The sequence below is a fragment of the Undibacterium sp. GrIS 1.8 genome (genome assembly GCF_040544445.1).
Taxonomy (GTDB): domain Bacteria; phylum Pseudomonadota; class Gammaproteobacteria; order Burkholderiales; family Burkholderiaceae_D; genus Undibacterium.
The window spans coordinates 57,672-102,892 of the sequence record NZ_JBEONQ010000018.1; the positions used below are offsets into that span (position 1 = coordinate 57,672).

Consider the following 45,221-nt stretch of genomic DNA (forward strand, 5'->3'; position numbering starts at 1 on the left):
GTATAGCGGCGGAAAATGGCGCACAGCCTTTGGCGCAACGCTTGGCACGGCTATTAGAGATTGGCGACAAACGGATTACCCAAGTATTTGAGAAGCCAGCTTTGATGCTAAAAAAAGCCCCTGAATCTGACAAAGTAGCGCATGAGCTGTATATCCTCGCATTAGGCAGGCAAGCAAAAGTCGATCCTCAGGATGCGGCCGATACTTTGTCGCGTTTTAGCGCTAAGTTTTCTGAAAGCGAACGCGCCCAAGCTTGGGCGCAAATTGCCTTGCAAGCTGCTTTGAAGCTACAGCCAGAAGCACTGGGCTATTGGCAACGGACTGAAGGCGCAACGCTATCGTTGGAAGGCTATCAATGGCGCGTCCGTACCGCACTCAGAGAAGGTGATTGGAAGCTAGTAAAAAGCGCGATTGCCGCCATGCCAGCGAGTCTAAAATCTGATCCAGCATGGGTATATTGGCAAGCACGCGCACTCATGACCGAGGGTAAGACTGAAGAGGCACAAGTAATGTTTGCCAGTATTGGTGATCAATTACATTTTTACGGTCAGTTAGCGCTGGAAGAACGTGGTCAAAAAATTGGCGTGCCACTGACAATTAAACCAGTAACGGCGGAAGAACTCGCACCGATACAAGCGAATCCAGGCTTACAAAGAGCGCTGAAATTTTATGCCATGAATTTGCGTTTTGAAGGCACCCGTGAATGGAATTGGGAGCTGCGCAAAATGAGTGAGCGCCAACACATTGCCGCAGCAGAATTTGCACGTCAAAACGACTTGTTAGATCGCATGGTAAATACCTCTGACCGTACTAAAGGCGAGTTAGACTTTAGCCAGCGTTATCCGACGCCGTTTAATGACAGTATGTATAAAACGACGCAAGCTTTGGGCTTGGACATGGCATGGGTATATGGCTTAATACGACAAGAATCCCGTTTCGTAATGAAGGCAAAATCGAATGTAGGCGCATCAGGTTTAATGCAAATTATGCCGGCCACTGCCCGCTATGTTGCCAAAAAAATCGGCCTTGGTAATTTCTTGCCTGAGCAGGTTAATGATGTCGATACCAACATCGCACTTGGTACTAATTATTTGAATATGGTCTTGACAGATTTAGGCGGCTCGCAAGCGCTGGCATCGGCTGCCTATAATGCGGGGCCAGGTCGTCCGCGTGCTTGGCGTGCCAGTTTGACGCGCCCTGTAGAAGGCGCTATTTTTGCAGAGACAATTCCTTTTTCTGAGACGCGTGGGTATGTTAAAAATGTCTTATCTAATGCTACTTACTATGCCGCGCTATTTGAGAAAAAACCGCAATCGCTTAAAGCACGTTTAGGTATAGTCGTGCCAAAAGGTATGTCTGCGACGGACTCTGATTTACCTTAAGTTTTTTAAAAATATCCGATATCCAAACTGTTCCACACATTACTCTTTGACCATATTATGCAAGATACAGAACTAGAGACCACACTCGCTGCCATCTTCTCTGGGGATAAAAAAATACCTCTGCAACTAGTCATCGGTAATAAAAATTATTCGTCCTGGTCGATGCGTCCTTGGGTCGCGATGAAAGCATTTGGCATCCCGTTTGAAGAGATTCGGATTTTGCTGGATATGCCGGACACGACTGCACAAATCGCAGAATACTCACTGGCAGGGCGCGTCCCTGTGCTATTGGCCAAGGATATTACGGTATGGGACTCTCTGGCTATTTGTGAGTTTCTGGCCGAGCAGTTTCCACTTCTGAATTTGTGGCCTGAAGACGTCGCAGCACGAGCAATGGCGCGTAGCGTTTGTGCAGAAATGCACTCTGGCTTTAGTGCGTTGCGCAAAGAAATGCCGATGAATATTAAAGCGTTTGCACCGGGCGCGGGGCGCACTGCGGGGTCGCAGGCAGATATTGGCCGCATCTCTGAAATTTGGGAAGACTGTCTCGCAAAATACGGCGCGCATGCGTATCTGTTTGGAGATTTTTCGATAGCAGATGCCTACTTTGCGCCGGTAGTGATGCGTTTTAAAACTTACGCAGTATCGCTGGCACCGGCTTTGCAAGCTTATGCAGAACGGATAGAAGCACATCCCGCAGTAGCACAATGGATGCAAGAAGCGCTGACGGAAGCGGAAGAAATTCCTTCTGATGAACCCAAGCCCAACAAGCCTGAAGAGTAAGCAAGTTTTAATAAATTTGCTGAAGCCAGCCGGATAAGTATCAATTATCAAGTACCGGCTAATTTTTCTTAAATTGAATCTGCAATCATCGTATGAAATCCTATATCGTCGGCGGCGCAGTGAGAGATCGCTTACTCGGCTTGCCAGTGCAAGATCGCGACTATGTTGTGGTAGGTGCTACGCCAGCCGATATGCTGGCGCAAGGCTACACGCCAGTTGGAAAAGATTTTCCTGTTTTTTTACACCCTAAGACCCACGACGAATACGCACTCGCGCGTACCGAGCGCAAGACTGCGCCTGGTTATAAAGGCTTTGTATTCCACACCGATGCCAACGTGACGCTGGACGAAGATTTAATCCGGCGCGACCTGACCATTAATGCCATGGCTCAGGACGAAGCAGGCAATATTATTGACCCCTTTAACGGACAAACCGATTTACAGCAACGTATATTCCGGCATGTGTCCGCTGCATTTGCAGAAGACCCGGTACGCATCTTGCGCCTGGCACGTTTTGCGGCGAGGTTCTCGGTTGATCCGAATGCCTTTAGCGTCGCGCCAGAGACCATGTTGTTGATGCAGCAGATGGTAGCTGCTGGCGAAGTGGATGCCTTAGTACCGGAACGTGTATGGCAAGAATTATCACGCGGTTTGATGGAGGAGCGTCCCTCACGCATGTTTGAAGTGCTGCGGGAATGCGGCGCCTTGGCGCGGATTCTGCCTGAATTAAATGCTCTCTGGGGCGTGCCACAGCCACCCAAACATCATCCAGAAATTGATACCGGTGTGCATGTGATGATGGTGGTTGATTATGCTGCTAGCGAGTCGTACTCCTTACCGGTTTGCTTTGCCGCGCTGACGCATGATTTGGGTAAAGGCACCACGCCGCCAGATCAGTGGCCGCGTCACTATGGACATGAACAACGCGGTATTGATCTAGTAGAAGCCGTTTGTCAAAGGTTGAAAATACCGACTGATTGTCGCGATCTGGCCATCATGGCAGCACGGGATCACGGTAATATCGGGCGTGCTTTTGAATTACGCCCCGACACTATCATCAGCTTATTAGAACGTAGCGACGCGTTCCGCAAGCCACAACGTTTTCTGGATTTATTAAGCGCGGCAAAATCTGACTGTTTTGGCCGGGCTAATTTGCCTGATGTACGCTTTCCGCAAGCAGAATATCTGGCACAGGCACTGGCGGCAGCACAGCAAGTGCAGTCCGGCGCGATTGCGCAACAAGTCACGGCAAAAAATCTGCCCGGACAATCTCAGCAAATTGCGCTGGCAATACGACAAGCCAGGGTTGATGCTGTACGTCAGTTTAAAGAGCAATTCCAGGCCGAAAATCCTAACAATATCGCTCACTAATCCCTTTAATAACAATACATCATCTGCTAAGCATAAAACCCATTGCGCGATAACAGGCTTTGGCTATGCTGCTTAGCACAGTATAAATACTCTACTGCCTGCGATTTTCTGGAATAAACTTTAAACCTCATCTACAATTAAGCAATTATTGTGCGCCGCACAAATTTGTTTGTAGAAGGACAACCATGAACGCCTCTGATATTTTCCCTGCAAACAAAGAAGGCAAGCCTCCGTCGCCTAAACCAGCAGCTAAATCTAGCGTTTTTGTGAAAGAGTTATCCGAGAAAGACAGACGCCGCATATTGCGACACTTTCTTGCGTTAAAAGAGAGCGATCGCCTGCTGCGCTTTGGTACCTATTTGCCAGACGAAATGATTACAAAATATGTCCAGGGCATCGATTTTTCACGAGACAAGGTATTTGGCGTTGTCAGCGCACATTTTCGCTTAGTCGGCGTGGGTCATTTGGCTTTTGCACCCCGCGAGAAAGAGGACGAAGTAAGCGACAAAGATAAAGTCGCAGAATTTGGCGTCTCTGTATCTGAAAATGCTCGCGGCAAAGGCGTTGGTGTCAAATTATTTGAACGTGGCGCGATCCATTGCCGCAATGCCGATGTCGACACCTTGTATATGCATTGCCTGTCGTCCAACCAGACGATGATTCATATCGCAAAAAAAGCCGGTATGGAAATTCACAGAGAATACGGTGAGGCAGATGCCTATTTAAAACTATTGCCGGCGGATGCCGCCAGTATCTTTAAAGAAGCGATACAAGAACAAGTAGCGTCGCTAGATTACACACTCAAAGCGAACACCCGTGCAGCAGTAAAATGGCTGGAAAATTTACCCGGAAGAAAGAACGAATCCTAAGCTCAACACATGCTCCGGCTAACTGGATGTTAACTCAACAGACAATACCCAAACTTCTGACAAATACCCGCACCAGAAAATATACTCACTCCATGTATATTTTATTGTCCATGTAAAGTCTGGACAATAGGGCATATTTACGAAAAATGTGGGGGAGTATATAGATTGATCAGAATTAAAATAACAATCGCTACTTCTTAAATTCCGTTTAAAAAATATACTGACCGCCATTTTTTCATCTCTAGAGCCGTGCTAAAAATAACTGATGTGATTTGCCCGTTACGGGAGAACTAAAAATCGACACAACATCAACTACTTAGTGATTAATCAGTCTGCTCTTTCGCGTAACGTAACGTCACAATCAGATACGAGTATTCTCTAGTTGCTCGGTATTTCGTCAGCTATACTAAAAATTCAGATTACTTAAGACAAAGTTCAAAAATTGTGAACTTTTTGCCACTAATTTCGGCAAGAAAACGCATTCTATTGTTGTTTATGTTATTATTTAGTTAATAATTATTAGATAAATATAACTAAGATTGGTATTCATCATGAGCCAGACGATGCAAGCAGAGACAATGGGAACAGAGAACCACCGCTTTATCCTTGAAATGTTAGGATTCTCTGATGCGGAAAAAACCATGCTGTCCTCTACGTTCCGCCTGACGGGAAGACGTCCATTCTGTTACGCAGAACCAAGCAGCGAGCATGACCGCGCTGATATTTACCTGGTGAATACTGATAATGCCGAAGCAATACAACAATTAGAGAAACGCTCTCCTAACATCCATGCGCCAGCAGTACTGATTGGGCGCACTGCGACAGAAACTGCCAGTTGGCCGCTCATACAAAAACCGATACATTGGATGCGCTTGTTTGGGCAGTTAGATGATTTGATGCAAGCGGCGCTGTTAGAACGTAACCGCCGCACACAAAACATCAACCAACATTGGGACGGGCAAACTTACCGTCGTACCATCGATAAAAAATTGGCGCCAGAGTCCCCAATCGCTGCCCCTAAAAAGCCTGTTGAATCCGTTTTAGTCGTTGATGACAGCGCTACCGTCCGGGCATTTATGCGCATCAAATTAGCGCCGTTTCATTTTGATGTGGATTATGCCGAGAACGGCGAGCAAGCGATTGCGATGGCCGAAATAAAAAAATATACCTGCATTTTTCTCGACATTATGATGCCTGGTATTGACGGCTATAAAGTCTGCAAACATATTAAATCCAACCCATCAACTAAAAACACCGCTGTAGTGATGCTAAGCAGCAAATCTTCTGCATTTGATAAATTCCGCGGCGCTTGGGCGGGTTGCGATACTTATCTAGGGAAACCGGTTGATGAAAATGATTTGCTGGCAACGATCGCCCGCTTTTTACCAAGTTCTCGTGAGATGCATGTTGGGCAGGCTACGCTAGCCTGACATCAACAGTCTGAGTAGCAATCACACCTGATATCTACTCAATATGCATCCAATTAAAGATCCAGCGGTAGCAAAAATATTTGAAAGCTATCCGCCACCAATCCGCCAAAAACTCTTGTTGCTGAGAGAACTTATTTTATCCACGGCGGCTGCGACTGAAGGTGTAGGTAAGATTGAAGAAACGCTGAAATGGGGCGAACCTGCGTATCTGACCAGCGCCAGCAAAAGTGGCAGCACAATCCGCATCGCATGGAAGGCTGGTGATCCGTCAAAATATGCGATGTACTTCAACTGCCATACAACTCTGATCGACAGCTTCCGTACATTGTTTCCAAATGATTTCGTCTTTGAGGGTAACCGCCGCATTGTCTTTGCAGAAGAAGCCGTATTACCCACAGAGTATCTATCGTTTTGTATAGCCGCAGCACTCACTTATCACATCAGTAAAAATACGCCTCAGCACAAGCTATCGTCTTGAGCCGCATGGGTCTTTATTCTCTGTACCAAGCGCCCCACTAAAACACCGGCAGCAACGCTGGCCAAAAGATGCTTCAGTGTATGGCCGCTAATAACACTACCTAGCTGAAAGATGTCGTGATCGTATATTTCTGTCACCTTCGCAAGGAGATATAAAAGCAAGGCGCCACCAAAAGCAATACGATCCGATTTAGGCGCCCGATAAATCGTTTGCCAAAGCGGAATTAATATCAGCGGCAATCCTTGCAAAAACAAATATGGACGCAAATCTCCAGCACCGTATGCGTCAGTGACGTACCACCATGCGACGCTAAAAATAGCAAAGAGAGCGAGTACATTTGCATCTGTTTTGCGATTTACGTTTGGCACATTCTCCGCTCTCACCGCAGAAAGCAATCCAGCGCAGGCGAATGCAATCGGTAAGCGATCCCATAGCAAGCGCGCATTATCGGGCGCAAGGTGGTAAAAGCCCGAGCCTAATGCCGTCAATAGCAAACCTGCTAAAAATAATCGATAACCAATCCAACCTGCTTCGATACTTGCGTGTTTTCGCATTGGCCACAAACGATACATGCCCCAAATGGCAACGACAGCGAAACCAAGGTTAGAAAAAACATCGGCTGCATGCGGCACACCAAGAAAATCCGATAGATCGGCAAACTCGTGATAATGCGCCAGCTGCTCGATTGAGCCATGTGCAATGAGTAAAACGCCACATAAAGTAGTGAATAAAAATGGCAAGCAAATAAAAATGCGCCTCAAAGTAAGCCCCCTGATTGATGAATGTTGATTCATCAGAAGCTTGCCTATGTCTTGAATAAAATGATACCTTCTTTAAAATAGTTCTGATTTTTATTAAACTAAGCATCAAATATCAATACTCAATATAAGCTCAAACTAAGCTCAAACTAAGCTTGAACTAAATTCAAACGAAGGCAAAAACCCAATGACAGAAGTAAAGCAATTGGTCGCGACGCTCAAAAAACAGTTACGACTACAAGGTAAAACTTATAAAGATGTGGCGATCGCTTTTAACTTGTCGGAGCCTAGTATTAAGCGGCTTTTTACTTCAGGACGCTTCCCAGTTGATCGCCTGGTGCAGCTCAGCAATCTGCTCGGTTTTACCTTGGCAGAATTAGCGCAAGAGGCTAGCGCGACCGAGACGCGACTAAGAACACTCACCGATGCGCAAGAAAAAGAATTGATCTCCGATCCCAAGTTACTTTTAGTTGCTGTGTGTGCGCTCAACCACTGGAGCCTAAACGATATCGTAGGTAGATATCAATTGACTGAAACGGAGTGCCTGCAAAAGCTATTACGACTAGATCGTTTACAACTTATCGCCTTATTGCCGAGTAATCGTATCCGTCTGAACGTCGCACGTGACTTTGACTGGCTTGCAAACGGACCTATTAAACGTTACTTCCAAGAGCAAGGTTTAACCGATTTTTTGAACAGTCCTTTTTTACAAAGCGATGAAACTCTGAGTTTCTCAAGCGCCATGCTGACCGAAAATGCCATCACAAAAATGCAAAGCGAACTGAGACAACTACGTTTGAAATTTGCAGAGTTGCATCAAGAAAGTTTATCTTCACCTTTGCCCAAACGTCGTGGCAACGGATTATTGTTAGCGATGCGCGAATGGGAGCCGATGGCGTTTGTTGAGCTTCGCCGCTAACTTGCAGGTAACTTAAAACATGAGTGGAATTACGCAATGGTTTGCACCCCTCGCGCTGCACTAAACACTAAGCACAGGCAAGGCAGTCGTATCTTTAATCTGTTGCAAAGCAAAGCTCGACTTTACATCCAATACCGCCGGATGTCGTAATAGCGTTTCCATCATAAAACGGGAAAAGTGATCCATATTCTCGACATGGACTCTGAGCAAATAATCCATCTCGCCCGTCATCGCATAGCAAGCGACAATTTCTGGCCACTGGTCTACCGATGCGGCAAAATCATTACGCGGTGAGCGGGATGCGCCTTTGCCTGGCGCATCGTTATGCTTCTCTAGCCGGACATTGACATAGGCGAGCAAGCCCAATCCGATTTTGGCGGGTTCCAGCAGTGCAACATACTTACGGATCACGCCACTGTCCTCCAGCCGCTTGATGCGCCGCAGGCAAGGCGATGGCGACAAATTGACGCGCTCGGCCACCTCTTGGTTAGTCAATCGTCCGTCGGCCTGTAAGATCGCCAGAATCTTACGGTCAATTTTATCCAATGGAACTGTAGTCATAGTCTGCCAATAATTAATCAATATCAGCAATATTATTGCTTAAAAAAGAAATTTATTGGGTAATTTTGCAATTTAATGGCGTGATTGGCGGACTATACTGAGATCTTAATCTGTGTCAAAAAATCGCTCGATTGGATGACCTTGATTGCCGCCTTCCGGCGCTTGCGGTGTGTTTTAACCAGTTGATTGATTCAATTGAATCAACTGACGAGTCAACTCACTCACTTTGCGCGGACAAATGTATTATTTTTTGACGACTTAAATTTAGGAGACAAGCATGGAATTCCAGCCTTGGGACAACCCGATGGGTACTGACGGATTTGAATTTATCGAATACGCCGCAACCGAGCCAAAAGAAGTCGGCGAATTATTTGAGCGTATGGGCTTTACCGCCATCGCCAAACACCGCACGAAAGATGTCACGCTGTATCGCCAAGGTGGTGTCAATTTCATCATCAACGCCGAGCCAGATTCATTTGCCCAGCGTTTTGCCCGCAAACATGGTCCCTCTGTTTGTGCGTTTGCCTTCCGTGTTAAAGATGCCAACGCAGCGTATAAACGCGCATTGGAACTCGGCGCATGGGGTTTCGACAATAAAACTGGCCCGATGGAACTGAACATTCCGGCCATCAAAGGCATCGGTGATTCGCTGATCTATTTTGTTGATCGCTGGCATGGCAAAGATGGCGCGCAACCGGGCACCATCGGCAACATCAGCATCTATGACGCTGACTTTGTCGCCATCCCAGGCGCAGATCAACATCCGGTTGGCAATGGCCTGACCTACATCGATCACTTAACTCATAACGTCCACCGTGGTCGCATGAAAGAATGGGCTGATTATTACGAAAGCCTGTTCAATTTCCGTGAAGTCCGTTACTTCGATATCGCCGGTAAGCACACCGGTTTGAAATCCAAAGCAATGACCTCCCCTTGCGGAAAAATCCGTATTCCTATCAATGAATCATCGGATGACAAATCCCAAATCGCGGAATACCTGGATCTGTACCACGGTGAAGGCGTACAACATATTGCGATGGGTACAGATAATGTCTACAAAACCGTTGCCGATATGAAAAACGATGGCGTCGTGTTCCAAGACACGATCGAAACCTATTACGACCTGATCGACCGTCGCCTGCCTAACCATGGTGAGAATCTGGAAGAATTACGCAAGCTGCGTATCTTGGTCGATGGCCATAGCAGCGAGAATAAACGCGAGCTGTTATTGCAGATTTTTACGACGACCGTGATCGGCCCGATCTTCTTTGAAATCATCCAACGCAAAGGTGATCAGGGTTTTGGTGAAGGCAATTTCCGCGCTCTGTTTGAATCAATTGAACTTGACCAGATACGTCGTGGCGTACTCAAAGACGACACAGCACCTGCGTAAGCGCCAAGCTACATCAAACCATATTGCACGCTTGGTTTGCAAAGGCTAACAGGATAGTCAGCGATATTCTGTTAGCCTTTTTGTCTATCAAAGAAGAGGAAAAATCATGTTGACTGCAACTGCAACTGCGAGCGTTACTAGAGAAGAATTTTTGGCTACCGTGGCTGAAAAATCCTATGGCGCCGTGCTGCGTGGCGACTACAGTCTGGCCGATACGCGCTATGTTGTGCAGCAAGACTGGGATGCCTACACCGAAGCAGAGCATGATCTCTGGCGCAAACTGTATCAACGTCAGGCGGCTCTATTGCCCGGTCGTGCCTGCAATGAATTTATCGATGCCTTGAATAAAATGGATGCGGCCAATGGCATCCCCAACTTTGAACAAACCTCAGAAGAATTATTTAAAGCGACAGGCTGGCGCATCGTTGCGGTACCCGGTCTGATACCTGAATTTACATTTTTTGAGCATCTGGCCAATCGCCGTTTTCCGGTCACAGTGTGGCTGCGTACACCAGAAGAATTTAACTACATTGTTGAGCCGGACGTATTCCATGATTACTTCGGCCATGTACCTATGCTATTCAATCCGGTGTTTGCTGACTACATGCAGTTATATGGCAAAGGCGGCTTAAAGGCGATGGATTTAGGCGGGCTGGATTATCTGGCACGTCTGTATTGGTATACGGTGGAATTTGGCTTGATCAACACAGCAGAAGGCGTACGTATTTATGGCGCCGGGATTTTATCTTCGGGTGGCGAGGTGGAATTTTGCCTGAAGCCGAATACCAGTTCTCATCATATTCATCTGGACATACAACGCTGTCTGCGTACTTTATACAAAATCGATTCGTATCAGGAAACCTATTTTGTCATTAATAGTTTCCAGGAATTGTTTGAAGGTACGGCACCCGATTTTGCACCTTACTACGACAAGCTCAAGCAACTTGACGCTTTGCCAGCAAACACCTTACTTGAAGGTGAGATCGAACTCGTCAGTTAAACTCCGATTGACAATCAGGTGCTCCAACTTCGGGCGTATATTCTTTGAATAGTACGCTCTTTTTTTGTCTATCGATTTGCCACAAGAAAAATATACTCCCCTATAAAATATATAAAATAGCCTTATAAACCAATAATTACTTGGACAACTTAAATATACCTATAGGGAGTATATAATAAACAAAGAGTAATCATTCTGCTTTCGCTTCAGCATAAGTCGCTAAATAAGCCAGAAACGCAGAGGCAATCGGTGATAAACGCTTGCCATGCAAAGTCACGATATACCAGTTGGCATGGATAGGAAAACCTTCTACCTGCAGTACACGCAGCGCATCATCAATCAACGCCTCGCCTAAAGCATTACGCGATACGACAGAGATGCCCATGCCACCGGCGACCGCCTGTTTGATCGCCTCGTTGCTACCCAGCTCCAGACGAACTTGCGGCTGAAAATGTTGCGCGGCAAAAAATCGATCACAGGCCAGTCGTGTACCCGAACCTTGCTCACGCAAAATAAATCGTTCTGTCGCCAACTCAGCAAGCTGGATATGGTTCTGCTGTACCAGACGATGCGTCGCCGGTGCGATCACTTCCAACAGATTAGGCAGAAACACTTGCTGATCAATATCAATGTCGGTCGGCGGCATGGACATGATGTAGAGATCATCACGGTTATCGCGCAATCGCTGCACAACGCCGTCACGGTTTAACACCTCTAAAGCGATGTCAATTTCTGGATATTGCTCACAAAACGCACCTAGCAGACGGGGAATAAAATATTTTGCCGTACTGACCACAGCCACCCGCAAGCGGCCTCGCGTCAGCCCCTTCATCGCATCGATCCGCTGCTCATATGAGGACAGCTCATCCACCATCATGCGTGCGGATTTTGCCAACTCTTCACCCGCCGGGGTCAGCGACAGCCGCTTGCCGATGACTTCATACAGCGGCAGACCAACCGCGTCGGTTAATTCCCGCAGCTGCATAGAAACCGTTGGCTGCGTCACATGAAAAGCTCTCGCAGTCGCGGTAATGCTCTTCAATTCAGCGAGAGATAAAAATAAGTTGAGTTGCCGGAAAGTGACGTTCATCTTGTTTTAATTATGATTAATGTGAAATAAATTGATTTTACCTGATGCATTATTCCACATAAGATGCGCCCAGTCCAACTACTCCCACACTCTTATGCAAAGCATCTTAGACCCCGCAATCTTATTTTTTGCCTTTGGTATTTTTGCCGGCATGATCAAATCCAATTTAGATATCCCGCCTCAACTTTCACGCTTTTTATCGCTCTATCTGTTGATGGCATTAGGTTTAAAAGGCGGCTTTGCGTTAGCGCATTCGGGACTGACACCCCAAATTGTCAGCAGCCTTGGATGCGCAATCTTGCTGGCAGTGCTGGTACCGGCGCTTGGCTATCAATTGCTTAAACGCTTTATCAATCACTATGACGCTGCCGCGATCGCGGCCACTTATGGATCGGTGAGTGCGGTGACATTTATCACCGCCGTGCAGTATCTGGAAAATCATCATCTGACCTATGGCGGTCATATGGCAGCGGCAATGGCGTTGATGGAATCACCCGCAATTATCATGGCAGTGATCTTTGCTAATACCTTGCGAAAAAAATCGGCTAGCGGTTCGCCCCATCCAACCTCGCTCAGCAAGGTGTTGCACGAATCGTTGACCGATGGTGCACAGTTACTATTGCTCGGTTCGATGGTGGTGGGGATTATTTCAGGCGAGAGCGGCAAGGCTGCCATGCAACCGTTTTCAGGCGATTTATTTAAAGGCATGCTCGCCTTTTTCTTGCTCGATATGGGGTTGATGGCAGCGCGTAAATTGCCTGAAATCAAAGGACAATCGCCATGGATTATCGTCTATGCCGTGGTCACGCCGCTGTGCCATGCGGCGTTGGCTCTGGGTCTGGCATGCTTGCTTAAACTGCCCGCAGGCGACGCCAGTTTGTTGATGGTGTTGGCTGCCAGCGCATCGTATATCGCGGTGACTGCGGTATTACGCTACACCATTCCCGAAGCCAATCCCTCGCTGTATTTGGGTATGTCGCTGGGTATCACTTTTCCACTGAATATTTTCTTGGGAATCCCTTTGTATATCGCCATTGCGCATCAGGTCATTGGCGTCGGGTCTTGATATGCTCTGGCGGGTTGTGACGATCATCAGCATTGCTGATGCAAGACCCACAAACCCGCCAGTTCATTCTCTATATCAGGCAGCGCATTTAGCTTCAAGCAAATCAAGAATAATATCAACACCAGCCTCAACGCTGACAACGCTACAGTCAATTATCGCAGTCGGATCTACCAGAACTTCATAGGGACTGCCGATGCCAGTCAGATTACTCAGTTGCCCGGATCTCGCTTTTTTGTACAAGCCTTTTGTATCTCTTTTTTCACAAACATCAATTGGGGTACTGATAAAAATCTCAATAAAATTTTCAGCACCAATCAACTCTTTTGCCATCTCACGTTCCTTCTGAAATGGCGAAATGAATGAAGTGATCGTGATAAGTCCGGCATCCAGCATTATTTTGGCGACTTCTGATACGCGACGAATATTCTCAGTGCGACTGGCACCGTCAAATCCTAAATCTTTATTTAAGCCACTGCGTACATAGTCACCATCAAGAATGTAGGAGCGTCGCCCCAAACTATATAGTCGATTTTCCAGCGCATTGGCGATGGTAGATTTACCTGATCCAGATAGACCTGTCAGCCAAATCACCTTGGCGGCATGACCGTTTAATTTTTCTCTATCAACACGACTTACTGTGAATAACGGCTTATACAGATTATGAGAATATTCCACTTTTTTCCTATCAGCGCCCTCAAACATCGGTGGACTAAGAATATCCGTAAGCATGAAAACTTGGCTCCCTACAAAAAAAATTATTAGATCGTAAATTTAGCTAAAGTTTATAGCAGTGTATCTATCAAACACAGCAGGGATTTGAATCGATTTATATTATTTTGTATTATTTTGTATCGATACGGTATTGGAATAAGCGGTTCAGAGAATGTATGCCGAAATAGCCAATAACATAAATCCACCGAAGTGAAAACTACCACGCAGATAACGCCACTCCAAAAACAATGCCGCCAAACGTATTAGCCATGCGATTGGCGGAACGTTTAGTATCTCGCCATCCGGCTCGACGGCAATTGCACTAAGATTATCTCAAGCTCGCTTAAATATACTCCACGTTAGTATTATTTTATCGACCATATAATTACTGGACAATAGAACATATTTACACAATCTAAGTGGGGAGTATATTAAAAAATGGCACTACAGATATGTTTTGCACTACAAACGCCAGTACACCCCGTCCTCCCGCCTCATCAACATATTGGTAATCATTTCTCGCCGCAAAGTCGCGTAGTCTTCATGATATTGCAGAAAAAACTGATTGATTTCTGATTCCGCATAACGACGTTCGGTTTGCAATTGATTGACCAGCCAGCGCAAAATCACGAGACGTTTTTTACGTTGATCGGGGATTTTTGTCAGGCGATTATTTTGGACAAAAGCCTGCATCACGCGTTGCGATTCAGCGTCTGTCGACTCTAAATCTAATGTAGTTTGCCGTGCATCCCAAGCTACGTTAAAACGCTCGATGCGGCTGGCTTGTAGTCGCTGTTGCGATAGCGCCAGCCAGCTTGCCGAGCCATAACCAAGAACAAGATCGTTTGCGATTGGCTGCCACCATGCTGCATCTGTACTCACGCCCAAGGCATGCAAGTACTCGACTTTGACGACGATAAACTGAAGTCGATAAGGTAGTAAATACGACGCTGGATCTACCTGCAATTGCAACTGCGCTTCCGCATAACTGGCGTACCAGTGATTGGTATAGCCACTGACTTCTTTGCCATGCCAGAAGTCACCAAAATCGGGCTTTACATCTTCTGTCTGGGCTTCCCCAAACAGCACAGCACGCGCATGCTCCCAATGCTGAAAGCCCGCATCGGCGGCGGCCAGATTCAGACAATGTCGCAATTGCCATGTCTCCGGCAAAGTCCAGTTGTGCTGCCGGCTCAGCAATAGCGCACGTTTAGTCGCGGCGACATTATTAGTCTGCAATAGCTTGAGTAATAGCCGGGCGCGGGTCTTGATTTCTGTCGTCAGCGCATTCATAGCGATGCTCCTGAAATAGTTTCAGAAAATCGCAGTACAGAGCATGGCGACAAAACGATGGTGAGGTAAAACGGGAAAACGAGAATTAACATGATAAGGCTCCTGTTCGCTTATCGACGACCCGCTGACGTCAAACGAAACTTGGATTCATCACATTAAAAAGAATGGATTGCAGGGTGAGAGCCTCTTGTGCGGGCAGGCGCCCCAGAGCACCTGTGCCGCTATTGTAGGATGTGATGGAGGTGCGTGTCAACTAACGTGAACTAAGCAAATCAACACTGTGTATAAATAAGCTGTGCTGATTTCAGCTTACATTTCAAGCTGAATTTCTGCTTAATAAAGGCTGGTCTCGCCGGGAGGCCGAGTTTTAAAACGCTTATGAGCCCAAAAATATTCGGCTGGCGCTTTCAAGATTTCAGCTTCGATAAATGCATTCATAAAACGGGTTGCGGCAATCATATCGTCGCCCGGATAATTTTCCCAGGCGGGATGAAATGTCACTTTCCAACCCTGATAATCAGGCAGCATCGTTGCAATCACAGGTATCACTTTGGCATGGGTCGTCGCAGCGATTCTGGCGGTTGCGGTGAGGGTCGCCGCGGGTATACCAAAAAAGGGAATGAACTCAGCATCCTTGGGGCCGAAGTCCATATCGGGCAGCATAAAAAAAGGCAGGCCTTCACGCATCGCGCGGATGATAGGCTTCACGCCCTCGGCACGCGAAAATAGTTTTACAGGACGAAACCGCGAGCGACCTTTGCGCAAAGCCTGATCAAAAACTTTGCTGCGTTGCTGGGTATAAATGGAGCATAAAGAAGACTCCAGCATGACCGCTACACCCGCCACATCCAGACTGACAAAATGCGGGCACAATAAAATAGTCGGACCCTCTTGTATGCTGGCTAGAGGGACTGCGGGGTCAATCTGAATTAGCTTTTTTAAGCGTTGTTCTGACGCCCACCACAAGATGCCACGCTCCAATACGCTGCGTGCATAGGCCTGAAAATGTTGCCGGGCGAGCTTGACTCTTTCTTTCTCGCTTAAGTGCGGTAAACACAGTCGCAGATTCGTCAAAGTAATATGGCGACGTGATTTGATAATGCCAAACAATAGCGCGCCGACAGCATCGCCAAAACGTCCTAATACCGGCAAAGGCAACCAATGCAACAGCCACATAAAACCTAATACTAATCTCATGCAATATCCCTGTAGATCGTATTCGCATCGGTAGGGCCGCTCACCCCATCAGGTACTTTATAGCGGTTATAACTCCAGAAATATTGTGCTGGACTATGCGCAATTAATTTCTCCATCGCCGCATTAATGGCTTCTGCTTGCTCCGTTGCGTCGCCAGTTAGCTCGCCATCAAAAGCCACAAAACGGATGATATATCCCCGCCCAAACGACAAGCGCTCTGCGTAAGTCAATATCAGCGGCGCACCTGTCATCGTTTGCAACTTGGCAGACAAGGTCATGGTGTAAGCAGGCTTGCCAAAAAATCTGGCCCAGACGCCTTCGCCTTGTTGTGGCACCTGATCTGGCAACAGACCAATCGCCTCACCTTTTTTTAAGGCTTTTGCCATTGTTCTGACACCGGATAAATTGGCAGGCGCTAAGATCAAATTCTCACGCGCTCTTGCACCTTCGATCAGGGGTTTTAACGCAGCTTTGCGTGGCGGCCGATACAAGGCAGTTAAACGGGTTCTGGCAGCGATAGCTTGGGCGATGATTTCAAAACAGCCAAGATGTGGCGTGAGTAAAATCACACCTTTTTTGGCATCTAAGGCCGCTTGCACGATTTCCCAATTTTCTACCGATGCGGTACGTAATACTCGCTCCGGGTTGGCGCACCAGATGAAGGGAAGTTCCAGGACGTTTTTGCCAGCCTCCCGTACTGCGGTAGAAATATGTGTCGTAAAACCCGCCCGGGTAATATTGGCCTGCAAACGACGACGATACGATCCGGAAAAAAGATAAACCAGCCAGCCCAATGCGGCGCCAATGGCATGCAAAACAGGCAATGGGAAAATCGACAAAAATCGGAATAAAGCTACGAGCATAATATCTCTCAACATGAGAAAAATGAGCACTAAGAAATCGGCGCCAAACTAAAACTCCATTAGGAAAACCTTGGCAAACCCGGGCTAATTAGACATAGTGCAAAGAAGAAGCGTAAAATATCACATTCCTAGTGACGGCTATTGCAAAATTAAACTCGGCACCAATATCAATCCTTATAAACTGATATCAATGCAAAGATTAAACTGACAATTGTTTTCATGACGTAAAGCAGTAACCGCCGAGTTAACAGACAACTTGCGAGGCGGTATATAAGTTCCGCTAAAGCGTCGCAGGTTCTCTTTCCGACTGCGGCATGTTTAATACGGTCATTTTTTACAAGGAGCCTGCGATGGCTAATGATTTTCTCTTCACCTCTGAATCGGTCTCTGAAGGACATCCCGACAAAGTCGCCGATCAAATTTCCGATGCAATCCTCGATGCGATTTTTGAACAAGATCCGCTGTCACGCGTCGCGGCTGAAACATTGGTCAACACGGGCTTAGTGGTTCTGGCAGGCGAAATTACCACCAATGCCCATGTCGATTACATTCAGGTTGCACGCGACACCATCAAACGCATAGGCTATGACAATACTGAATTTGGTATTGACTACAAAGGCTGCGCGGTATTGGTTGCTTATGACAAACAATCGAATGACATCGCGCAAGGTGTTGATCAGGCTACCGACGACCATCTGAACACCGGTGCCGGTGACCAGGGCTTGATGTTTGGTTATGCCTGCGATGAAACGCCAGAACTGATGCCAGCACCGATCTACTATGCACATCGTTTGGTGGAACGTCAGGCGCAATTGCGCAAAGATGGGCGCTTGCCGTTCTTGCGTCCAGATGCCAAGAGCCAGGTCACAATGCGTTATGTCGATGGCAAGCCACACAGTATTGATACCGTCGTGTTGTCGACACAGCATAGCCCCGATCAAAGCGATGGCACCAAGATGAAGTCTTCTTTTATCGAAGCCGTCATTGAAGAAATCATCAAACCCGTATTGCCAAAAGACTGGCTGCAAGATACCAAGTTTTTGATCAATCCTACCGGACGTTTTGTCATCGGTGGGCCGCAAGGCGATTGCGGCTTAACTGGCCGTAAAATTATTGTCGATACTTACGGTGGCGCTTGTCCACATGGCGGCGGCGCATTCTCCGGCAAAGACCCTACTAAAGTGGATCGCTCCGCAGCTTACGCAGCACGCTATGTGGCAAAAAATATCGTCGCTGCCGGATTGGCAAAACAATGCCAAATACAAGTGGCGTATGCAATTGGTGTAGCACGTCCGATGAATGTGACGGTTTATACCGAAGGCACAGGGGTGATCCCGGATGATCAGATCGCTGCTCTGGTGAATGAGTATTTTGACCTGCGTCCAAAAGGCATTATCCAGATGTTAGATCTGTTGCGCCCTATTTATACTAAAACGGCGGCGTATGGTCACTTTGGCCGTGAAGAACCTGAGTTCACCTGGGAACGCACCGACAAAGCGGTGTTGTTGCGTAAAGCGGCTGGTTTGTAATTTTTTGACGCGTATTAAGTTGTAAGGTTGAAGCATGCGATGGTGGACTCAGTTGGGCGGTAATAATTTATCCAGTTCTACCTCGTCCGTCATTGCATGTGCCAGCCTGATGTTATTGATCTCATCAGCTAATGCGTCAGTCGTTGCTGGCGCTGTTACTAATACTGCTGCAGCTAGTGCAGTGGCTAGTGCAGCCGCCAGTGCGAGCAAGCCGCCTCTAGCGCCTACCTTATTCCCAAATCCAAAAATCATCACCGACTGGTGCACGCCATTAGTGGCTCGGTTGCCTAAAGTGTCGCTCAATGATTGCCGCAACAGTAAGGTAATGCCGACTGGGGCGAAATCCGTGAATGGCTTCCCAATTTTGGCGCGCGATTTTGAGGCGGTCTCTAAAAATATCACTAAAGCAGATACTAAACCTGACACTAAACCTGACACTAAACGAAAGCCAGCCATCAAAATTCTGCTAATCGGCGGTATTCATGGTGATGAAAAAACAGCGTCAGCGATCGTATTTAAGTGGCTGGACAGCATGCAAAAACCTGCCGCGCAAGAATTTCAGTGGAAGGTCGCGCCCATCGTCAACCCGGATGGTTTGCTGGCGGCCAAATCCAAACGTGTGAACGTGCATGGCGTTGACTTAAATCGTAATTTTCCGACGCCGAATTGGGAACACGACGCGCCACGTTATTGGGCCAACACCACCCGCAGCGATCCGCGCCGCTTCCCCGGCAAAGCGCCGATCTCGGAGCCAGAAAGCCGTTGGGTATTCGATACGATAGAAAAATTCAAGCCCGACGTCATCATCTCGGTGCATGCACCGTTTGGCGTGCTGGATTTTGATGGCCCGGTCACACCGCCGATCCGCTTTGGCCGCCTGATGTTCAACCGGGTTGGCGTTTACCCAGGCTCGCTAGGCAACTATAGCGGCTTGCACAAAGACATCCCGGTGGTCACGATAGAACTGCCCAACGCCACAGTCATGCCACCAGACGCTGAAGTCCAGCGCATCTGGCAAGACATGCTGGGCTGGATCAAACGCAATGTGCCTGCGCAAGCTAAATTAGCGCAGCGCTAACTGCAAAATCACTATACTCCCCCTATTTTTTATAAAAATAGGCTGATTGCCCAATAATTCTATGGACAATTAAATATACACATCAGGAGTATATTAAAATCAATCAAACCACTTTCTGCTCACAGAATCGCTAAAAGTGAGTTAAACCGACAACAGCTATGCCTCAGACATCACTCCATTGCCGCAGCAAATTGTGATAATGACCGGTCAAACTCAAGACTTCATCGCAGTCACCTAAACGTCCGCGCAGCTTTTGAATATTCTGGTCCAGCTCAAATAACATCCCGCGCCGGCTGTCGTCGCGCACCATACTTTGGGTCCAGAAGAAAGAGCAAATACGCGCACCCTGTGTCACCGGCTCTACTCGATGCAGGCTGCTGGACGGATAGACAATCAAATCACCGGCGGGCAGTTTGACCTCATGCGTGCCATAGGTATCGACGACGACCAGCTCTCCGCCTTCATACTCTTCCGGGTCGCATAGAAAAAGTGTGGACGATATATCAGTACGCATATACGCAGCACCCGGCAGTTTGCGTACCGCGCCGTCGATATGTAAGCCGTAATGGTCGCCGCCTTCATAACAATTAAATAGTGGTGGGACTGTGCGCAAAGGTAAGGTGGCGGCGAAGAATAAAGGGTTACGCGCCAGCGCGGCCAACACAGTCTCTCCCAGTTCTATACTAAGCGGTGAACTCTCTGGGAGTTGCCGATTGCGCTTGACTTGCGCGCCTTGTTCGCCAACGGTCGCTTTGCCATCAATCCAGTCTGACTGATCCAGTTTTGCTCTGATCTGCGCGACCTGATCACGGGTCAATACTTCAGGTATGTGCAACATCATCGTATCTGCTCCTTGTCATGCAAAAGCCCCTCGTGCAGACGAAGGGCTTTTGATTGCGTTATTTCTTGTTGGCTATTTAGCTCTAGCTATCCATTTATAACAATCAATATAGCCAGAAACTAAAGTTTCAAGTTCAGTTAAAACTTAATATTCGCCATCAAAGTTGCCGAGCGTGGCGTGACTGGCGTGTAACGATATCCACTCTTGTTAATCGCTGCAACGTAGGCTTTATCGCCAAGGTTGTACAGGTTCAATTGCAGATCGATATTCTTGTTGATGGCATAACTCGCCATTGCATCCACCACCCAATAGGAATTGGTATAAGCCGGTGTGCCGACGGCACCATCAGTGCCACGCAACAAAGAATCAACAAAACGTGCGCCGCCACCGAGCTTCACGCCAAACGGTAACTCATACGAGGTCCATGCGGTGAAAGCTTGTTTTGGCGTGTAGGCCAGATTGTTGATACCGCTGGCAGTCGTGATTTTTCCGCTCTCTACTTTGGTGTCCATCTTGGTATAACCGGCACTGACTAACCAAGTTTTAGTGATCGCGCCAGTCACGCCCAACTCCACACCTTGCACCCGCTTTTTGCCCGTTTGGTAGTACAGCAGATCAACCAGGTTTTGTTCAACCTCATTTGATACTTCGGTACGATACAAAGCTGCGGTAAACGACAACTTTTGGTCTAACAAATCCCACTTGGTACCGATCTCTGCATTCTTGGTTTCTTGCGGATCAAACTTAGGATTGGCAGCACTGCTCGCAGAGGCACTTAAAGCAAAATTAGAACCGCCCGGTGGCTGTTTGGACGTGGCATAGGACACATACACACTGCTGGCTTCGGTCGGTTTATACAGACCACCGACTTTCCAGTTCACCAGATTACCGTCCATATTTAAATTGGTCGGGATCAAAGTATTGACTGGCAAAGTAGGATTAGCAGCCAGCGTCGATAAACTAGTGGCAGAATAATCCGTGCTGTAGTGATCGATCCGTACACCGCCGCTTAATTGCCATTGCGGCGTAAATTTTAAAGTATCAAAAGCGTAGGCACTCACCGTGGTAGTTGCGCCGCGGGTGAACACGCCGTTGCGCACTAAATTCAAGCCGCTAACAGGATCATTCGGATTCGGATTATAGAAGTTGGCAGCAGGCAGTGTGCCTGTGCCGCTGTAGCCAAAGGTGTTTTGTTTTTCGTTGGTCAGCTCGACACCGGTCAACACCGTATGCTGGAGTCCGTTCGTATCAAAATCAAGTAGCAGATTAGTTTGATTCGTCAAAATTTCATTTTTTTGATCTTTGAGCGTACGAGTACTCCGTGCCAGGGTCCAGGTAGATAAGTTGCTTGCTGATGGCGTAAGCAGATTCGCAGTCGTGCCCATGAAGGCGGTCAATAAATAATTTTGCGAGGTTTTGCCGTAGCGGGTGGTGTTGATCAATTTCGCTTTAGGATTAAAGTCATGTTCTATCCTCCCAGTCAGCATATCAGCTTTGACTTTGTCAAAATCGCTAGACGATCCATAGAAATTTTTTGGATCTACCATCGGCGCAGTTGATAGGAAAGGACGTTTAGGATCCGGACTGCTGTAGCCAGGCAAGCCTATTGTTGGAACGCCGCCATCCGGCACATTATTTTGATCAACATGCAGGTAATTCAGATAAATCCGGGTCGGACTACCAAGCCCAAATGCCAGCGACGGTGCGACACCCCAGCGTTTATTTTTGACTTCGTTACGGCTGGTGCTGCCACTATCTTCATCCATCACATTTAAACGAAATGCGGTACCTGTCTCTGCATTGATGACTTTATTCCAGTCCGCCGTAACGCGCTTTTGACTACCGCTACCGAATTTGACCGAGCCGTAAGTCGCATCATCTTTTTGCGCTTGTTTACTCACCAGATTGATTGATCCGGTGGGCGCACTACGACCGCTATCGGTCCCTGCAGCGCCTTTTAATACATCGATCTGCTCGATATTGAACAAGTCGCGCGAGATTGATCCCAGATCACGTACGCCGTCTACATAAATACTGCTGGAAGAATCAAAACCACGCATATAGACCGCGTCGCCTGTATTCGTGCTGCCGTTTTCACCAAGGAAGAATGCACCAACGCCAGGAGTATTTTGCAAAGCTTGGGTCAAGGTCACCGCGCCTTGTTGCTCTATCAGCTCGCGCTTAATCACGGTAATCGTTTGCGGAGTATCGACCAGAGGCTGGGTATATTTTGGCGATGAGGCCTTGTCCGCTTTAAAATCATTTTCCTGTTTCGACGTCACTTTTACTTCTGGCAAAGTCGTATCAGCCGCCTGCGCAAGTGCTGGCAGCATCACAGCAGCGATCGCTGCGGCGGTCAAAGTTTGATTAAATTGGGGACGTACATGCTTGCGACTTTTAATGTGTGACATCTTCGTTCCTGATGTATAAATAAAAAAATCTGAAAAGCCCTGTCCGGGCGTATCTATAGCGATGCAGGCATGAACTGAACGACCGATGCTAAATATTGAGGCAACACCGCTCCCAAGCATTAAATGCCAGAGCGTGTTGAACATGATCAGAGTTGATGAGCGCAGATCAGTAAGATTGCGCTACCGCCAGTTGCACTTTGCAAAAAAGGTGGCTGGCAGACAGAGGGGGAAGAATGTCGAAGCTGGCTTGGGTCTAGTACGTTTGTAACGAGATGTAATTTTAAATGAGAATCATTCTTAATCGCAAGCGAAATTTTTATTATTTCATCGCCAAAAAAGAGTTCGGCAACATCGCAGGACAAAATCGGTATCGTTTTTTATCTGCACAGACTATTCAAAGAATCCAACTCACGGAAAAAATGATGAACTAAAAGCATAATTACCTTGTCCATCAGCACTGCTTAATTCGATAATCAGCCTGTCTGCATCGAAGTAAGTCACACAGGATGTTTAGTAGCGTTTCGGAAGTCAACATACACAAAAATAACGACAAGGAAAATAATGGAACACAAAGCAAAATCAAAAAAACCTGCTGTGCTCATCGCCTCATTCAGTCTTGCGCTATTGGGTTTAGCCACCGCGAGTATCAGTCAAGCACAAACTACGGTGGCAGGCGCAATGACAGAATCGGTAGTCGCTGCCGATCCGCAGCAATGGCTGGAAGATGTCACCGGCGAGAAAGCCCTGGATTGGGTCAAGGCACGTAATCAGGTCACTCGCAGCAAATTGGATAGCGATGCTGGTTTCATCAAGCTACGCAGTGATTTGCAAGTCGTACTGAACTCCAAAGACCGGATCCCGACCGTGAACAAAATGGGAAATTATTATTACAATTTTTGGATGGACGCCGATCATCCACGCGGCGTCTGGCGCAAAACGACGCTGGACGAATATCGCAAATCCCAACCAAAATGGGAAACCGTGCTCGATATCGATGCACTGGCAAAAATAGAGAACGAAAACTGGGTATTCAAAAATAGCAACTGCCGTGATCCGGTTTATGACCGCTGCTTAATTCAATTATCTCGCGGCGGCGCAGATGCAGTAGTAATGCGCGAATTTGATCTGACCACACAGAGCTTTATCAAAGACGGTTTTACCCTGCCGGAAGCCAAGATGAACATCGATTGGCGCGATAAAGATACGCTATTCGTCGGAACCAATTTTGGCGAAGGCTCACTGACGGATTCTGGCTATCCGCGCATCGTCAAAGAGTGGAAACGTGGCACACCGATCAGCGCCGCCAAGACTTTATTGGAAGGTGAAAAAACCGATATCTCGGTCTCAGCCCGAAGCTACGATCAAGATGGTATTCATCACGAAATCGTTAGCAGAGGTGTGACTTTTTACACGTCGGAAGAATATTTAAAAGAAGGTAGCAAACTGACGCGATTAGATGTGCCAGCAAAATCCAATATCAGTTTCTTTGGCAAACAATTCGTCGTTAGCCTACGTGAAGCATGGACCACTGGCGGCAAGACCTACGCCACTGGCAGCCTGCTGGCGATTGATTTTGACGCGTATAAAAAAGGCAAACGTAATTTCAATGTATTGTTCCAGCCGACGGATACAAGCTCACTCAATGGCGAGGCAATTACTAAACATTATCTGCTGGTGCAGTCATTGAATAATGTCAAAAGTAATCTGACTGAATGGCAGCTAAAAAAGGGCAAATGGGTCTCACGTGAAGTCGCCCTGCCCACACTAGGTAGCATCGGTGTCAGCGCGATTGACGCCAATCATTCTGACGATTATTTCCTGAGCTATTCCGACTATCTGACTCCTAGCGTTTACATTCTGGCGCATGCGGGTAACGATCAGCGCGAAACCTTAAAATCTGCCCCTAGCTTTTTCGATGCAACGCCTTACGAGACCGTACAAAAGTTTGCCACCTCCAAAGACGGCACCAAAGTCCCATACTTTATGGTGCGCAATAAAGACGTGAAATACGATGGTAACAATCCGACACTGTTGTACGGCTATGGTGGCTTTGAGATTTCGTTGACACCGTCCTACTCCGGTAGTCTGGGTAAAACCTGGCTAGAAAAAGGCGGCGTCTATGTCGTGGCCAATATCCGTGGCGGTGGCGAATACGGTCCGCGCTGGCATGAGGCCGCGTTAAAAGAAAACCGTCAGCGTGCGTATGATGATTTTGCCGCAGTCGCGGACGACCTGATCGCCAGCAAAATCACCAACCCACAACATCTGGGCGCGATGGGTGGCAGCAATGGTGGCTTACTCGCCGGTGTCGCCTTGACCCAGCATCCAGAACTGTTTAATGCCGTTGTCAGCCAGGTGCCTTTGCTAGACATGCAGCGCTTTAACAAACTGCTGGCAGGAGCGTCGTGGATGGGTGAATACGGCAATCCAGACATTCCAGCAGAATGGGATTACATTTCACGCTACTCACCATACCAAAACGTCAAAGCGGGCGTTAAATACCCGAATGTCTTGTTCATCACGTCCACCCGTGATGACCGTGTACATCCGGGACATGCACGCAAGATGGCCGCAAAAATGATCAGTCAGGGTCACGACAATGTCTGGTCTTACGAAAATATTGAAGGCGGTCACGGCGGTGCGGCTAACAATGCACAACGTGCAGATATGGCAGCGATTACCTATTCGTTTTTGTGGAATATGTTGAAGCGGGATAATGGCGATGTGGTGATTAAGCGTTAGTTTTACTGCTACATTTAAGCGCTCAGTTTCCGAATTTTGCGGATTGTGTTCAAAAGCCGCTGACATTTAAGTCAGCGGCTTTTTTATATCTCTGGTGCGCTTAGTGGAAAATCTCGGTTTATGCAAAGTGACATATCCACCGATATGCTGAACGCTCACAAACAAACAGCGGCAATTGCTCGAAGTTACGGCATTTTAGAGGGCGCAGCAATTTCCTCAATTGAAGCTAGAGGAGTTTCCCTTTTCGCAGAATCTGCGGGACGCGCGGCTCGTCAGTGGGGCAAGTATGTTATTAAAGGGGCTGGTGTAATTGGCGCAATAGCTGGATCTAGCGTTGTCTTTGCAGCTGATTTATTTACTCACTCTGACGAGGCAGGTCGTTACTCTGATTGCATTAAATCATGTACTCTCATCTACGGTAAATAATAATCTCTCTATCCATTGGCTTATATGAAAATAATGAATTTTAATGGGAAACAAAATATTGCTTTGCTCAACTCATTATCAGAGATATTGGTAAGACATGATTTTTTGTTTATTGGCGTTGACAAATCTCGGACTGACATTGCAACGTGGGAGAAAAAATTAACTCCGACACTGAGCGCAACCATGATGGTGACATTGAGTAGTACACTTAGCCCAGATTTATGGTCTATAGAGCCTCTGATTATTTTGTATTCAAGTTTCGCGGCTGAGAAATCTAATTATCTGGGATTAGATCGTGATTGTTCACCAGTAACTGATCGCTGGATAGAGCCAGATTCAGTTCCGATTATGCGGCTATTTCCCGCTCACTACAGATGGCAAGATAAGCTAGAGATTAAGTACCCTGTTTTAGAAGGTCGTCCTGATAATCTTGCGTTTCTTGCTCAAGAATTTTCCGATGTCTATGATGAATACGCATTGCCAGTATTAACGAATTTTTCTAATTCACTTAGCGCAGCTGAATTTTTATTGACTTCCTCAAGCCTTTATAAAACTCGACGTTTATCCACCGTTAGACCACGCTACGATCTTTTACGGGAGCCGATTTATGCTGCAATATTATTTTTAGAAGCTGGAGAATTCCAACGCAGTTTAGATTTACTAAAGCGCTGGGATACTTGTGAGGAAATGTTTGATCCTTCATTTACAGCGCAATACAAACGCAGTCTTGTTTGTCAAATTAAAAAATTGATTCCGTACTTCGAGTCGCAATTAAGCAAGCGTAGCGTGCGTAGCCCGTAGCGCCATGCGCACCGCTTCACCGGATATCCTGATTTTTTAAGCCGTTTGTTTTTCCATCATTGGTGCGCATGGCGCACCCTACGCAATATTTATGCGGCTTGTGGCGTGTTTTTGTGCCGCAAGGCACGTCTTTGCTGGGGGATCGTTTCCACATAAAGCCTGATGTGCGTCTCCTCGTAGGGTGCGCCATGCGCACCGTTTCACCGGATATCTCATTTTTAAGCCGTTTGTTTTTCCATCATTGGTGCGCATGGCGCATATATGGACTCTTCACGATTACAAGAGTTTTCAAATGAAATAAGTGCGATCGGTCGAATTCACGATATTGAACCGGACCCAATGAATTGCGCCGCATGCGGATCTGTTGATTGGCTCTGTCAGCCTTAGGTATTGATTTGAAATGAGCCGGAGCCGGGCTGCACCTCTCTCCCGTGCGCGGCATAGGGTGTTCCATGCGATTGACATTCACACTACATGTCGCATCATCGATAGGATGCAAGCGTGCATCAAGCGATTAAATATACTCCTAGTATGTATATTTAAATAGTCCAAGTAATTATTGGGCATCTAGGCATTTTTCAGATTTCTTTATGGGAGTATATCCGTACACTTCTAAGATATGCGCAGCCATTTACACCAAATATAGGCTTCAGATACCTTATATTGCCATCACTTTCGGAGGACAAAATCACGGCGAAAAATACAAATGCTGTATCATCAATGGCTCTGAAGTTGCTGAATTCTCAAACCCTGGAAAATTGTTTGTCTTCGCTTCGATCGCAATTCCGCCTCAAGATCACCCAATCCAATCGAATACCCTATGAGTTTGTACCAACTACTTGCACAATTTATAAAACAACATAAACGGCACTATATTGCAGCGGGCGCTATGCTACTTAGCGTCGCAATATTGACTGTGCTGATCCCGCGCAAAGTCGGCGCGGTGATTGATGCGATGGTGGCGCACACCTTAGATGGTCGCGGACTGGCGATCCAGTTAGGCCAGCTGATATTGATGGGAATAGCGATTTACTTTTTGCGCGTAGGCTGGCGCTTGCAATTGTTTGCAGCGTCATATCAGTTAGGCGTGCAATTACGCACCAGGCTATATCAGCGCTTGAGTTTACAAGGCGCGCCGTTTTTTCAGCAGCAACGCACTGGCGATTTAATGGCGCTCGGCACCAATGATGCAGATGCGATTGAACTGGCGTCTGGGGAAGCCATGCTGGCGGGCTTTGATGGCACGATGACTTTTGCACTGGTGATCGGCATGATGTTGCTGGGTGTGGATTGGCGGCTGGCGCTGGTGGCATTGCTGCCCTTCCCTTTTATGGCGTGGGCATTTAAGAAAATCACTCATCACGTGCATGATGCATCCCGTGACTCTTTAAACCGGTTTAGTAAGCTCAATGATCAGGTGCAGGAAACTCTGGCGGGTGTACGCACCTTGCGCGCTCTCGGTCTGGAACAACGCAGCGCAGCGCAATTTGCCGAACTGGCCGAACAGGCAGCCGATGCCAGTCTGAGCGCACAGCGCTGGGAAGCCGCTTATGAACCAGCAGTCGGTATCGCCCTGACCTCCGCAGGCGCATTGACGCTGGCAATGGGCGGATATCTGGTCTGGAATCAACAAATGACCATCGGTACCCTGACCAGCTTTACGATGTATTTGGGTCAATTGATCTGGCCGATGTTTGCTGCTGGTTGGGTATTGTCCTTGCTGGAACGCGGCAAAGCCGCATGGAATCGGTTGGAGCCTGTTCTGGCGGCGGAACTTAGTGTGCAGGATCATGGTCAGATCACCACATCGCCGCAGGGTAGTTTGCGTTTTCAGGACATCAGTTTTTCGTACCCTAGACAATCTGCCATCGCGCTGGATCATGTGTCGTTTAACTTAGACGAGGGGAAAACGCTGGGCATCGTCGGACATACAGGATCGGGCAAATCGACAATTATCCGTTTGATATTGCGGCAATACGATATAGCTGCCGCCGGTAAAGGCACACTAGGCTCGCTAGGTTCGCTACGTTGGGGTGAGCATGCGCAATCGGATTATCGCTTACATAGTTTGCGGCTGGCGATCAACTGGGTATCGCAGGAACCTTTTTTGTTCTCTGCATCGATTGCTCATAATATTGCTTTGGGCAATCCCGACGCGACCCGTGAACAGATTATTCACGCCGCTACGCTGGCGGCCGTACATGAGGATATTGTGCGCTTCCCGCAGGGCTATGACACACCGGTAGGTGAGCGCGGTGTGACGCTTTCTGGTGGACAGCGTCAACGGGTTGCGATTGCTCGCGCTTTACTGACCGATAGTCCTTTACTGTTACTGGATGACGCCTTGTCAGCAGTCGATACCGATACCGAAACCCGCATCCTTCAACATCTAAATGAATTACGTCAGCAACGTAAAGAGCGCAGCGCCATTATCGTCAGTCATCGCCTGAGCGCCGTTGCGAATGCAGATCATATTTTAGTGCTGCGTGAAGGCCGAGTGATTGAACAAGGCACGCATGACATGTTATTAGAGCAAGCAGGATGGTACGCAGCCCAATGGCGCTATCAACAATTGGAAGCCAGTCTTGATGCGGCTTAAACCTGTCAGTAACCGGCTGTGGTATTCCGCAGCCTCTGTTAGCTAAGCCAACTATTCTTCGTCAACTATCCACTCTACAAAAGTTAAAAGTAATGTCTGAAGTAAATGCGATAGGCAGCCCAGCAATGAGCGCCCCCGAAAGCAAGTCCGAAAAAAAGCTCGCAGTGAATTTGCTCATGCAAGCGGCACAACCCGAACGTCGCCACGTGCTGCTAGGGATTCTATTTTTATTTGTCGCTGCAGGACTGGAAGCACTGGGTCCTCTGCTAGGTAAGGCGTTTATTGATCGCTATCTGTTGCCTCATCAAATGGATACCGCCATCGTAGTCGGCTTGCTGGTCACCTATCTGGCCACAGGCTGGTGGGCAACCTGGCTGCGATATCTGCAACTGTCACGCCTGGCCGGTGTTGCCATGCGCTCGGTGCGCCGCCTGCGTGAGCAAGTGTATGAACATGTACTGCGCTTGCCGATGGCTTTTTTTGATAAAGCGATTACGGGACAACTAGTCAGTCGTGTAACCAACGACACCGAAGCTGTTAAAAATCTATACGTCCAAGTCTTGTTTGTCATGCTGGACTCTTCCATCGTGGTGATCGGCGCACTGGTAGCAATGGCGTGGCTGGATTGGCGGCTGATGCTGATCGTAGCAATGCTAATCCCGGCCGTAGTGATCATCGTTTGGTTTTATCAGCGCTGGAGTGCGCCAGCAGTGAGTCGTGCGCGCCAGTTGCGTAGCGAGATCAACGCGCAGGTTGCAGAGAGTATTAACGGCATGAGCACGCTGCAAGCAAGCAATGCCGAATTGCGTTTCGGCGCACGGTTTGACGCGACCAATCAACAACATTACCATGCGCGGTTAGACGAGTTGCGAGCCAATGCTTGGCTCTTGCGTCCTGCGCTGGACTTACTCAATTCGCTGCTATTGGTAGTGGTGATCTTTTGTTTTAGCCAGCGTGATTTTTCTGGTGTTGAAGTCGGTATCTTGTATGCGTTTGTCAGCTATATTGCCCGCGTGGTTGATCCTTTGATCCAGATCACCTTGCAATTCGGTCAGATACAACAAGCAGTGGTTTCGGCGGCACGGGTGAATACTTTATTGAGAGAAAAAACGACTACCAGCATCATCAGCGACCAAAAAATTAGCCAAGGTGATTTGCGCTTACAGCATCTGGCTTTTGGCTATGACCCAGTCAATCCGGTGCTGCATGATGTTAACTTGCATATCCCGGCAGGCAGCTTTTTCGGCATTGTCGGCCACACAGGAAGCGGCAAGTCCACTCTGCTCAGTCTATTATTGCGTTTCTATACCGCACAGTCTGGTCGTATCACGATTGATGATATTGATCTGACCAGTTTTAGCGATGAGCATTTCCGCGCCAGTGTGGGACTTGTACCGCAAGAGCCATTTTTATTAGCAGCCAATGCCCGCGAAAATATCGCCATGGGGCGCGATATCAGCGAGGCCGATATCATTATCGCCGCCAAAGCGGCACGCGCGCATGACTTTATTCTGCAACTGGAACAAGGTTATGACACGCCCTTGGGTGAAGGCGGCGCGCGCCTGTCTACCGGCCAAAAACAATTGATCGCGATCGCCCGTGCGCTGGCGGGCAAACCCCGCATCTTGTTTTTGGATGAAGCTACATCACATATCGACAGCGAGACCGAGCAAGTCGTACAAACAGCGCTGACAGAACTGCGTGGCAGCGTGACCATCGTGGCGATTGCGCACCGTCTATCCACTATCCGCGACGCAGACCAGATTGTCGTACTCAATCACGGCAATATTGCAGAACAAGGCACGCACGCACAATTGATGCTGCTGGACTCTGGCATTTATCAAAAACTGTATTTGCTGCAAACATTAGAAGACTAAGGAAGACATGAGTACTTTGATGAAATTAATCTTAGGTGGTATCGCTGTTCTGACAGCCTGTTTTTTAGGTGCGCTGATCTATATATTTTTTGGTATCTTGCCCAATTTGCCGTCACTGGATGCAGTCACCGATTACCAGCCAAAAATCCCGCTCCGTATCTACACCGCCGACAATGCTTTGATCGGTGAGTTTGGTGATGAACACAGAGATTTTGTCGCTATCAAAGATATTCCGCCAGTCATGAAAAACGCTTTATTGGCGATAGAAGACAAGCGATTTTACGAGCATAGCGGGATTGATTTTCGTAGTGCTTTACGGGCATTGCTAGCAGATTTGAGCGGTGGTTTTCATCAAGGTGGCTCGACTATCACGATGCAAGTCACTCGTAATATTTTGCTGACACAAGAAAAAACCGTTATGCGCAAGTTTAAAGAAATTGTCTTAGCCTATCGCATCGAAGCGGCATTAAGCAAAGACCAGATTCTTGAGCTATATATGAATCAAATCTATCTCGGTCAACGTACCCATGGTTTTTCCAGCGCGGCTAATACCTACTTCGGTAAATCGCTGCAAGAGTTATCGATTGCAGAAGCCGCCATGCTGGCAGGCTTACCGCAAAATCCAGCACGCCATAATCCAGCAGTCAATCCGCAACGCGCCAAGCAACGTCAGCTGTTAGTTTTAAAGGCGATGCAAGATGATGGTTATATTACGCAAGCCCAATATGATCAAGCCAGCAAAGAAGAACTGCATATCAGTAGCCGCCAGCAGTTTGATGCGCATGCCGATTACGTCGCGGAAATTGTGCGTCAAAGTATCGTCGCAGAGTATAAAGACGCTGCGTATACCAGCGGCCTGAAGGTCTACACCACGATTTATAAAGCCGAGCAAGACGCCGCATACGAATCATTACGCCGTAATGTCATGGCCTACGACCAGCGTCATGGATATCGTGGCCCGGAGGCTTTTATTGAGCTACCCACTGACGAAGATGAACGTGATGATGCTATCGATGCTGTGATGCTGAAACATCCTACCAATGATAAATTGCTGCCTGCGGTCGTGCTGGAAGTTAGTCCAAAATCACTCAAAGCGGAAATGGCGTCCGGCGATACAATTACCCTCAGCGGAGAGACCTTGCGCTTTGCGGACAAAGCCTTGCAAAATAATGCCAACCGCGATTTAAAAATACGTCCAGGCGCTTTGATACGTGTGATGCAAGATGCTAAAAAACGCTGGACGATCAGTCAATTGCCGGAAGTAGATGCCGCCTTCGTCGCCCTGAATGCGCAAGATGGTTCGTATCGTGCGATGGTCGGTGGATTTGATTTCAACCGTAAACAATTTAATCATGTAACCAGTGCATGGCGTCAGCCTGGTTCGTCGATCAAACCCTTTATTTATTCTGCTGCGTTGGAAAAAGGCTATTCGCCAGCCACCATCGCCAACGACGTGCAATTGTCCGAAACCAGTACTGAAGATTTAAAGTGGGATCCACGCAATGACGATGGCAAATACGATGGACCTATCAGTTTGCGTACCGCATTGGCACAATCTAAAAACGTAGTCTCAGTGCGTTTGCTGCGCGCAATCGGCGCCAGCTATGCACGTGATTACTTACCTCGCTTTGGTTTTGATATCACCAAGCAACCACAAAATCTGACGCTGGCGCTGGGTACCGGATCAGTCACGCCACTCCAGGTTGCGGCTGCTTATGCGGTATTTGCTAATGGCGGTTATCAGATTAAACCGTGGCTGATTCAAAAAATTACCGACTCACGTGGCAAAGTATTGTCAGACATTAAACCACCCGCCGTTGCGCAAGAAGATGCCAGAGTTATTGACGGTCGTAACGCCTTTATCATGGACAGCATGCTGCGTGAGGTCGTCAGAACCGGTACCGGTGCATCTGCTACGCCACGCTTAGGACGACATGACATTGCGGGCAAAACGGGTACCAGCAGCGATGCGGTCGATGGCTGGTTTGCAGGCTATGCGGGTAACTTAGTGGCAGTAGCATGGATGGGATACGACGATCCAAAGTCACTGGGCGGCAGAGAGTTTGGTGCAACTTTATCTCTACCAATCTGGATCGACTATATGCATCAGGCAATGGCAGGCAAACCTGAACTACAACGCGCTGTGCCAGAGAATGTATCCAACGCAGAAGGCGATTGGATGTATAACGAATTTATGAACGGTGCGGGCGTTAAAACTTTTGATCTTGACCTTCCCGGCACTCCTTCGGTCCCGCCAGCTGCGGGAACAACTCCCGGGCTAACGCCTGCTGCAACACCAGCTACAACGGCACCACTTCCCAACCAAGAAATCATCAAATAAAAAAAGCCCGCTACCAGAGCGGGCTAAAATCCTTACCTTTGGAGAGTATCAAGGATGAGGCAAGTATATGGTGAAAATATTACGGAGTAATGACAGGCTGAATCAGAGCCTACTTTTTTTCTGACGATCTATTACTGCCCCTTATTTAGACTTACTGACCCTTACTGCCCCTTACTGACCGGGTGCGCTCGAACCCCAAGTGCAAAAAAAAGCCCGCTGGACTAGCGGGCAAAATCTACAATCTGGAGAGAGTAGAAACCGGTAAGTTACATCGTGCCAATCTGTGTAAGACCTCTCTTAAGATTGGCTACAGAACATGGACAAATTAGGCTGCAATAGGTTCCGCACAATCAAGATTTCTCAATGCCTCAAACCCCTGCTGCAAATCATTCTGTAAATCTTGAACTGCTTCCAGACCGATATGCAAACGTATCATCGGCGCCTGCCATTGGCTGGCATTCACGGTGCGGCAGTGTTTTGGCTTGGTCGGCAAAATCAGACTCTCGTAGCCGCCCCAGCTAAAGCCGATACCAAATAATTCCGTACGGTCTATCAGCTCGGCAACTTGTTGTTCTGTGATGTGCTGATGAAAAATCGCACCCATCAAACCACAGGCGTAATCAGGATGGAAATCGCGCTTCCATAGTTCATGCCCCGCTGCACCTGGCAACGGTGGATACAGCACTTCGGCGATTTCTGGCTGAGCCTGTAACCATTGCGCGATATGCAATGCGCTGACTCTGTGTACCGCCAGGCGCGCAGACATCGTGCGCAAACCGCGTAAAGCCAATGCCGCATCGTCCGCACCGATCGATAAACCCAACTGCTTGTAGGTATCGCGTAAACGAGGATGCAAGGCTTCTGTGGTTAAAATCACACCCATCATGGCGTCGGAGTGGCCAACAATATATTTTGTCGCCGCGTGGATAGAGACATCAATGCCCAGTTCAAACGAAGACCAGCCTATCGGCGTTGCCCAGGTACTGTCAGACACAATCACCGCGCCGCTTGCATGCGCGACTGCGGCCATCGCAGGAATGTCCTGTACCTCAAACGTCAATGATCCCGGTGACTCGACAAACACAACTTTGGTATTAGGCTGCATTAATGACGCGATATTCCTGCCGATCAGGGGATCATAATAAGTGGTACTGATACCCATTTTTTTGAGCAAGCCATCACAAAATAAACGGGTCGGATCGTAAGTCGTATCCACCATCAGTAAATGATCGCCAGGTTTTAACAAAGCCAGCAAAGTAGTGGTGATCGCGGATAAACCCGATGGTGTCAGCAAACAAGCGGCTGCGCCTTCTGCTGCACATAAAGCATGTTCCAGCGCCAAAGTCGTCTCATTACCGTGGCGACCGTAAATTGCTCGGGTACCAGTCGCCTCCTTTAAACCTGCCACATTGGGAAATAGCATGGTCGAGGCACGGATGACTGGCGGATTCACTGGCCCGTGGTGCGCTTTACCTTTGCGCCCTGCGTGAGTCAGTTTGGTGGCGGTTTGCCATTGCGGATCGTGCTTACTCATGATGCGTCCTTGATTGTGCTGAATTACTCTGAATTTGTTCGATCTGATCGATCTGATCGATTTGTCCAATTAACTGCGATGCCGTAGCTCACCAAAGCGCGCCAGCTGCAGCCTTGTCCTACCTTGCTATAGTGAAATTGGCTAAGTTCTAATCGTAACAAAACACAGATGAAATTTTTTACCAAAAAATCATAGATAATTCATCTTATTGAGAATAATTTTCTATAAAATTCAATCTATGGATAAAAAAGATATCGAAATATTACAAATTCTTCAAAAAGACGCCTCCATCGCTTTGGCCGATCTGGCTCAGGCGGTGCATTTGTCGGTCACGCCATGCTGGCGGCGCGTGCAACGGTTGCAGGACGATGGCGTGATCCGGCAACAAGTCGTGCTATGCGATCCCGGCAAGCTCAATCTGGGACTGACCGTGATGGTTGCCTTAAAAGCAGCGCAGCATAACGAAGGCTGGATGCAGCGCTTTATCAGCGGCACCAAGGACATCCCGGAAATTGTCGAAATTTTGCGTATGAGTGGTGATACCGATTACCTGCTGAAGGTGCTGGTACCGGACATGGCCGGTTTTGATCAGGTATATAAAAAATTGGTCAAGGTCGCTGATTTGCAAGATGTCAGCTCTAGCTTTGTAATGGAAATCATCAAAAGCACTACCGCGCTACCGCTGGATTACGCGGTGTTAAAAACGCTGAAAGTGTGATTAAGTGGCATTTCGATGAAGAGTTATAAAACATCCGTTACTATGAAAATTAATATACTCCCTATATGTATATTTATATGTCCATATATAACCTGGACAATCGGCCATTTTTATTAAAAAAATGGGGGAGTATATTAAAAATCTCTACTCTATTCGCTAATAACACATACCCATGGAATTATTTGAACGCATCATCGCTATCATCTTGCCGGTGTTTATCATCATCGGTCTGGGCTATTTGTATGCGCGCGTTAGAAGTACTACCGATAAAGGCGCTGGCGTTAAAGACGATATGGTGGCGATTAACCGCGTCAGCATGGATGTGCTCTGTCCGTTGCTGGTGTTTTGCGCGCTCGCCGCAAAAGAATTTGATGTTGCTCACAACGCCTGGCTGATCCTGGCCGGCGTGCTGATTGCGCTCGGCTCTGGCTTGCTGGCGTGGCCAGTGGCACGCTTGCTGGGCTACGATGTACGCAGCTTTGTGCCGCCCATGATGTACAACAATTGCGGCAACATGGGCTTGCCTCTGGCGGCACTGGCGTTTGGTGCCAATGGATTGTCGGCAGCGGTTGCCTTGTTTATGGCGTGCAATCTGGTGTACTTCACGGTTGGCATTAAAATTATTCAGCGCGGCCATCCCGACCACCAAGACTCACCGCTCAAATTTTTACGCAGTCCGATGATGTTATCGATGATGCTGGGGATGATTTTCGCGCTGCTGCATGTGCACCTGCCGGCGTATTTATTCATCGCACTTAAAATGACGGGCGACGCCTGTATCCCCATCATGCTATTTGCGCTGGGTGTGCGTATGCTGGACATTAATTTCGCCAGTTGGCGCATCGGTCTGGTCGGCGCCATCACCTGTCCGGTGGCGGGATTGCTGCTCGCACTGTTGCTAGATCCAGTTTTGCCATTAAGCGCGGCACAACGCGGCCAAATGTACTTATTCGCCGCCCTGCCACCCGCCGTTTTTTGTTTTATGGTGGCAGAACAATATCAGCAAGAACCAGACAAAGTCGCTTCGATTGTGTTGCTGGGAAACCTGGCGGCGCTCTTGTTTGTGCCGGCAGGTTTGTGGCTGGGGTTGCGGTAAACGACCATAAAAATGTAATGATAATTCCAGAGCCACGTCGGCGCGTCATAAGGCAATCAATGAGTACAGATAAAGCTTCACTACTCTCTAATACGCAGTTAACTGATGTACCTCAGATAAAAAAGTTAAAATCTTCCTTCAATCCAACTCCCCAATAAGCCATGAGCGACTACATCCAAACCTCCGTCAACAATCACATCGGCTACATCACACTAGATCGCCCTAAAGCACTCAACTCTTTATCTCTGGAAATGGTACGGGCGATTACGCAGACTTTGCTGGCTTGGCATGATGACGCCAATGTGCATGCGGTGTTTATTCATAGCAGCGCAGAGAAAGCATTTTGTGCCGGTGGTGACATCCGCTTTTTCTATGATGTCGGCACTGCGACACCCAAAGGCGATAGCGCTTTGCTGGAAGATTTTTTTACCGAAGAATATGCGCTGAATCATCTGATTCATTTTTATCCTAAGCCTTATATCGCCTTGATGAACGGCGTGGTGATGGGTGGCGGTATGGGCATCGCGCAGGCGGGGGGGAATTGTCGATTGAGGATCGTGACAGAGCGCACCAAGATGGCAATGCCGGAAGTAAACATCGGCCTGTTCCCTGACGTTGGTGGTGGTTATTTTCTGTCGCGCGCGCCGGGCCAGATCGGGACGTATCTGGGCTTGACTGGTGACATCATTACTGCGGCTGACGCTTTGTATGCAGGCTTGGCTGATGTGTTTATACCGACTACAGAATTACCCGCATTGATGGCGCTGTTGGCGACCACAACTTCTGGCGATATCCGCCACACGATCCGCGAGTTTGCTGCTCTGTTTGCAGAACAGGCAAATACCACAAGCAGCCGTTTGGCTACTCATCGTACGCTGATTGATCAGCATTTTACGGGCAACGATGCGAAGGCGATTGCGGCATCGCTAGCGGGTGATGCGAGCGAATTTACGCAACAGGCTGCAGCAGTAATGCAAAAGCGTTCTCCCTTATTGATGAGCGTGACGCTAGAACAATTACGTCGCGGTAGCACAATGTCAGTGGCCGATTGCTTGCGTATGGAACGCACGATGGTGCGTCATTGCTTTAAGCATGGTGAAGTACTGGAAGGCGTGCGAGCCCTGGTGGTGGATAAAGACAACACACCGCAATGGTCGCCAGTTACACTAGCCGAAGTAAGTGAAGAAATGGTAAGTACTTTTTTTGCGGAAGTGTGGCCAGCACATGCGCATCCATTGCGGTATTTAGCCTAGGCTTACTGATGTCGTGCCTGTAATTTATTGAAGTAATTTGTTAAGAAAAAAGAGGCGTACCAATTCGCTTGATACGCCTCTTTTATTTTGTTTTTTCAATCAGGGAAATAAATTAACGCTAATCACCGTGCCGCTGCGCACGGCATCATTTCCTAGTTGGACATCACCCTTATTTCAACAGGCCAAACACCTTGCCGATGATCTTGCTGCCACTGCCAATCGGATCCTGGCGTATGGCTTTTTCTTCTTCGCCTATCATCAGAAATAAACCGTCCATCGCACGTTGAGTTACGTAGCCTTCTACCGTGGCCTGCTCTTTCGGTACTGCTCCCATTTTTTCTGCCTGCCCCATTACGCTATTGTATTTAGCCGATAAGCCAGCTTTGTCTGTGACACCTTTCACCAGAGGTAAAAACTTAGTAGCGAGCGGCGTGGAGGTTTTTTGTTTGAAGAAATCTGTTACCGAGGTATCGCCGCCGGTGAGAATATTTTTAGCGTCGGTGACTGACATGGATTTAATCGCATCCATCAGCAGTGGCTTGGCCATTGGCACCGCAGATTCGGCAGCGCGGTTCATGGAGATAACCAGATCATCCAGCTGTTGACCACGTCCGGTCATTTTAAGTAGCGGACGCGCTTGCTCTAAGATGGATGGCAACTGGATTCTTACTTTGTCGTTATTTAAGAAGCCGTTTTCGACACCTAATTTAGCCACCGCCAAAGACGAACCTTTATCGAGTGCGGCTTTTAAACCGGCACTAGCGTCCTGATTGCTCAGGTCGCTTAGCGACGCCGCAAATGCAGAGGATGAGACGATCAACAAGGTGGCGGCAGTAAAGCGATATGGGAATGGCATGGTGATCTCCGGTGGATTAGGTTTGCGATGAATTGAAAATCAAATTGACGAATTTGATGACGACACTGATGACGATCTTATTTAGTTTGAGAATATCTTATAGAGCGCATTCAAAACATAGTCGGGCAGCAGCTTGACCCTATTTATTCTAGACGCAATTTGGATTGGCACAAGCAAAACAATTGTTAAAAAACAAAAAAGGAAAGCACACAGCTTTCCTTTTTATTTATACATACTCCTGATTAGTATATTTTAATCGTCCAATGATTCTATGGACAATCAGCATATTTTTACTTAATGACTAGGGGAGTATATTTAATTTCATTCCATCGCAAGAACATTTTTACGATACTTGCTTACTTATGTACTTATGCGGCCTTCTTTTCATCGCGCAATTCACGGCGCAAAATTTTACCAACATTGGTTTTTGGCAGATCCATGCGGAACTCAATGTACTTCGGTTTTTTGTATGCAGTGAACTGTTCTTTGCAATATGCCATTAACTGATCGACGGTGAGCGCCGGATCTTTGCGTACCACAAACAGTTTAACGGCCTCACCCGAGTTGGCATCTGGTACGCCGACACAAGCGCACTCCAATACGCCAGGGTGCAAGGCGACAACGCCTTCGATCTCATTTGGATATACGTTAAAACCAGATACCAAAATCATGTCTTTTTTACGATCCACAATCGTGGTGTAACCACGTGCATCCATAATACCGACGTCGCCCGATTTGAAGAAGCCATCGGCAGTCATGACCTTGGCTGTTTCATCCGGACGATTCCAATAACCGACCATGACTTGCGGGCCGCGGATCGCGATTTCGCCCGGTTGTCCCAAAGGTACAGGGTTGCCGTCGTCATCCAAAATCGCAATTTCAGTGGACGGAATAGGCAAGCCTATCGTGCCAGAGAATTCTTTGGTCGTTACCGGATTGCCGGTTGCAACAGGCGATGTCTCAGACAAGCCATAACCTTCAGAGATCGCGCAGCCAGTGACTTTGAGCCATTTGTCGGCAACCGCTTTTTGTACTGCCATACCGCCGCCACTACAAATTTGGTAACCAGAAAAATCCAGTTTCGCAAACTCAGGATTATTCAGTAAGCCGTTATACAAGGTGTTCACCGCCGGGAAAATATTGACTTTGTACTTGGCCAGTTCTTTGATAAAGCCAGGCATATCGCGGGGATTAGGAATCAACAGATTCAGCGCACCGATACGAGTGCCGAGCAAGCTGCAGACGGTCAACGCAAAGATATGATAAAGAGGCAAAGCGCAAACGATGGTCTTTTGTTGAGTCATATCCTGACCTTGCATACCAGGTGCAAGCCATGCTTCGTTTTGCAGAATATTGGCGATGACATTACGGTGTGTCAGCGTCGCACCTTTCGACACACCAGTGGTGCCGCCGGTGTACTGTAAAAACGCAACGTCATCGTGACCAATGCTGACAGGATTAAATGTCAGGCGCCCCGACTCTGCAAGGACTTGCTTAAAGCGAATCGCGTTGGGCAAAGAAAATGCCGGTACCATTTTTTTGATATTGCGTACGACAAAATTGACGATCATGCCCTTCAAACCGCCCAACATATCGCCCATACTGGCAACGACCACATGCTTGATCGCGGTTTTATCAATCACTTGTGCCAAGGTGTGCGCAAAGTTTTCCAGAATAAAAATCGCTTCTGCGCCAGAGTCTTTTAACTGATGCTCTAACTCACGCGGGGTGTACAAGGGGTTGACGTTGACGACGGTATAACCAGCACGCAACACGGCGGCCATCACAACAGGATATTGCAGTACATTTGGCATCATGATCGCGACGCGCGCACCTTTTGCCAGACCTTTATTTTGCAACCATGCGCCCATTTTTTGGGACAAGGTATCTAGCTCGCCGTAAGTCAGAAACTTGTCCATACAAACGTAGGCATTACGTGCCGCGTATTTTTGGAAAGCTTCTTCCAGCAATTGCACCAGAGATTTATATTGTGAAAAATCGATTTCTGCCGGTACGCCTTGCGGGTACGATTTAAGCCAAAACTTATCCATACTGTTTTCCTCGTCTCTGATTGTTGTTTGATATTCTAGGTTTATTCGGTTGACGTATGCCATGACGGAAGGTGATCAAATAGTCGATTAAGTAGCCAATTAAGCAGCTAATTATTATGCAGAAAATCTACCTGTCATTTACCGAAAATACGCCGATGATCGATGCTATCGGCTATGCGAAAACTAGGCAAGTCTTTTGCTCACTTGTTGAACTCATACTCTACAAAATTGCTGCGACGCAGCATGCAAACGCCTATTTTAAATCTCAATTTATGTCGCTAAATCAGCATCCAATATATGCTCTATATTTAGGATAACAGTGCAAATTTTGACCTATTCTCTATCCTCGCCTAATTCCCATTATCAAGCCGACTGGCGGTTTTATTTAAATCCATTTCGTGTTTTGTTTCATCTAAACAGATAAACAAACGAGGCCAAGTTCAAAGTATATTTATAGTCCATTTGCCAGCAATTCTGTGATTCACATAGAAGTAATTAAGCGCTGCATGAATACTTCGCATTGAGCTAATTGATCGAGTTCAACATATTCGTTTGGTGTGTGCGCCTGTTCAATACTGCCAGGACCACAAACCACGGTGGGAATACCTGCCTCCTGAAATAAACCCGCCTCAGTTCCATACGAGACCGCTCCGCTGGGTGGATTTCCCGCCAGGCGTGCTGCGAATTGCACTATTGCGTCGGACTCTTGCATTTGCAAACCGGGGGCAGATGCAAGCCATTCAAAATCGATACGTGCCAACGGTTCAACCGCTAACATTTGCGGTAGCAAACTAGCGGCGTAATCTTGAATCTCCTGGTACAAACTATCAGCTTTCATATTTGGTAAAGTACGCGCTTCAAATTGAAATTCGCAATCACGTGGCACGATGTTGGTCGCAAGGCCGCCTCGCATCAAGCCAGTTTGTAAGGTGCTATATGGAACTGTGTAGGCATTATCACGTTGCTCTTGCTTGGATAAGCGGTCTGCAATATCGCGAATATAGACGACAATTTTTGAGGCATATTCGATAGCGTTCACACCTTGCGTAGTGTAACTGGAATGCGCTTCGCGGCCGCGCACACAACAACGGAATCTATGCGTGCCTTTATGTGCAATGATCGGTTGCATTAATGTTGGCTCACCGACGATACAGGATGCTGGCTTCAGGCCAATTTCTTCCAGATCACGAATAAGACTACGAACCCCAAGACAACCAACCTCTTCATCGTAAGACAAGGCAAGATGTAAGGCCGTATCTTGATTTGCTGCGAGATATTCTGGAACAGCTAATAATGCAGCAGCTATGTAGCCCTTCATATCTGCTGCGCCACGAGCATAAACCCGGCCATCTTTGATCGTCGTCACAAAAGGATCTGTGTGCCAATCCTGGCCTTCAACTGGCACTACATCCGTGTGCCCGGATAAGATAATCCCAGGATTTTTGCCTTTGCCAACAGTAGCAAAGAGATTCGCTTTTTTCCCGGTGCTGTCATAAGTTAATCTGGACTCAACCCCGTACTGATCAAGATATGCTTTAACCCACATGATGAGTTCGAGATTGGAATCCCGCGAAATCGTTTTAAAAGAAACTAATTGAGCTAGTAGATCGAGTAGTTTGTGTGATGCTGTTAGCATGGTCGACATAGAATTTTCTTTATTTCGGTATTGTTTTTAAGACTCATCATTTTCTAAATCCAGACAGACTTGTGGTTCTTGCCTTAGCGATACAAGCTTGGTCGAATAATTGTTATTCAACGCATCTACTATTAATTCTATTGAGGAAAAATATCGGTTGCAGTACCCAGTCGCGTACCAGGATTTTTTTGTTCTAACTCTAGCAACGCTGCGGAATGATCGGCGCTTGGAAAACGATCTACTAGCGAACGATAAACCTTAGTGACAAGCTCCGTCATTGGCAAGGTAAGATTGGTAATCTGCGCTGCCCTCATTATATTTTCCATGTCTTTCGCCTGGCTTTTTACTTGTCCACCGGGAAGAAAATTTCGATCCAACATACGCTGACCGTGAACCTCTAAAATACGACTCTCGGCAAAACCATCCCGGAGTGCTTGGCGAACCGCAGCTGGATCTGCGCCCCCAGCCTGTGCCAAAAGTAACGCCTCAGCAACGATATTAATGCTAGCGCCGACAATCAGCTGATTACATAATTTAGCTAGTTGGCCTGTACCTGGCGGTCCGACTAGCGTTGGTTTCCCCATTGCCGATAAAATCGGTTCAACTTGTAAATAATCGACATCAGTTGCTCCAACCATAATCGCGAGGGAACCCGCTTGTGCACCAATTACTCCCCCGGATACGGGTGCATCTATAAACCGAACATTTTTCGTACCCAGCACTTCGTTAAATCTTTGCGCTTCAGCTTGTTGAGTAGAGCTCATGTCTATCCAAATCTCATGCCCATGAAGTATAGGCAAAATCTGCCGAATCATCTCATCAACGACGCTGCCATCAGCCAGCATAGTGATAATAATATCGGCAGCATGATCTGAATTTGTAATGGTCTCTATTGGTGTAGTGACGATCTCCGCTCCGAGCTCTATTAAGTTATTACATTTTTCCTTTGTTCGGTTCCAGATAGTTAAAGAAAAACCAGCTCGGAGTAAGCGCGTTGCCATCGGCTTACCCATTAAACCAATACCCAAAAAAACGACTTTAAGTTTCGCCATATAACTAATCCACTACTATGAATTGGATGAAGAAATTTCTTTTAGCAAGAATATCTTTATACTGCGATATTGAACTGCATATGTAATTGGTACAATCTCAAAATACTTTTTTCCCCTTTTATTAAGGTCGGCCTTATGAAATTATTTGCAAAAAAATCTCTTCTATGTGGCTTAGTGCTGATATCAACCCAGACGTTAGCACATGCTGTTGATTCGGCTTCGTTAGAATTCGCAACTGGCAATAAAACAAAGATGGTACGCGCAGGTGCCCAATGGAACTGGGATCAGCAATGGTTTAAATCAAACGGAACGAATGTTGGTGGCTATTGGGACGCAACATTGGCCGATTGGCGAGAAAATAATTACCAAGGTAATGGCAGCAAACAAAGTCTGGTTGATGTCGGTATTACACCTGTGTTCCGTTTGCAAAGCGACTCAAAAAAAGGACTTTACGGAGAAGCTGGCATTGGTTTGCACATGCTATCGGATATTTACGATAACAACGGCAGAACGTTTTCAACGAGATTTCAGTTCGGCGATCATATTGGCATGGGCTACGTGTTGGCGAACGGCTGGGATATTGCCTTAAAAATCCAGCACTATTCAAACGGAGGGGTAAAGCACCCGAACCCTGGGGTGAACTATGCGGTTCTGAAGGTGGGATATGCGTTTTAGAGGGAAAGAAATGCGGTGATAGATACAAGAATCTAGCGCAAGGCGTTCCACAAGAGCGTATTAGAGATAGATCAAGGAGGAAGAAGAAGAGGAGCTGCGGCTCCTTTTTATTTTCAGGAGCGGGAGGCAAGGGAAGAAGCTCTGCAAAAAGGCAAAAGCCCTTAACTCTGTGGAGTTAAGGGCTTTGCGGAATAAAAGCCTGACGATGACCTACTTTCACACTGGTTGCAGCACTATCATTGGCGCGGAGTCGTTTCACGGTCCTGTTCGGGATGGGAAGGGGTGGTACCGACTTGCTATGGTCATCAGGCATAACTTGTTGATCTGTTGAGTCACGCTATTCTGTGAGGGTCAACAAATCCAATTGGGAAGAAGCGCAGTAGCGTGTGCGGGTTGAATCGCACTAATCAATGTTTTTTTCACAGCACGCCAGACTATGGCGTGCTCTGGTGGTTGTGACTGTTGTCGAACAACTTACTGACGTAAGGTTCAGGCAAACACTTCACAAATACTTGTAACAGATAACCTGCTAAGGTTATAGG

At 47.5% G+C, this 45,221-nt stretch carries 36 protein-coding genes and 1 rRNA gene (1 of these 37 only partly in view); 22 read left to right on the forward strand and 15 right to left on the reverse strand.

Annotation, left to right across the window (positions count from 1 at the left end; all coding sequences use genetic code 11):
* From AAKU64_RS10555 to AAKU64_RS10580, 6 genes are all read left to right on the forward strand, one after another.
* Positions 1-1,382: the 3' portion of a lytic transglycosylase domain-containing protein gene (locus tag AAKU64_RS10555; protein WP_503012609.1), read on the forward strand. It extends 535 nt beyond the left edge of the window; the window shows 1,382 of its 1,917 coding nt (coding positions 536-1,917); its start codon lies off the left edge, out of view; the stop codon is at positions 1,380-1,382.
* 57 nt (positions 1,383-1,439) lie between these two features.
* Positions 1,440-2,165, forward strand: a complete 726-nt coding sequence (locus AAKU64_RS10560; RefSeq protein ID WP_354332639.1) for a glutathione S-transferase family protein — start codon at positions 1,440-1,442, stop codon at positions 2,163-2,165.
* 92 nt (positions 2,166-2,257) lie between these two features.
* Entirely contained in the window at positions 2,258-3,535 is a 1,278-nt protein-coding gene (locus AAKU64_RS10565) for a multifunctional CCA addition/repair protein (RefSeq protein ID WP_354362121.1), read from the forward strand.
* 185 nt (positions 3,536-3,720) lie between these two features.
* A complete protein-coding gene (locus AAKU64_RS10570; protein WP_354332635.1) occupies positions 3,721-4,404 on the forward strand; it encodes a GNAT family N-acetyltransferase in 684 nt (227 codons plus the stop codon).
* Between the two features lie 551 nt (positions 4,405-4,955).
* Entirely contained in the window at positions 4,956-5,834 is an 879-nt protein-coding gene (locus AAKU64_RS10575; RefSeq protein ID WP_354332634.1) for a response regulator, read from the forward strand.
* Between the two features lie 43 nt (positions 5,835-5,877).
* Positions 5,878-6,312 (forward strand): DUF1801 domain-containing protein, encoded by a 435-nt coding sequence (locus AAKU64_RS10580; protein ID WP_354362122.1) that lies wholly within the window; start codon positions 5,878-5,880, stop codon positions 6,310-6,312.
* Here the strand turns inward: AAKU64_RS10580 and AAKU64_RS10585 are convergent.
* On the reverse strand, positions 6,291-7,052 hold the full coding sequence (locus AAKU64_RS10585; protein WP_354332630.1) for a hypothetical protein: 762 nt from the start codon (positions 7,050-7,052) through the stop codon (positions 6,291-6,293). The genes AAKU64_RS10580 and AAKU64_RS10585 overlap by 22 nt on opposite strands.
* Positions 7,053-7,257: 205 nt before the next feature.
* Between AAKU64_RS10585 and AAKU64_RS10590 the strand changes: the two genes are divergently transcribed.
* Complete coding sequence (locus AAKU64_RS10590; RefSeq protein WP_354332628.1) at positions 7,258-7,989, forward strand: transcriptional regulator; 732 nt, start codon at positions 7,258-7,260, stop codon at positions 7,987-7,989.
* A gap of 60 nt (positions 7,990-8,049) precedes the next feature.
* Here the strand turns inward: AAKU64_RS10590 and AAKU64_RS10595 are convergent, their stop codons facing one another.
* On the reverse strand, positions 8,050-8,550 hold the full coding sequence (locus AAKU64_RS10595) for an Lrp/AsnC family transcriptional regulator (protein ID WP_322120141.1): 501 nt from the start codon (positions 8,548-8,550) through the stop codon (positions 8,050-8,052).
* Positions 8,551-8,827: 277 nt separating this feature from the next.
* Here AAKU64_RS10595 and hppD point away from each other — a divergent pair, with 277 nt between their 5' ends.
* Entirely contained in the window at positions 8,828-9,943 is a 1,116-nt protein-coding gene (gene hppD, locus AAKU64_RS10600; protein WP_322120142.1) for a 4-hydroxyphenylpyruvate dioxygenase, read from the forward strand.
* A gap of 106 nt (positions 9,944-10,049) precedes the next feature.
* Entirely contained in the window at positions 10,050-10,943 is an 894-nt protein-coding gene (gene phhA, locus AAKU64_RS10605; protein WP_354332626.1) for a phenylalanine 4-monooxygenase, read from the forward strand.
* A 190-nt stretch (positions 10,944-11,133) separates the two neighbouring features.
* Here the strand turns inward: phhA and AAKU64_RS10610 are convergent, their stop codons facing one another.
* Positions 11,134-12,033 (reverse strand): LysR family transcriptional regulator, encoded by a 900-nt coding sequence (locus AAKU64_RS10610; RefSeq protein ID WP_354362123.1) that lies wholly within the window; start codon positions 12,031-12,033, stop codon positions 11,134-11,136.
* Positions 12,034-12,127: 94 nt separating this feature from the next.
* Here AAKU64_RS10610 and AAKU64_RS10615 point away from each other — a divergent pair, with 94 nt between their 5' ends.
* Positions 12,128-13,099, forward strand: a complete 972-nt coding sequence (locus tag AAKU64_RS10615; RefSeq protein WP_354362124.1) for a sodium-dependent bicarbonate transport family permease — start codon at positions 12,128-12,130, stop codon at positions 13,097-13,099.
* A 75-nt stretch (positions 13,100-13,174) separates the two neighbouring features.
* On the opposite strand, the gene cysC is transcribed toward AAKU64_RS10615, so the two are convergent.
* From cysC to AAKU64_RS10635, 4 genes are all read right to left on the reverse strand, one after another.
* Positions 13,175-13,828, reverse strand: a complete 654-nt coding sequence (gene cysC, locus AAKU64_RS10620; protein ID WP_503012702.1) for an adenylyl-sulfate kinase — start codon at positions 13,826-13,828, stop codon at positions 13,175-13,177.
* A gap of 444 nt (positions 13,829-14,272) precedes the next feature.
* Entirely contained in the window at positions 14,273-15,103 is an 831-nt protein-coding gene (locus AAKU64_RS10625; RefSeq protein ID WP_354362125.1) for a DUF2087 domain-containing protein, read from the reverse strand.
* A 333-nt stretch (positions 15,104-15,436) separates the two neighbouring features.
* On the reverse strand, positions 15,437-16,300 hold the full coding sequence (locus AAKU64_RS10630) for an LpxL/LpxP family acyltransferase (protein ID WP_354332618.1): 864 nt from the start codon (positions 16,298-16,300) through the stop codon (positions 15,437-15,439).
* Positions 16,297-17,163, reverse strand: a complete 867-nt coding sequence (locus tag AAKU64_RS10635; protein ID WP_354332617.1) for a lysophospholipid acyltransferase family protein — start codon at positions 17,161-17,163, stop codon at positions 16,297-16,299. Before AAKU64_RS10635 ends, AAKU64_RS10630 begins: the two co-directional genes overlap by 4 nt.
* A 350-nt stretch (positions 17,164-17,513) precedes the next feature.
* Between AAKU64_RS10635 and metK the strand changes: the two genes are divergently transcribed.
* Positions 17,514-18,692, forward strand: a complete 1,179-nt coding sequence (gene metK, locus AAKU64_RS10640; protein ID WP_354332615.1) for a methionine adenosyltransferase — start codon at positions 17,514-17,516, stop codon at positions 18,690-18,692.
* Between the two features lie 34 nt (positions 18,693-18,726).
* Positions 18,727-19,770, forward strand: coding sequence for a M14 family zinc carboxypeptidase (locus AAKU64_RS10645; RefSeq protein ID WP_354362126.1), 1,044 nt, complete (start codon positions 18,727-18,729; stop codon positions 19,768-19,770).
* Positions 19,771-19,933: 163 nt separating this feature from the next.
* Here the strand turns inward: AAKU64_RS10645 and AAKU64_RS10650 are convergent, their stop codons facing one another.
* Positions 19,934-20,611, reverse strand: coding sequence for a Fe2+-dependent dioxygenase (locus tag AAKU64_RS10650; protein WP_354332611.1), 678 nt, complete (start codon positions 20,609-20,611; stop codon positions 19,934-19,936).
* A gap of 137 nt (positions 20,612-20,748) precedes the next feature.
* The gene (locus tag AAKU64_RS10655) at positions 20,749-23,022 is read right to left on the reverse strand and encodes a catecholate siderophore receptor Fiu (protein WP_354332609.1); all 2,274 of its coding nucleotides are present in this window, start codon (positions 23,020-23,022) and stop codon (positions 20,749-20,751) included.
* 561 nt (positions 23,023-23,583) lie between these two features.
* Here AAKU64_RS10655 and AAKU64_RS10660 point away from each other — a divergent pair.
* From AAKU64_RS10660 to AAKU64_RS10685, 6 genes are all read left to right on the forward strand, one after another.
* Positions 23,584-25,764, forward strand: coding sequence for a prolyl oligopeptidase family serine peptidase (locus AAKU64_RS10660; RefSeq protein ID WP_354332607.1), 2,181 nt, complete (start codon positions 23,584-23,586; stop codon positions 25,762-25,764).
* 120 nt (positions 25,765-25,884) lie between these two features.
* Positions 25,885-26,190: a hypothetical protein gene (locus tag AAKU64_RS10665; protein ID WP_354362127.1), complete on the forward strand. Its 306-nt coding sequence runs from the start codon at positions 25,885-25,887 to the stop codon at positions 26,188-26,190.
* A gap of 15 nt (positions 26,191-26,205) precedes the next feature.
* On the forward strand, positions 26,206-26,991 hold the full coding sequence (locus tag AAKU64_RS10670; protein ID WP_354332605.1) for a hypothetical protein: 786 nt from the start codon (positions 26,206-26,208) through the stop codon (positions 26,989-26,991).
* Between the two features lie 820 nt (positions 26,992-27,811).
* The gene (locus AAKU64_RS10675) at positions 27,812-29,590 is read left to right on the forward strand and encodes an ABC transporter transmembrane domain-containing protein (protein ID WP_354332603.1); all 1,779 of its coding nucleotides are present in this window, start codon (positions 27,812-27,814) and stop codon (positions 29,588-29,590) included.
* Between the two features lie 125 nt (positions 29,591-29,715).
* A complete protein-coding gene (locus AAKU64_RS10680; protein WP_354362128.1) occupies positions 29,716-31,467 on the forward strand; it encodes an ABC transporter ATP-binding protein in 1,752 nt (583 codons plus the stop codon).
* 19 nt (positions 31,468-31,486) lie between these two features.
* The gene (locus AAKU64_RS10685) at positions 31,487-33,808 is read left to right on the forward strand and encodes a penicillin-binding protein 1A (RefSeq protein WP_354332600.1); all 2,322 of its coding nucleotides are present in this window, start codon (positions 31,487-31,489) and stop codon (positions 33,806-33,808) included.
* 325 nt (positions 33,809-34,133) lie between these two features.
* Here AAKU64_RS10685 and metC read toward each other — a convergent pair whose 3' ends face one another.
* On the reverse strand, positions 34,134-35,342 hold the full coding sequence (metC, locus tag AAKU64_RS10690; RefSeq protein ID WP_354332598.1) for a cystathionine beta-lyase: 1,209 nt from the start codon (positions 35,340-35,342) through the stop codon (positions 34,134-34,136).
* A 238-nt stretch (positions 35,343-35,580) separates the two neighbouring features.
* Here metC and AAKU64_RS10695 point away from each other — a divergent pair, with 238 nt between their 5' ends.
* The 3 genes from AAKU64_RS10695 to AAKU64_RS10705 all read left to right on the forward strand — a co-directional run bounded on the left by AAKU64_RS10695 (position 35,581) and on the right by AAKU64_RS10705 (position 38,409).
* Positions 35,581-36,060, forward strand: a complete 480-nt coding sequence (locus tag AAKU64_RS10695; protein WP_354362129.1) for an Lrp/AsnC family transcriptional regulator — start codon at positions 35,581-35,583, stop codon at positions 36,058-36,060.
* A gap of 172 nt (positions 36,061-36,232) precedes the next feature.
* Positions 36,233-37,156: an AEC family transporter gene (locus AAKU64_RS10700; protein WP_354332595.1), complete on the forward strand. Its 924-nt coding sequence runs from the start codon at positions 36,233-36,235 to the stop codon at positions 37,154-37,156.
* A gap of 161 nt (positions 37,157-37,317) precedes the next feature.
* A complete protein-coding gene (locus AAKU64_RS10705; RefSeq protein WP_354332593.1) occupies positions 37,318-38,409 on the forward strand; it encodes an enoyl-CoA hydratase/isomerase family protein in 1,092 nt (363 codons plus the stop codon).
* Positions 38,410-38,578: 169 nt separating this feature from the next.
* Here AAKU64_RS10705 and AAKU64_RS10710 read toward each other — a convergent pair whose 3' ends face one another.
* From AAKU64_RS10710 to AAKU64_RS10725, 4 genes are all read right to left on the reverse strand, one after another.
* Positions 38,579-39,265 (reverse strand): DUF4197 domain-containing protein, encoded by a 687-nt coding sequence (locus AAKU64_RS10710; RefSeq protein WP_322120164.1) that lies wholly within the window; start codon positions 39,263-39,265, stop codon positions 38,579-38,581.
* Between the two features lie 368 nt (positions 39,266-39,633).
* Positions 39,634-41,316 carry a long-chain fatty acid--CoA ligase gene (locus AAKU64_RS10715; RefSeq protein WP_354362130.1) on the reverse strand — a complete coding sequence of 561 codons (1,683 nt, stop codon included), beginning with the start codon at positions 41,314-41,316 and terminating at the stop codon, positions 39,634-39,636.
* A 481-nt stretch (positions 41,317-41,797) separates the two neighbouring features.
* Positions 41,798-42,961, reverse strand: coding sequence for an acetylornithine deacetylase (gene argE, locus AAKU64_RS10720; protein ID WP_354362131.1), 1,164 nt, complete (start codon positions 42,959-42,961; stop codon positions 41,798-41,800).
* A gap of 128 nt (positions 42,962-43,089) precedes the next feature.
* Positions 43,090-44,004: an NAD(P)-dependent oxidoreductase gene (locus AAKU64_RS10725; protein WP_354362132.1), complete on the reverse strand. Its 915-nt coding sequence runs from the start codon at positions 44,002-44,004 to the stop codon at positions 43,090-43,092.
* 135 nt (positions 44,005-44,139) lie between these two features.
* On the opposite strand from AAKU64_RS10725, the gene AAKU64_RS10730 reads away from it, so the two are divergent.
* Positions 44,140-44,679: an acyloxyacyl hydrolase gene (locus AAKU64_RS10730; protein WP_354332585.1), complete on the forward strand. Its 540-nt coding sequence runs from the start codon at positions 44,140-44,142 to the stop codon at positions 44,677-44,679.
* Between the two features lie 197 nt (positions 44,680-44,876).
* Here the strand turns inward: AAKU64_RS10730 and rrf are convergent.
* Positions 44,877-44,989 (reverse strand): 5S ribosomal RNA (gene rrf, locus AAKU64_RS10735).
* Positions 44,990-45,221: the final 232 nt, after the last annotated feature.

What these genes read in the sequence shown, in the direction of transcription:
- AAKU64_RS10560 (WP_354332639.1), top strand. Translation starts at nt 1,440, where the DNA reads ATGCAAGATACAGAACTAGAGACCACACTCGCTGCCATCTTCTCTGGG.
- AAKU64_RS10565 (WP_354362121.1), top strand. Translation starts at nt 2,258, where the DNA reads ATGAAATCCTATATCGTCGGCGGCGCAGTGAGAGATCGCTTACTCGGC.
- AAKU64_RS10570 (WP_354332635.1), top strand. Translation starts at nt 3,721, where the DNA reads ATGAACGCCTCTGATATTTTCCCTGCAAACAAAGAAGGCAAGCCTCCG.
- AAKU64_RS10575 (WP_354332634.1), top strand. Translation starts at nt 4,956, where the DNA reads ATGAGCCAGACGATGCAAGCAGAGACAATGGGAACAGAGAACCACCGC.
- AAKU64_RS10580 (WP_354362122.1), top strand. Translation starts at nt 5,878, where the DNA reads ATGCATCCAATTAAAGATCCAGCGGTAGCAAAAATATTTGAAAGCTAT.
- AAKU64_RS10590 (WP_354332628.1), top strand. Translation starts at nt 7,258, where the DNA reads ATGACAGAAGTAAAGCAATTGGTCGCGACGCTCAAAAAACAGTTACGA.
- AAKU64_RS10595 (WP_322120141.1), bottom strand. Translation starts at nt 8,550, where the DNA reads ATGACTACAGTTCCATTGGATAAAATTGACCGTAAGATTCTGGCGATC.
- hppD (WP_322120142.1), top strand. Translation starts at nt 8,828, where the DNA reads ATGGAATTCCAGCCTTGGGACAACCCGATGGGTACTGACGGATTTGAA.
- phhA (WP_354332626.1), top strand. Translation starts at nt 10,050, where the DNA reads ATGTTGACTGCAACTGCAACTGCGAGCGTTACTAGAGAAGAATTTTTG.
- AAKU64_RS10610 (WP_354362123.1), bottom strand. Translation starts at nt 12,033, where the DNA reads ATGAACGTCACTTTCCGGCAACTCAACTTATTTTTATCTCTCGCTGAA.
- AAKU64_RS10615 (WP_354362124.1), top strand. Translation starts at nt 12,128, where the DNA reads ATGCAAAGCATCTTAGACCCCGCAATCTTATTTTTTGCCTTTGGTATT.
- cysC (WP_503012702.1), bottom strand. Translation starts at nt 13,828, where the DNA reads ATGCTTACGGATATTCTTAGTCCACCGATGTTTGAGGGCGCTGATAGG.
- AAKU64_RS10625 (WP_354362125.1), bottom strand. Translation starts at nt 15,103, where the DNA reads ATGAATGCGCTGACGACAGAAATCAAGACCCGCGCCCGGCTATTACTC.
- AAKU64_RS10630 (WP_354332618.1), bottom strand. Translation starts at nt 16,300, where the DNA reads ATGAGATTAGTATTAGGTTTTATGTGGCTGTTGCATTGGTTGCCTTTG.
- AAKU64_RS10635 (WP_354332617.1), bottom strand. Translation starts at nt 17,163, where the DNA reads ATGCTCGTAGCTTTATTCCGATTTTTGTCGATTTTCCCATTGCCTGTT.
- metK (WP_354332615.1), top strand. Translation starts at nt 17,514, where the DNA reads ATGGCTAATGATTTTCTCTTCACCTCTGAATCGGTCTCTGAAGGACAT.
- AAKU64_RS10645 (WP_354362126.1), top strand. Translation starts at nt 18,727, where the DNA reads ATGCGATGGTGGACTCAGTTGGGCGGTAATAATTTATCCAGTTCTACC.
- AAKU64_RS10650 (WP_354332611.1), bottom strand. Translation starts at nt 20,611, where the DNA reads ATGATGTTGCACATACCTGAAGTATTGACCCGTGATCAGGTCGCGCAG.
- AAKU64_RS10655 (WP_354332609.1), bottom strand. Translation starts at nt 23,022, where the DNA reads ATGTCACACATTAAAAGTCGCAAGCATGTACGTCCCCAATTTAATCAA.
- AAKU64_RS10660 (WP_354332607.1), top strand. Translation starts at nt 23,584, where the DNA reads ATGGAACACAAAGCAAAATCAAAAAAACCTGCTGTGCTCATCGCCTCA.
- AAKU64_RS10665 (WP_354362127.1), top strand. Translation starts at nt 25,885, where the DNA reads ATGCAAAGTGACATATCCACCGATATGCTGAACGCTCACAAACAAACA.
- AAKU64_RS10675 (WP_354332603.1), top strand. Translation starts at nt 27,812, where the DNA reads ATGAGTTTGTACCAACTACTTGCACAATTTATAAAACAACATAAACGG.
- AAKU64_RS10680 (WP_354362128.1), top strand. Translation starts at nt 29,716, where the DNA reads ATGAGCGCCCCCGAAAGCAAGTCCGAAAAAAAGCTCGCAGTGAATTTG.
- AAKU64_RS10685 (WP_354332600.1), top strand. Translation starts at nt 31,487, where the DNA reads ATGAAATTAATCTTAGGTGGTATCGCTGTTCTGACAGCCTGTTTTTTA.
- metC (WP_354332598.1), bottom strand. Translation starts at nt 35,342, where the DNA reads ATGAGTAAGCACGATCCGCAATGGCAAACCGCCACCAAACTGACTCAC.
- AAKU64_RS10695 (WP_354362129.1), top strand. Translation starts at nt 35,581, where the DNA reads ATGGATAAAAAAGATATCGAAATATTACAAATTCTTCAAAAAGACGCC.
- AAKU64_RS10700 (WP_354332595.1), top strand. Translation starts at nt 36,233, where the DNA reads ATGGAATTATTTGAACGCATCATCGCTATCATCTTGCCGGTGTTTATC.
- AAKU64_RS10705 (WP_354332593.1), top strand. Translation starts at nt 37,318, where the DNA reads ATGAGCGACTACATCCAAACCTCCGTCAACAATCACATCGGCTACATC.
- AAKU64_RS10710 (WP_322120164.1), bottom strand. Translation starts at nt 39,265, where the DNA reads ATGCCATTCCCATATCGCTTTACTGCCGCCACCTTGTTGATCGTCTCA.
- AAKU64_RS10715 (WP_354362130.1), bottom strand. Translation starts at nt 41,316, where the DNA reads ATGGATAAGTTTTGGCTTAAATCGTACCCGCAAGGCGTACCGGCAGAA.
- argE (WP_354362131.1), bottom strand. Translation starts at nt 42,961, where the DNA reads ATGTCGACCATGCTAACAGCATCACACAAACTACTCGATCTACTAGCT.
- AAKU64_RS10725 (WP_354362132.1), bottom strand. Translation starts at nt 44,004, where the DNA reads ATGGCGAAACTTAAAGTCGTTTTTTTGGGTATTGGTTTAATGGGTAAG.
- AAKU64_RS10730 (WP_354332585.1), top strand. Translation starts at nt 44,140, where the DNA reads ATGAAATTATTTGCAAAAAAATCTCTTCTATGTGGCTTAGTGCTGATA.